General features: G+C 46.0%; 53 protein-coding genes (2 of these 53 running past the window's edge). All 53 read left to right on the plus strand.

Annotated elements, in window-relative coordinates:
- Positions 1 to 151, plus strand: partial view of a flagellar biosynthesis protein FlhB gene (gene flhB, locus BLS14_RS01510; protein ID WP_063566398.1) — the 3' end only. The gene continues 932 nt to the left of window position 1, outside the view; 151 of the gene's 1,083 nt are visible here — the last part of the coding sequence; the start codon falls outside the window, past its left edge; the stop codon is at positions 149 to 151.
- A 25-nt stretch (positions 152 to 176) separates the two neighbouring features.
- Entirely contained in the window at positions 177 to 2,210 is a 2,034-nt protein-coding gene (flhA, locus tag BLS14_RS01515) for a flagellar biosynthesis protein FlhA (protein ID WP_063566397.1), read from the plus strand.
- Positions 2,207 to 3,562 carry a flagellar biosynthesis GTPase FlhF gene (gene flhF / locus BLS14_RS01520; protein WP_090949113.1) on the plus strand — a complete coding sequence of 452 codons (1,356 nt, stop codon included), beginning with the start codon at positions 2,207 to 2,209 and terminating at the stop codon, positions 3,560 to 3,562. The genes flhA and flhF overlap by 4 nt, the downstream gene beginning before the upstream one ends.
- A complete protein-coding gene (locus tag BLS14_RS01525) occupies positions 3,559 to 4,446 on the plus strand; it encodes a MinD/ParA family protein (RefSeq protein ID WP_063566395.1) in 888 nt (295 codons plus the stop codon). The genes flhF and BLS14_RS01525 overlap by 4 nt, the downstream gene beginning before the upstream one ends.
- Positions 4,447 to 4,479: 33 nt before the next feature.
- On the plus strand, positions 4,480 to 5,916 hold the full coding sequence (locus BLS14_RS01530; protein ID WP_063566394.1) for a protein-glutamate methylesterase/protein-glutamine glutaminase: 1,437 nt from the start codon (positions 4,480 to 4,482) through the stop codon (positions 5,914 to 5,916).
- 32 nt (positions 5,917 to 5,948) lie between these two features.
- Positions 5,949 to 8,024 carry a chemotaxis protein CheA gene (locus BLS14_RS01535; RefSeq protein ID WP_063566393.1) on the plus strand — a complete coding sequence of 692 codons (2,076 nt, stop codon included), beginning with the start codon at positions 5,949 to 5,951 and terminating at the stop codon, positions 8,022 to 8,024.
- A gap of 42 nt (positions 8,025 to 8,066) precedes the next feature.
- Positions 8,067 to 8,528 (plus strand): chemotaxis protein CheW, encoded by a 462-nt coding sequence (locus BLS14_RS01540; protein WP_063566392.1) that lies wholly within the window; start codon positions 8,067 to 8,069, stop codon positions 8,526 to 8,528.
- Positions 8,529 to 8,565: 37 nt separating this feature from the next.
- Positions 8,566 to 9,159, plus strand: a complete 594-nt coding sequence (locus tag BLS14_RS01545) for a chemotaxis protein CheC (protein WP_090807429.1) — start codon at positions 8,566 to 8,568, stop codon at positions 9,157 to 9,159.
- Positions 9,152 to 9,649, plus strand: coding sequence for a chemotaxis protein CheD (locus tag BLS14_RS01550; protein WP_063566391.1), 498 nt, complete (start codon positions 9,152 to 9,154; stop codon positions 9,647 to 9,649). Before BLS14_RS01545 ends, BLS14_RS01550 begins: the two co-directional genes overlap by 8 nt.
- Before the next feature lie 3 nt (positions 9,650 to 9,652).
- Positions 9,653 to 10,096 carry a hypothetical protein gene (locus BLS14_RS01555; protein WP_064639054.1) on the plus strand — a complete coding sequence of 148 codons (444 nt, stop codon included), beginning with the start codon at positions 9,653 to 9,655 and terminating at the stop codon, positions 10,094 to 10,096.
- Positions 10,097 to 10,111: 15 nt separating this feature from the next.
- Positions 10,112 to 10,900: a FliA/WhiG family RNA polymerase sigma factor gene (locus BLS14_RS01560; RefSeq protein WP_072732409.1), complete on the plus strand. Its 789-nt coding sequence runs from the start codon at positions 10,112 to 10,114 to the stop codon at positions 10,898 to 10,900.
- A 74-nt stretch (positions 10,901 to 10,974) separates the two neighbouring features.
- Positions 10,975 to 12,384, plus strand: coding sequence for a DUF342 domain-containing protein (locus tag BLS14_RS01565; RefSeq protein ID WP_064639052.1), 1,410 nt, complete (start codon positions 10,975 to 10,977; stop codon positions 12,382 to 12,384).
- Between the two features lie 52 nt (positions 12,385 to 12,436).
- Positions 12,437 to 12,751, plus strand: coding sequence for a hypothetical protein (locus BLS14_RS01570; protein ID WP_090949115.1), 315 nt, complete (start codon positions 12,437 to 12,439; stop codon positions 12,749 to 12,751).
- Between the two features lie 66 nt (positions 12,752 to 12,817).
- A complete protein-coding gene (locus BLS14_RS01575; protein WP_063566387.1) occupies positions 12,818 to 13,390 on the plus strand; it encodes a DUF6115 domain-containing protein in 573 nt (190 codons plus the stop codon).
- Positions 13,391 to 13,393: 3 nt separating this feature from the next.
- Positions 13,394 to 14,026 carry an endolytic transglycosylase MltG gene (locus BLS14_RS01580; RefSeq protein WP_090949117.1) on the plus strand — a complete coding sequence of 211 codons (633 nt, stop codon included), beginning with the start codon at positions 13,394 to 13,396 and terminating at the stop codon, positions 14,024 to 14,026.
- 241 nt (positions 14,027 to 14,267) lie between these two features.
- On the plus strand, positions 14,268 to 14,966 hold the full coding sequence (gene rpsB / locus BLS14_RS01585) for a 30S ribosomal protein S2 (RefSeq protein WP_017689155.1): 699 nt from the start codon (positions 14,268 to 14,270) through the stop codon (positions 14,964 to 14,966).
- A gap of 115 nt (positions 14,967 to 15,081) precedes the next feature.
- Entirely contained in the window at positions 15,082 to 15,732 is a 651-nt protein-coding gene (tsf, locus tag BLS14_RS01590) for a translation elongation factor Ts (RefSeq protein WP_017689154.1), read from the plus strand.
- Positions 15,733 to 15,964: 232 nt separating this feature from the next.
- On the plus strand, positions 15,965 to 16,693 hold the full coding sequence (gene pyrH, locus BLS14_RS01595) for a UMP kinase (RefSeq protein WP_024630245.1): 729 nt from the start codon (positions 15,965 to 15,967) through the stop codon (positions 16,691 to 16,693).
- Positions 16,693 to 17,247: a ribosome recycling factor gene (frr, locus tag BLS14_RS01600; protein ID WP_063566385.1), complete on the plus strand. Its 555-nt coding sequence runs from the start codon at positions 16,693 to 16,695 to the stop codon at positions 17,245 to 17,247. The genes pyrH and frr overlap by 1 nt, the downstream gene beginning before the upstream one ends.
- An 89-nt stretch (positions 17,248 to 17,336) precedes the next feature.
- Positions 17,337 to 18,104 carry an isoprenyl transferase gene (locus BLS14_RS01605; protein ID WP_063566384.1) on the plus strand — a complete coding sequence of 256 codons (768 nt, stop codon included), beginning with the start codon at positions 17,337 to 17,339 and terminating at the stop codon, positions 18,102 to 18,104.
- 16 nt (positions 18,105 to 18,120) lie between these two features.
- Complete coding sequence (locus tag BLS14_RS01610) at positions 18,121 to 18,915, plus strand: phosphatidate cytidylyltransferase (protein WP_063566383.1); 795 nt, start codon at positions 18,121 to 18,123, stop codon at positions 18,913 to 18,915.
- A gap of 67 nt (positions 18,916 to 18,982) precedes the next feature.
- A complete protein-coding gene (locus tag BLS14_RS01615) occupies positions 18,983 to 20,122 on the plus strand; it encodes a 1-deoxy-D-xylulose-5-phosphate reductoisomerase (RefSeq protein WP_090949118.1) in 1,140 nt (379 codons plus the stop codon).
- Between the two features lie 113 nt (positions 20,123 to 20,235).
- Positions 20,236 to 21,507, plus strand: a complete 1,272-nt coding sequence (gene rseP, locus BLS14_RS01620; protein WP_063566381.1) for an RIP metalloprotease RseP — start codon at positions 20,236 to 20,238, stop codon at positions 21,505 to 21,507.
- 62 nt (positions 21,508 to 21,569) lie between these two features.
- Positions 21,570 to 23,024 (plus strand): proline--tRNA ligase, encoded by a 1,455-nt coding sequence (proS, locus tag BLS14_RS01625; protein ID WP_090949120.1) that lies wholly within the window; start codon positions 21,570 to 21,572, stop codon positions 23,022 to 23,024.
- Between the two features lie 152 nt (positions 23,025 to 23,176).
- Positions 23,177 to 27,496: a PolC-type DNA polymerase III gene (locus BLS14_RS01630; protein WP_090949122.1), complete on the plus strand. Its 4,320-nt coding sequence runs from the start codon at positions 23,177 to 23,179 to the stop codon at positions 27,494 to 27,496.
- A 259-nt stretch (positions 27,497 to 27,755) separates the two neighbouring features.
- Entirely contained in the window at positions 27,756 to 28,217 is a 462-nt protein-coding gene (gene rimP, locus BLS14_RS01635; RefSeq protein WP_062326086.1) for a ribosome maturation factor RimP, read from the plus strand.
- A gap of 123 nt (positions 28,218 to 28,340) precedes the next feature.
- Positions 28,341 to 29,438, plus strand: coding sequence for a transcription termination factor NusA (gene nusA, locus BLS14_RS01640; protein ID WP_063566378.1), 1,098 nt, complete (start codon positions 28,341 to 28,343; stop codon positions 29,436 to 29,438).
- Between the two features lie 26 nt (positions 29,439 to 29,464).
- Positions 29,465 to 29,773, plus strand: coding sequence for an RNase P modulator RnpM (rnpM, locus tag BLS14_RS01645; RefSeq protein WP_053783828.1), 309 nt, complete (start codon positions 29,465 to 29,467; stop codon positions 29,771 to 29,773).
- A complete protein-coding gene (locus BLS14_RS01650; protein WP_029880929.1) occupies positions 29,763 to 30,092 on the plus strand; it encodes a YlxQ family RNA-binding protein in 330 nt (109 codons plus the stop codon). The genes rnpM and BLS14_RS01650 overlap by 11 nt, the downstream gene beginning before the upstream one ends.
- Positions 30,085 to 32,670: a translation initiation factor IF-2 gene (gene infB, locus BLS14_RS01655; RefSeq protein ID WP_090949125.1), complete on the plus strand. Its 2,586-nt coding sequence runs from the start codon at positions 30,085 to 30,087 to the stop codon at positions 32,668 to 32,670. Before BLS14_RS01650 ends, infB begins: the two co-directional genes overlap by 8 nt.
- Before the next feature lie 25 nt (positions 32,671 to 32,695).
- On the plus strand, positions 32,696 to 33,055 hold the full coding sequence (gene rbfA / locus BLS14_RS01660) for a 30S ribosome-binding factor RbfA (protein WP_063566376.1): 360 nt from the start codon (positions 32,696 to 32,698) through the stop codon (positions 33,053 to 33,055).
- 19 nt (positions 33,056 to 33,074) lie between these two features.
- Positions 33,075 to 34,052 (plus strand): DHH family phosphoesterase, encoded by a 978-nt coding sequence (locus BLS14_RS01665; protein ID WP_064639046.1) that lies wholly within the window; start codon positions 33,075 to 33,077, stop codon positions 34,050 to 34,052.
- Positions 34,046 to 34,969: a tRNA pseudouridine(55) synthase TruB gene (gene truB, locus BLS14_RS01670; RefSeq protein WP_063566374.1), complete on the plus strand. Its 924-nt coding sequence runs from the start codon at positions 34,046 to 34,048 to the stop codon at positions 34,967 to 34,969. Before BLS14_RS01665 ends, truB begins: the two co-directional genes overlap by 7 nt.
- A gap of 66 nt (positions 34,970 to 35,035) precedes the next feature.
- Positions 35,036 to 35,974, plus strand: coding sequence for a bifunctional riboflavin kinase/FAD synthetase (locus BLS14_RS01675; protein ID WP_063566432.1), 939 nt, complete (start codon positions 35,036 to 35,038; stop codon positions 35,972 to 35,974).
- A gap of 159 nt (positions 35,975 to 36,133) precedes the next feature.
- Positions 36,134 to 36,403, plus strand: a complete 270-nt coding sequence (gene rpsO, locus BLS14_RS01680; protein WP_056700672.1) for a 30S ribosomal protein S15 — start codon at positions 36,134 to 36,136, stop codon at positions 36,401 to 36,403.
- 252 nt (positions 36,404 to 36,655) lie between these two features.
- On the plus strand, positions 36,656 to 38,758 hold the full coding sequence (gene pnp / locus BLS14_RS01685) for a polyribonucleotide nucleotidyltransferase (protein WP_063566373.1): 2,103 nt from the start codon (positions 36,656 to 36,658) through the stop codon (positions 38,756 to 38,758).
- Positions 38,759 to 38,980: 222 nt separating this feature from the next.
- The gene (locus BLS14_RS01690) at positions 38,981 to 39,976 is read left to right on the plus strand and encodes a polysaccharide deacetylase family protein (protein WP_072732414.1); all 996 of its coding nucleotides are present in this window, start codon (positions 38,981 to 38,983) and stop codon (positions 39,974 to 39,976) included.
- A gap of 98 nt (positions 39,977 to 40,074) precedes the next feature.
- A complete protein-coding gene (locus tag BLS14_RS01695; protein WP_072732415.1) occupies positions 40,075 to 41,358 on the plus strand; it encodes a M16 family metallopeptidase in 1,284 nt (427 codons plus the stop codon).
- Positions 41,318 to 41,764 carry a dUTP diphosphatase gene (gene dut, locus BLS14_RS01700; protein ID WP_170867769.1) on the plus strand — a complete coding sequence of 149 codons (447 nt, stop codon included), beginning with the start codon at positions 41,318 to 41,320 and terminating at the stop codon, positions 41,762 to 41,764. The genes BLS14_RS01695 and dut overlap by 41 nt, the downstream gene beginning before the upstream one ends.
- A gap of 228 nt (positions 41,765 to 41,992) precedes the next feature.
- Positions 41,993 to 42,892 (plus strand): dipicolinate synthase subunit DpsA, encoded by a 900-nt coding sequence (dpsA, locus tag BLS14_RS01705; RefSeq protein ID WP_063566370.1) that lies wholly within the window; start codon positions 41,993 to 41,995, stop codon positions 42,890 to 42,892.
- The gene (locus BLS14_RS01710) at positions 42,889 to 43,485 is read left to right on the plus strand and encodes a dipicolinate synthase subunit B (RefSeq protein WP_024630269.1); all 597 of its coding nucleotides are present in this window, start codon (positions 42,889 to 42,891) and stop codon (positions 43,483 to 43,485) included. Before dpsA ends, BLS14_RS01710 begins: the two co-directional genes overlap by 4 nt.
- A 421-nt stretch (positions 43,486 to 43,906) precedes the next feature.
- Positions 43,907 to 45,124 carry an aspartate kinase gene (dapG, locus tag BLS14_RS01715; RefSeq protein WP_063566369.1) on the plus strand — a complete coding sequence of 406 codons (1,218 nt, stop codon included), beginning with the start codon at positions 43,907 to 43,909 and terminating at the stop codon, positions 45,122 to 45,124.
- 47 nt (positions 45,125 to 45,171) lie between these two features.
- On the plus strand, positions 45,172 to 46,047 hold the full coding sequence (gene dapA / locus BLS14_RS01720; protein ID WP_072732416.1) for a 4-hydroxy-tetrahydrodipicolinate synthase: 876 nt from the start codon (positions 45,172 to 45,174) through the stop codon (positions 46,045 to 46,047).
- A 477-nt stretch (positions 46,048 to 46,524) separates the two neighbouring features.
- The gene (locus tag BLS14_RS01725) at positions 46,525 to 48,204 is read left to right on the plus strand and encodes a ribonuclease J (protein ID WP_063566368.1); all 1,680 of its coding nucleotides are present in this window, start codon (positions 46,525 to 46,527) and stop codon (positions 48,202 to 48,204) included.
- Positions 48,205 to 48,419: 215 nt separating this feature from the next.
- The gene (locus BLS14_RS01730) at positions 48,420 to 49,193 is read left to right on the plus strand and encodes a ClpP family protease (RefSeq protein ID WP_371121193.1); all 774 of its coding nucleotides are present in this window, start codon (positions 48,420 to 48,422) and stop codon (positions 49,191 to 49,193) included.
- On the plus strand, positions 49,190 to 49,420 hold the full coding sequence (locus BLS14_RS01735) for a YlzJ-like family protein (RefSeq protein WP_090949127.1): 231 nt from the start codon (positions 49,190 to 49,192) through the stop codon (positions 49,418 to 49,420). Before BLS14_RS01730 ends, BLS14_RS01735 begins: the two co-directional genes overlap by 4 nt.
- Positions 49,421 to 49,510: 90 nt before the next feature.
- On the plus strand, positions 49,511 to 52,225 hold the full coding sequence (locus tag BLS14_RS01740) for an FtsK/SpoIIIE family DNA translocase (RefSeq protein ID WP_090949129.1): 2,715 nt from the start codon (positions 49,511 to 49,513) through the stop codon (positions 52,223 to 52,225).
- Positions 52,226 to 52,412: 187 nt separating this feature from the next.
- The gene (gene sleB, locus BLS14_RS01745; RefSeq protein ID WP_063566365.1) at positions 52,413 to 53,243 is read left to right on the plus strand and encodes a spore cortex-lytic enzyme; all 831 of its coding nucleotides are present in this window, start codon (positions 52,413 to 52,415) and stop codon (positions 53,241 to 53,243) included.
- A gap of 126 nt (positions 53,244 to 53,369) precedes the next feature.
- The gene (gene yfmF / locus BLS14_RS01750; RefSeq protein ID WP_063566364.1) at positions 53,370 to 54,650 is read left to right on the plus strand and encodes an EF-P 5-aminopentanol modification-associated protein YfmF; all 1,281 of its coding nucleotides are present in this window, start codon (positions 53,370 to 53,372) and stop codon (positions 54,648 to 54,650) included.
- A 3-nt stretch (positions 54,651 to 54,653) separates the two neighbouring features.
- Entirely contained in the window at positions 54,654 to 55,934 is a 1,281-nt protein-coding gene (gene yfmH / locus BLS14_RS01755) for an EF-P 5-aminopentanol modification-associated protein YfmH (RefSeq protein WP_090949133.1), read from the plus strand.
- Position 55,935: 1 nt separating this feature from the next.
- A complete protein-coding gene (gene ymfI / locus BLS14_RS01760) occupies positions 55,936 to 56,706 on the plus strand; it encodes an elongation factor P 5-aminopentanone reductase (protein WP_079694667.1) in 771 nt (256 codons plus the stop codon).
- A gap of 178 nt (positions 56,707 to 56,884) precedes the next feature.
- Positions 56,885 to 57,148 (plus strand): DUF3243 domain-containing protein, encoded by a 264-nt coding sequence (locus tag BLS14_RS01765; RefSeq protein ID WP_063566361.1) that lies wholly within the window; start codon positions 56,885 to 56,887, stop codon positions 57,146 to 57,148.
- Positions 57,149 to 57,345: 197 nt separating this feature from the next.
- Positions 57,346 to 57,671: the 5' end (the start) of a DUF3388 domain-containing protein gene (locus BLS14_RS01770; protein ID WP_024630282.1), read on the plus strand. Its footprint extends 442 nt past the window's final position; 326 of the gene's 768 nt are visible here — the first part of the coding sequence; it begins with the start codon at positions 57,346 to 57,348; its stop codon lies beyond the right edge, outside the window.

A 57,671-nucleotide genomic window follows, 5' to 3' on the forward strand; every position in this document is an offset into this window, starting at 1 on the left:
AGAGCACGGTGTCATTACAATGGAAAACAAGCCGCTGGCACGGGCATTGTTCCAGAGAGCCGAGATTGGTGACGCCATACCGGCTGATTTGTTTCAAGCGGTAGCCGAAGTGCTGGCTTATGTATATAAATTAAAGGGCAGAACGAAATAACAAGGGATCGGAGGCCGTACATTCATTGAAAACAAAAGATATAGCTGTCCTTGCGGGTATCATCGGCATCGTGTTGATGATGATTCTCCCGATCCCAACCTGGTTGTTGGATATGTTGCTTGTCATCAATATCTCAATTGCACTGATGATATTGCTTGTTGCAATGAACAGCAAAGAGGCACTGCAATTTTCCATCTTTCCTGCATTGTTGCTGATCACGACGTTGTTTCGATTAGCACTCAATATATCGACAACGAAACTGATTCTGGGAGAAGGAGACGCAGGTTCGGTAGTCGCTACCTTTGGTAGCTGGATAGCTGGTGGACAGATCGCAATTGGATTCATTGTGTTTCTGATTCTCGTCGTGGTTCAATTTATCGTTATAACGAAGGGATCAGAGCGTGTAGCTGAAGTCGCAGCACGATTCACCCTCGATGCGATGCCTGGTAAACAGATGAGTATTGACGCAGATTTGAATGCTGGTCTGATCAACGAGCAGCAAGCACGTGAACGTCGTTCCAAAATTGAACGCGAAGCTGACTTCTACGGCGCCATGGATGGAGCGAGTAAATTTGTAAAAGGAGACGCTATTGCGAGCATCATTATTCTCCTGATTAATCTCATTGGTGGATTTATCATCGGAATGACGGTTCATGGTCTCGATTTTGCAGAATCACTGTCTACCTACTCTGTGTTAACGATCGGGGATGGACTGGTAAGCCAGATTCCTGCACTCCTGATATCTACAGCAGCAGGTCTTATTGTGACTAGAGCATCATCGGAAGGGAATTTGGCCGATGACATTACGGGACAATTGTTTACATACCCGACGCTCCTTTATATTGTAGCTTTTGTAATAGCAATGCTCGGTTTTTTCACACCGATTCATATTATTACAACGTTGCCGCTTGCAGGTTTGCTGGCTTTTGCTGGATGGAGGATGCAGAATAATCTGAATCAGAAGCAAGAGGCAGAGGAGCAAATGGAAGAGGAGCAGCAGATTGAAGAAGTTAGAAGTCCGGAGAGTGTAATCAACCTTCTTCAGGTTGACCCTATTGAGTTTGAATTTGGTTACGGTTTGATTCCTCTGGCAGACAACCAGCAGGGCGGAGACTTATTGGATCGGATCATTATGATTCGTAGGCAATGTGCTCTTGAACTGGGGTTAGTCGTTCCGGTTATCCGGATTCGGGATAATATCCAATTAAGACCGAATGAATATGTTATCAAAATTAAGGGTAATGTTGTTGGCGGCGGAGAACTGTTGTTGAATCATTATCTGGCCATGAGTCCGGGTTATGAAGAAGAATCTGTTACAGGGATTGAAACGACAGAGCCAGCTTTTGGCCTTCCAGCCTTATGGATAGATGAAGTAACCAAAGACAGAGCTGAACTTGCAGGATATACAGTTGTAGATCCTCCTTCAGTAGTAGCCACACATCTGACTGAATTGATTAAGAAGCATGCGCATGAGTTACTTGGCAGACAAGAAACGAAAGCACTTGTGGATAATCTCAGAGAGAATTATGCTGCGCTGGTGGATGAACTCATCCCATCCGTCCTGTCCATCGGAGATGTACAGAAAGTACTCGCCAAGTTGTTGCGTGAGAAAGTTTCCATTCGTGATATGGTTACAATCTTCGAGACACTGGCGGACTACGGAACGTATACCAAAGACCCGGATGTGCTGACGGAATACGTGAGACAATCCCTATCTCGTCAGATTACCCAGCAATTCTCCCAAAAAGGGGAGACGCTCAGAGTAATAACTGTTGGACCTGGTCTAGAGAAGAAAATTGCTGAGAGTGTACAGCAATCGGATCAAGGCAGTTACCTTGCATTAGATCCAGCTTCAACACAAAGTGTATATCAAAAGTTGACTGAACAAGTTAATCGATTGATCCAGTCGGGCCAGCAGCCTGTTGTATTAACTTCTCCAACCATTCGTATGTATCTGCGTCAGGTGATTGAACGCACCATGCAGGATATACCAGTTCTTTCCTATAGTGAGTTGGAGCCGAATGTTGAAATCCAAAGTGTCGGGGTGGTGAACTTATGAGAGTAAAACAATACGTCGTTGAGACCATGCCCGAAGCTATGCTTCAAATTCGCAAAGACCTGGGAAGTGATGCCGTCATTCTGTCCACCAAGGAAATCAAGGTGGGCGGTGTGCTGGGGATGTTCCGTAAGAAAAGGATCGAAGTTGTAGCAGCAGTGGATAAGGAAGAAAAAAAACAGGCAACAAAGCAAGTGCAAAACCAATTTACACCCGTACCTCGCGCATTTGTACCTGAAGCATATCGACAAACGGCTCGTTCGTTTGTCGTTGCTTCTGACGAATCGGCTGCGAGTATCGCTGAAAAAAATGTGCAAGAGAAAACTACGGATGCCACAGCTGTGTCTGAATCGAGTAAACTCGGTTCAGACATGAGCAACGGCAGATCTTTTTTGAGTATCGAGCATAAACCGCGACCGCAAGGGGCGGATTTTTCGGGTTTAACATCTGCCAGTGGGCAGCAGGAGCAGGCGAACGATCCGCAGCAGGGCCAACTGATGTCTGAATTGCAGGAGCTCAAACTGATGATGACCAAGTTGTCTAAGCAAGGAGCTTCGGCAGATCCGTTACCAGAGGAGTTCCACGCTCTTCGAGAAAGGTTGATGGAGCAAGACATTTGGCCAGAAGTATGGGAATCTTGGTTTGACGTTGTTCAGACGAAGCTCTCTGAAAAAGAATTAGATGAAGCAGAAGCCGTTCAAGCAGTTCAATTAGAAATATCACATTTTTTGGAGAAACGTATCGACGTGGGTATTTTGCCAACTACACGCATTGTATATGTAGCTGGGCCAACTGGCGTTGGTAAAACAACGACTATTGCCAAGCTGGCGGCTGAACAGATGTTCAACAATCAGCGAAAGGTAGGGTTCATCACTTCGGATACTTATCGTATCTCAGCGGTAGAACAACTTAGAACGTACGCATCCATTTTAAATGTCCCGCTAGAGGTCGTACAGTCCCCAGGTGATACACAACGTGCAATCTCCCGTCTTGAGGAATGTGATCTAATCTTCATGGATACAGCCGGAAGAAACTACAGAAATGAGTTGCTTGTTTCAGAACTGCAAAGCTTACTCGCGCCTGTGGAAAATAGTGAAACTTTTTTGGTTTTGAGCATGACTTCCAAAAGTGCCGATATGGTTCAAATAACGGAGCATTTCAGCAAATATGGGCTGGATAAGGTCATTTTTACGAAGATGGATGAGACCGGAAGCTGTGGCCCGATGTTTAACCTGCTGCATCGTTTTCCACTTAAACTTGCTTATGTGGCTAACGGACAAAATGTGCCGGATGATCTACTCAAGCCTGATGCGGATTCGCTGACCAAACAATTGTTAGGAGAGCTTGTACGATGAAGGACCAGGCAGCCTCACTCAGAAGTATGGTCTCCATGCCTAACGGAGTGGAGGGAAGAGGACGTGACTCACGCTCCTCCAAAATCATAACCGTTGCCAGTGGAAAGGGAGGGGTTGGTAAATCCAACTTTACACTTAACTTTGCACTGAGCTTACAGGCAATGGGGCAAAAGGTATTGGTGTTTGATGCAGATATAGGGATGGCGAATATTGATGTCCTAATGGGAACCTCTTCTCCTTATAATCTGTACCATCTGTTATACCGACAGAAATCCATACAGGAAATCATACAGCTTGGTGCAAGCGGGTTGCCTTATATCGCCGGAGGTTCGGGGATGAAAGAATTGTTCTCATTGTCAGATCGAGATCTGGAGTTTTTTGCTGGACAAGTTGAAGAGATTGCACAGGAGATGGACTATGTCATTTTTGATACAGGAGCAGGACTTTCCAGAGAAAATATGAAATTTATCGGTGCAGCCGATGAATGCCTGATTATCACCACACCTGAACCGACTTCAATAACCGATGCTTATGCTTTAGTTAAAGTTATGCATGGCCAGGAAAATGCCACACCCTTTCGGATGATCGTTAACCGGGCTGAAGACCAGCAAGAGGCGGAACGGGTGGCGGATAAAATAGCTGGAGTGGCAAAGAGATTTTTACAGATCGATATCCCGCTGCTTGGATATATTTCCGAAGATGCTCAGGTTGTAAAGGCAGTTAAAAGGCAAGTGCCATACAGTCTGGCATATCCGAATGCAAAAGCTTCCAGGGATATAGAGAAACTCGCACATCACTATTTGGCTGTACCTGCTGCTCCGGGATCCGAAACCTTGACAGGAATCAGAGGATTTATGAAAAAGTGGCTAAAGCGGACAACATGATTTCTGAATAAAGGAAACAGGGGTGGAAACAACATGGCGGTGTATCAAGTATTGGTTGTCGATGATTCCGCTTTTATGCGTAAAATTGTTTCGGATTTAATTGAAACAGATTCGGAGTTTAAGGTTACGGCAACAGCATCAAATGGTAAGGAAGCTATTCAAAAAGCAATAGATTTGAAGCCCGATGTCATCACAATGGACGTTGAGATGCCTGAAATGAATGGATTGGACGCATTAAAATCGATCATGAAGCAATCTTTCGTCCCGGTGATTATGCTCTCGGGTATCAATGAACAAGGCATGAAAGAGACCATCATGGCGCTCGAGGCCGGTGCGTTTGACTTCATTCGTAAGCCATCGATTGTGCATGATCAGGATATTGCCCAAGTGGGTAAAGCATTGGTTGAGCGGATGCGAGCAGCTATGGATGAAATCAAGCGAAAAGCCGATCGTGAAGCATCGATGAAGAAACGGGATGAAGCTCAGAGCAAACTGCTGCAACAGTCCCAGCGAGTTCAGGTTGATCCACCTCCTTTACAAGACCGAAAAGGTGCTTTGAAGAAAAAAATAGAACCTGCCCAGCCAGGAGCACGATTTGGCAGTGGACAAACTGATTCCTTACGAGCAAAACCGAAGCAACCTACTGTTCCACTGACGAAGCAGAATACGGGACATCTGGACAAAAAGTTGGAGCCTTTGCGAGATTCAAATCGAGCTTCGAATGCCAGTACTGACAGAATAGCTAAGGCAAACAAGCCAACGCAATCTCCCAAGGAAAACCGTTTGTCTTCTCGATTGGCAGAACAGGAGACAGCTGCAGCTTCAGCTGAACCATCCAAAGATATTGCCAAGGTAATTCCGTCTCATAAGGGAGCAGGAGGACCGGAAGGATCATTTAACAAACTTGTGGCTATTGGTTGTTCAACTGGGGGACCGAGAGCCCTCAAAACTTTGCTGGAACAACTGCCAGGTGATTTACCTGCTCCAGTCATTATTGTTCAGCATATGCCGCCCAACTTTACCCGATCCCTTGCCCAGCGATTGAATACGTTCAGTGAACTGCATGTGGTTGAAGCTGAGGAAGGCATGGTTCTACGAAAAGGAACGGCCTATATTGCTCCTGGCGGCTTTCATGTCAAAGTCAACAAAACTGCAGATGGAAGGTTCACCATAAAGCTGACAGAGGAAGAACCAGTCAATGGACACAGGCCTTCAGTCGATACAATGTTTGAGTCGCTGCTGCCGTACACGTCATTGCAAAGACATCTGGTTTTACTGACAGGGATGGGCAGTGATGGCGCTCGTATGATGAAAAAATTGTATGAAGCGGGTGTCACTTCAACCTTTGCAGAGAATGAAGAAACTTGTGTTGTGTATGGTATGCCGCGTTCTGCTGTAGAGCTGCAATGCGTGCGTCATCTTCTGCCATTGCAGGAGATTGCGCCTAAACTTGTTCAAGCTGTGAAATAAACGGAGTTAACTCATGGAGGAGGTGCCTCACAATGGACATGAATCAATATTTATCTATGTTTATTGATGAGTCTAATGATCATCTGCAGTCCCTTAACGAAAATATGCTTCAACTCGAAGGCAGTCCGGAGGATCTGGGAATTGTTCAGGTCATATTCCGCTCTGCTCATACGTTGAAGGGTATGGCTGCTACAATGGGTTTTGAGGATTTGGCATCATTGACGCACAAAATGGAAAATGTGCTGGATCTGGTGCGCAACGAAAAGTTGAAAATGCAGGATTTCATTTTTGATACCCTGTTCAAGAGTTTGGATGCTTTGGAAACAATGGTTCAGGATATTACCGAAGGCGGAGAGGGTAAAGCGGATGTTTCCTCCATCGTAGCTTCTCTCCAAGCCATTGAGAGTGGTGAATGGACGGGAGGTACTGCTCCCGTAGCCGCAGTAAACCAATCACCAAGTACAGCAACACCAAGTGCGGTTGAACTGGACGAATTCCAGTACTCCGTATTGGATCAGTCCATAGCCGAAGGCCACCGTGTGCTCTATGTTGAAGTTCTTGTCAGCGAGCAGAGCCAGCTGAAGGGCGTACGTGCTTATATGGTCTTTGATCTATTAGAACGCTCGGGTGAGGTTGTTAAATCGTTCCCAACAGTTCAGGATATTGAGCAAGAGAAGTTTGAGCGCAGTTTCTCGTTGTATTACATAACGACCAAAGAGGCGCAGGAACTTGAAAAAGGTATTATGAGCATCTCAGAAATTGAGAGTGCCAAAGTCATTCAGCTGGATCAAGAGACTCTTCAGCAGATGACCAATCAGGCAGCGGCAACAGCTGAAGTGGAAGCTGCACCTGTTCCTGCTCCAGTAGAAGCATCATCGGAACCGAGTTCTTCATCGAAAGAAGAACCAAAGAAACCAGTAGCCACCAAAACAGCTGCACCAAAACAAGCTGCTACACCTTCACGTACCATCCGTGTGGATATAGAACGTCTGGATGTACTGATGAACTTGTTCAGCGAGTTACTGATCGATCGTTCACGACTGGAGCAGTTGGCCAGCGAGACGGGTAATAATGATTTATCGGATACGGTAGCTCATCTGAGCAGAGTCAGTACAGATTTGCAAAATATTGTACTGAAATTGCGGATGGTTCCTGTGGATACGGTATTCAACCGTTTCCCGCGTATGATTCGTGACCTGGCTAAAACACTCGACAAAAAGATCGATCTGGTCATTACGGGTGCCGAAACGGAACTTGATCGGACGGTAATTGATGAGATCGGCGATCCGCTGGTGCATTTGCTGCGTAATGCAGTTGACCATGGTGTTGAATCGATCGCAGAGCGTGTGGCAGCTGGTAAACCTGAATTGGGAACAGTTAATCTTCGGGCTTTCCACAGCGGAAATCATGTATTTATTGAAATCGAAGATGATGGTAAAGGCATTTACCGCGATAACCTTTTGAGAACAGCGGTCAAACGTGGGGTTGTTACCGAAGAACAAGGTGCCAAGATGAGCGATGATGAAGTGAACCAGTTATTGTTTGCACCAGGCTTCAGTACCGCTGATAAAATCTCGGATATCTCCGGCCGTGGAGTAGGATTGGATGTTGTGAAATCCAAAATCACTTCTCTTGGTGGTAATGTAACCATTCATTCGACACCGGGTAAAGGCACCAACTTCTCTGTTCAGTTACCATTGACCCTGTCCATTATCGCTGCGATGCTTGTTCGACTTGGATCCGAGAAATACGCCGTTCCTTTGTCTTCCATTGTAGAGACAGCCATTGTACAACGCGAACAGGTTCGTAATATTCATGGCAATAAAATGATTACGTTCCGTGAGTCTCTAATTCCGTACCTGTCATTGAGCGAAGTTTTCGGAGTGCCTGATTTCAATGATGCGAACGAACAAGAAACTGAGATCGTGGTCATTCGCAAAGGTGAACGTCTTGCAGCTGTAGCCGTTGAAGAATTTATTGGGCAGAGTGAGATTGTTCTTAAATCGATGGGTACTTATCTTCCTTCCATTGAAGGGATCTCTGGTGCAACGATTCTGGGAGATGGTCAAGTAGCTCTGATTCTTGACCCTAATGCATTTATTAAATAAGCACACAAGATAAGTCTTACATTTAATAGGGAGGTTTTTTCCATGGAAGAAGAGTTGAAAGTCATTGTCTTTAAATTAGGTTCCGAAGAGTACGGTATTGAAGTAGACAAGGTTCAGACGATTGAGCGTATGATGCCTATTACCCGTGTACCTAAGACCTTCTCTTTTGTAAAAGGAGTTATTAACTTACGTGGTGTTGTTATTCCCGTCATTGATCTACGTGGTCGATTCTCTTTGCCAGAAACAGAATACACCGATCAAACTCGTATTGTCATTGTAGGTGTGGACGATATGCAAGTTGGCTTTATCGTTGACTCTGCCAATGATGTTATTGACATCAAGCGTGACGCTATTGATAGTCCGCCTGAAGTGGTTGGTGGAGTTAAAGCAAGATACCTGCGCGGTGTAGCCAAGCTGGAGGATGCGCGCTTGTTGATTATGCTTAACCTAAACGAAGTATTAAATAAAAGCGAGGTTGTACAGCTGGAAAGTATTGAGGGCTAACACCGTGGAACTGTTCAACCGATTTGAGGGATTCCAAATGGATGTGCTCAAAGAGGTCGGTAACATTGGAGCAGGCAACGCCGCAACGGCGTTGTCTCAGCTTCTCAATAGACCGATTGACATGGGTGTGCCTACAGTACAGATGCTTCCTTTTGAAGAAGTTGCTGAAAAAGTGGGCGGAGATGAACGTATAGTTGTTACTGTATTTCTTCGTGTTGAAGGCGAAGCACCAGGCAATCTGTTCTTTATGATGGCACCTGAGGCTGCCAAAATGCTGCTGAACCGGCTTGCTGGTTTTGATTTGAAGGAAGGTCTTGCATTCACGGAAATGGAACAGTCGGCTCTATCCGAAATCGGGAATATATTGGCCGGTTCATACCTTTCTTCTTTGGCAGATTTCACGAAACTATCTATGTATCCGACCGTTCCCGGACTTGCTATTGATATGGCAGGTGCCATTTTGAGTTATGGTCTGTTGCAGTTTGGTGAAATGGGCGACGATGCATTATTGATTGACACTTCTTTCTTTGAAGGTGAAGATCAGGTAGAGGGTCAATTTTTCCTGATTCCGGATCCGCCTTCATTTGCTAAGATATTTGAATCTCTAGGGGTGCCACTGGATCATGATTGAGGACAAAAGCGTCGTTAAAGTCGGTATGGCGGATTTGAACATTGCTCATCTACCCGGCGTAATCCGTACGACTGGCTTGGGCTCTTGTGTGGGATTAACGATGTATGATCCGCATTTGAAGCTTGCCGGAATGGCGCATGTCATGCTCCCCACTTCAGAGATAGCTCGTGAAGGAACGTTGAACAAAGCCAAATATGCGGATACGGCATTGCCGGAATTGTTACAAAGAATGATACAACTCGGTGCATCTCGTTCACGTATTGTGTCCAAAATGGCTGGAGGGTCTCAGATGTTTGCCTTCGCGGGGGCAGGAGATACAATGCGTATCGGACCGAGGAATGCGGATTCTTGTCGGGAATGGTTAGAAAAGCTTGGGATTCCACTTCTTGCCGAAGATACCGGTGGGAATTACGGACGAACGATTGAAATGGACTGTGAAACTGGACTTTTGACTATTCGAAGTGTCCAAATGGGTGTAAAGGAACTATAAGACATGATAGGAAACTACCGTATTAATCTTGGAGCAGGCATAGTCGGATTTATTCTGACCTTTTTTGTAGCATACAGCAGCAATGTGTTGATGACCAGCTTAATACGCGGGTTGATCGGCTTTGTAGCCTGGTTTGTCCTTGCTTATGGTTTACGCTGGGGACTGGGATTGCTGCTGAACCCTTCATCAGAGGGGAATGGGTATGGTTATGATTCACCGGGCGCTCAAGAACTAAGAGGTTCACAGGTGGACATTAAACTCGAAGACGATGGACAAGAGCTGAACGACTTGCTCAAACATGGACAGAACGCCTCCTCTGGGGAGAACCTTCCACCATCTGAGACGAAAGCTCCAACGGGATTTGCCCCTTTGGATCCGCCTAAACTTGTCCGGACCAAAGATCCGGAGGAGTTGGCGCAGGCCGTTCGTCACCTGACAGACAAATAAGGAGGGTGAAAGCAATTGAACGAGCGTAAAGCTTCACATTTGAACCATGCTGACTTGTGGGAAAAGTGGAAAGAACAAGGCGATCTTGAAGCCAAGAAAAGTTTGATCGAAAAATATCTTCATATTGTAAACTATGTATCCGGGCGTTTGGCTGTTGGTCTGCCCAAAAATGTCCCGAAAGATGATCTGGAGAGCAATGGAGTTATGGGATTGATTGATGCGTTGGAGAAATTTGACTATGAACGTGGTCTTCAATTTGAGACGTACGCATCCTGGCGGGTGCGCGGTGCAATCCTTGATGGTTTGCGTCAGGGAGATTGGGTTCCTCGTTCTGTGCGTGAGAAAGCGAAGCGGATTGAAGATGCTTACCAGCAACTAGAGCAGACATATTTGCGCTCTGTTAGTGACGAAGAAATGAGTCAATATCTCGACGTGTCTACGAAAGACTTTCAACATATGCTTCAGGAAGTGGCTGTTATGTCGCTTTGCTCTCTGGAAGACCCGATTCGTGAAGAAGAGTCTGAGACTCGACTTTCATTAATGGTCGATGAAAAAGCCAAAAACCCGGATTATAAAGTAAATGAATTCTACTTAAAAGAAGCTTTAGTGCAAGGGCTTGAAAAATTGACTGTCAAAGAGAGAACGGTTGTTTCACTTTTATATTATGAAGATCTTTCTCTTAGCGAGATTGCTGAGGTAATGTCTCTTTCTCCGTCACGTATCTCGCAGCTGCACTCAAAGGCCATCTTACGGTTACGTGGAACATTGGATAAACAGAAAGACTTGCTTATGCGTAAAGATTAATATAGTAATATATGAATAGAGAGCTTTAACATTGGATATTGGGGAGTGGAAAGTCTAAAGGGGGAAGAAATGCATTGACACAGCAGACTGTTTTGGAACAGTGTTTGAGCATTGTTTTATCAGATGATAAAAGTACGGCCTACCTTGAATTTTCCAAACAGGAAGAAGGTTTTACCTGTACACCGGATGAACTCGAAAAATTTATAGCGAGTCAGGGTATTAAGTATGGTGTGCTGCGCGAAGCGTTGCTTGTTTTTGTGAGTCATCCTGAGACTTATGTGAAGGATCAATACAAGATTGCCGAAGGTATTAAACCAGTACCGGGAACGAATGGCTTTATTAAAGTGCTAGTGGGCATGGACGATTCCAATGAACGGCGACCTTTGGAAGCAGAGAACGGAACAGTCGATTACAAAGAAGTGACTCGCTTAAACAATGTTCGAACAGGTCAAATCATTGCCGAACGAATTCCTCCTGTGGACGGCACGGTGGGAAGGGCTGTAACAGGTGAAGAAATACCATTTCGTCCAGGGAAAGAAGCACGCTTCAAAGTGGGGAAAAATGTTGTCGTTAACCCTGATGGATCTGCTATGTATGCCGCCCTGGATGGATTGGTTACCAAAACAGACGGCAACAAATTGAATGTGTTTCCGGTATACGAGGTCAATGGCGATGTGGATTATAACACCGGTAACATCGATTTTGTGGGTACAGTTGTCATTCGCGGCAATGTGCTTACCGGATTTAAAGTAAAAGCGGCAGGGGATATACGTGTCGTCGGAGGTGTCGAGGGAGCGGAGCTGGAAGCAGGTGGCTCTGTCGAAATTACCGGCGGTATTATTGGTTATAACAAAGGGCTTATACAAGCAGGACATAATGTGAAATGTACCTTTATTCAAGAAGGCAACGTCGATGCGGCTGAAAATGTCCTGGTATCCCAAAGTATTATGCATTCCACGATTCGTGCAGGTCATGCGGTAATCTGTGAAGGCACCAAAGGACTTATCGTTGGCGGGTCGATCCAGGCTGGAGAAAACGTCTCAGCACGCGTCGTCGGCAACAGTATGTCTACTGTGACTTCCATTGAAGTAGGGGTATTGCCTAAGCTCCGTAATGAGTTGAGTGACTTGCGTAAGGAAGTCAGAGAGCAGATGGATGCTTTGGATAAAACGAAAAAAGCTTTGACATTATTGGATCAGTTAGCTGCTGCAGGCCAACTGAGCCCGGATAGAATGTCCATGCGAATCAAACTGAGTGCTACACAAAAATCTGCCCTTCGTCTTAGCGAGGAAACCAAAACACGTATCTTTGAAATTGAGAAGGTTCTTGAAGATACAAGCAGGGCTCGCGTTGATATTCATAAGATGATTTATGGAGGCTCTAGAATAGTTATCGGCAGATACACCAAATTTATTAAAGATCCGGTAAGTCGAATATCTTTTTATTATCATGATGGGGATATAACAATGGTTCCATTCGTTTAAGTACAGCATTCAAGCACATGAAGAAATCCATTCGATACCGAGAGGTGAGCGTATGAGTTTCAAAGCGGTTGAATTGCAGATTGCCGTACCTAGAACAAGTGAGGCGGGGCGTTATCAGAATGAAGCCCAGCAGAGACCGGTCATTGACCAGACCCTGCTAGCGGAACAAACGGCCAAAGAAGCAATTGAAGCAAGGCAACGAAGCGAGGCGCTGGATGAAACAGCGCACACAGATGTACCCGATGGTCAATCTAGAAACAAAGAGCAGCAGAGCGGCTCCAACGAACCTGAAGCTACTTCAGCGCTGGAAACTGTCAAACCTGCCGAGCATCCATACAAAGGAAAACATATTGACCTGTCGTTGTAATGGATGACATGTGACTCACATATAGTCTTGAGCACCGATGGCTGCATTAAAAGGAGAGAACCCAATTTGTCACCATGGATTATTATTGTCATATTAGGAGCCTGCGCAATTGCATATGCGCTTATCATGCCCAAGAAAAACAAAGTGCAGGAGCCTGGGCATCACCTGGTGCAAGAGATGGAATCTACGCTTGAACATTATATGGCTGAGATAGAAAACGACAATGATGCTCTCATTCAGCGTGTTGCTGAAATGAAGGGTGAGGCGACGGCGGCAGATCAGCGTATGCAATCACAGCTTCAGGAATTACAGCGGAGGCTGGATCAACTGGAAGAAAGTAAAACCACAGAAGCAGACGCATCCTCCAATATAATTCCGGTACATAGCACAAGCGGATTGCAAGCTCAAGCGCTTGTAGACAGTGTGCGAGCAGATTCGGCCCAACAGGTGTCAGAAGCAGAAGAGCAGACCTCTGAACAAGAATCTACGCCTCTACGTGAATCCATTAAGGACCGATATGCAGAGTTGTTTAATTTATATGCCGAAGGAAAGTCAGTGGATGCTATTGCCAAGCAGACGGGCATACAACGTGGAGAAGTACAGCTGATTTTGCAGCTGGCAGAACGGGAGGAGAGCTAACAGATGGACAAGCGCTCCTTATGGATTGGACTTGGAAGTGGCATGATTGTTGGTGCGGTATTGCTGCAGCTGGCAATGGTTGGACAAAACGCATTGTCTGAGAGTAGTCTCGACCCCGAGCTGGCTACAGCCAACCTGACGAAGGAACAGCTGGAAGCGGCCGCCAAGAGCATGGATATGAAGCTTGTATCTTCTGATGATGAGCTTTATACAGAGGCTGAGTGGGTAAATAAGAAGAAACAGGAAAGCAGTGAACTACAGGGAAAAACGGCAACGGCACCTGAAGCCACAGATTCTGCTGTGAAACCGGAGCAACCCGACAATCCAAAGCAACCTGTCAACAATGAAAGCGACAAACAGAACGAAGTCACTCAGCCAGAGACGATCGAGCCGTCAACTCCTAACAGTCCCGAAGTTGCGGCTACCGTATCTTTCAAAGTACGTTCAGGAAACAGTCTGGCCATTGTGGCGGGGAATTTGGAGAAAGCCGGTATTGTAGATAGTGCACAAGCTTTTATTAAGGCTGGCAGAGCAGAGCGAATTAATACCAAAATACAAGTCGGGACCTATGACTTGGAAAAAGGCGAAAGTTTCAAATCTATTATTGCCAAGATTACAAAAGAACCGTCAAACTGAGTGCGCTCAGGCAGGGCGGTTTTTTTTGTATAAATAATGACAAGTTTTGTGTCGCCATGAAGGAACGGAAATTTGCTTTGAAAGACTGTTGCATCAGGCAATCAGTTATGCTATATTAGATAACGGTGTTAAAACACACGCATGTGCTAATTTTGTTGAGGGTGCTTTCCTGATGGAGAGTCTTGGCGAAAAATGATGCCGGCGGAGGACACAATAAAACCATATTAGGAGGTGTGTGAAGATGGCAGTAATCTCCATGAAGCAGCTTCTCGAAGCTGGGGTACACTTCGGTCACCAAACTCGTCGTTGGAACCCAAAAATGGATCGTTATATCTTCACTGAAAGAAACGGAATTTACATCATCGATTTGCAAAAAACGGTGAAAAAAGTCGAAGAGGCTTACAATTTCGTTAAAGGAATCGCAGGAGAGAATGGTAAAATTCTTTTCGTGGGTACTAAGAAACAAGCTCAAGATTCCGTTAAAGAAGAAGCTGAACGTGCTGGTCAATTCTACATTAACCAACGCTGGCTCGGCGGTACCCTGACTAACTTCCAAACTATTCAAAAACGTATTGATCGTTTGAAACAGTTGGAAGCTTGGGAAGAAGACGGTACATTCGCTGTATTGCCTAAAAAAGAAGTAATCTTGCTTCGCAAAGAAAAAGATCGTCTGGAGAAATTCTTGGGCGGTATTAAAAATATGAAAGGCCTGCCAAGCGCCCTGTTCATCATCGATCCACGCAAAGAGCGTATCGCTGTTGCGGAAGCTCGCAAATTGGGTATCCCAATTGTAGGTATCGTTGATACTAACTGCGATCCGGACGAGATCGATTATGTTATCCCAGGTAATGACGACGCGATCCGCGCTGTTAAATTGCTGACAGGTAAAATGGCTGACGCAGTAATCGAAGCTAACCAAGGCGAAGAAACTTCCGCTTAATAGATTCGAACATATGTTATAAACTAAATGAAAAGGGTGGTTGGCAGGTGGATAACCTCTCACTGCCCTTTTTTTAGAGTGTACGTACAATACTTAATGTTGGAGGGAATTTATAATGGCAGTTAATGCGAGTGCAGTAAAAGAACTTCGCGAAAGAACGGGCGCTGGTATGCTCGATTGTAAAAAAGCACTGGAAGAAGCAAACGGTGATGTAACAAAAGCAGCTGAATTGTTGCGTGAGAAAGGTCTTTCTGCAGCAGCAAGCAAAGCAGGCCGTGCAGCAACTGAAGGCGTTGTAGAATCTTACATCCACGCTGGTGGACGCATTGGTGTCTTGGTTGAAGTTAACTGTGAAACTGACTTCGTTGGTAAAACGGATCAATTTAAGGATTTCGTTAAAGATGTAGCTATGCAAATCGCTGCAGCTAATCCTAAATTCGTTAAACGCGAAGAAGTTCCTACAGATGAGCTGGAAAAAGAAAAAGAAATCCTGAAAGCTCAAGCTCTTAATGAAGGCAAACCAGAGAAAATCATTGAAAAAATGGTTGAAGGCCGTATCGGTAAATACTACGAAGAGTACTGCCTGATGGAACAAACTTTCGTTAAAGATCCAGACAAAACGATCTCCCAATTGCTGAACGAAAAAATCAGCCAAATTGGTGAAAATATCTCCATCCGTCGTTTCGTTCGTTACGAACTGGGTGAAGGTCTTGAGAAAAAAGTAGACAACTTCGTAGAAGAAGTAATGTCCCAAGTAAACAAATAAGACGGTTTTACTAAACCGGCAAGCAGGATTGATTTTCGAAGATATAAGAATGATGAAACTTCGAAGCGTAAACTCCCTTATATCTCAGGAAAACAGTGCCTTACCGGTTAAACGTTTTTCCTAAAAGAGCGGAACACAACTGTGTTCCTTTCTTTTTAAGCAGGAGGCCATGCGCGAGGAGTTTTGTTGGTTGAACATCGAGGGTGTTCAATTCAAAGTGGAGGGTGAATAATTGGAACAGCCAGTATTTAAACGTGTTGTCTTAAAGGTCAGCGGAGAGTCTCTTTCCGGTCAAAATGGCTACGGTATTGATGCAGAGACGATCTCGTCGATTGCCCAGCAAGTAAAAGAAGTAGTTGAACTAGGTGTACAGGTTGCTATCGTATGCGGCGGCGGAAACATCTGGCGCGGAATTGCCGGTAGCGAAAACGGCATCGATAGAGCAACTGCCGATTATATGGGGATGCTGGCGACGGTTATGAACTCGCTCGCCCTGCAAGATGCACTGGAACAGATTGAAGTGCCTACACGCGTACAGACATCGATTGCCATGCAACAAATTGCAGAGCCTTATATTCGTCGTAGAGCTATTCGTCATCTGGAGAAAGGCCGGGTTGTTATTTTTGCAGCAGGTACAGGTAACCCGTTCTTTTCCACGGATACAACAGCAGCACTGCGCGCAGCGGAGATTGAAGCAGAAGTTATCTTGATGGCCAAAAATAAAGTCGATGGTGTATACTCAGCAGATCCGTTTAAGGACAGTACAGCTGTGAAATTTGATCAGTTGACTTACATGGATATTCTTAACAAAGACCTTGGTGTAATGGATTCGACGGCATCCTCGCTTTGTAAGGACAACAACATCCCGTTGATCGTATTTGCCATTACGGAACAAGGTAACATCAAGCGTGTTGTTCTGGGTGAACGTATCGGAACAATCGTTAAAGGGAGTGTAGATTAATGCCACAAGCGGTTAAACAACATGCCGAAGAGCGTATGGAAAAAGCAATTCAAGCATTGCGTCGTGACCTGGCTACTTTGCGTGCAGGCCGTGCAACTCCAGCTCTTCTGGACCGAGTTCAGGTAGAGTATTATGGGGCTATGACGCCATTGAATCAACTCGCTAATATCAGTACTCCGGATTCCCGTACACTGATGATTCAACCTTGGGACAAATCTTCCATGGGTGATATCGAGCGTGCCATCATGAAATCGGATCTGGGTCTTACTCCAGCCAATGATGGTAGCATGATCCGTTTGTCTATTCCGGCATTGACGGAAGAACGCAGAGCGGAACTTGTGAAGCTGACGAAGAAGTTCGGTGAAGAAGGTAAAGTAGCGATTCGTAACATTCGCCGTGATGCGAATGATGACATTAAGAAAATGGAGAAGTCAGACATTTCCGAGGATGAATCCCGGAGACATCAGGACGATATCCAAAAATCGACCGACAAGTTTATTGCTGAAGTCGATAAGGTACTCGCTGCCAAAGAAAAAGAAATCATGGAAGTGTAAGACAAGCGCAGCCCCTCCAATACGGTGGGGTTTTGTCTCTTTTTCCAAGCTTCAGATGAAGAAACTTCAGGGATTTTGGAGGAACAGGAATGATCAAACGGGTTCGGTCGTGGTGGAATGGGGCTGACAAGCAGGAAACGCTGACTATATCCGAGGATAATATCCCGCAGCACGTCGCCATCATTATGGACGGCAATGGACGATGGGCGAAACGTTTGGGTCTCCCACGAATAGCTGGCCACCAGAATGGGATGAAGGCGGTCAAACGTGCGACCATCGCGGCGGATGAACTGGGCATCAAATATCTGACGATGTACGCTTTTTCGACAGAAAACTGGACGCGTCCAAAAGAAGAAGTGGATTTTCTGATGCGGCTTCCGCAAGAATTTTTGGCGATAGAGCTGGATGAGCTTATAGAAAAAAATGTACGGATCCGCATGATGGGCCAGGAGGAGCACTTGCCTTCCCATACTATTAATGCTTTGCGTGAAGCTATTCGTCTTACGGAACATAACACAGGGCTTGTTTTGAATTTTGCAATGAACTACGGAAGTCGTCGCGAAATGACGGACTGTGTCAAACAGATCGCTCTGCAGGTAAAGTCGGGGGAACTATCGGCAGACGACATTACGCCTGAACTCATTGACAGACATATGCTCACTGGAGATATGCCTGATCCGGATTTGCTGATCCGGACGAGCGGAGAGTTGAGATTAAGCAATTTCATGCTTTGGCAGCTTGCATATAGCGAATTATGGTTTACGGATATATACTGGCCCGAATTTGGCAAAAAGCATTTGCTTGAAGCAGTAGCCGAATATCAGCGCAGAACAAGGCGTTACGGCGGTTTGAAATAGATGGAGGATGAAGCCGTTGAAACAGCGATTAACGACAGGAATCATAGCAGGTGTATTGTTTTTGGGTTTTTGCATGCTGGGCGGACCCTGGTACCATGGCTTGGTACTGCTTATGGCTCTCATCGGTTATTATGAATTTGTAAAAATGACCGGGGTACAGCCTTTTTCAGGTGTAGCCCTAATCGGTTATGCAGGTATCTTTGCGATTGTGTTTCCTTGGGAAATGGTTTGGGAAGCCAGACCACTAACGTTATTCCAGATCGGATGGCTTGTGATGCTTGTATTAATGACGGCCTCTGTGGTAACTAAAAACAAGATTCCTGTAAACACTGTTGCCATGCTCTTTCTTGGAGTAATGTATATTGGGATCGGTTTTTATTACATCGCGGAATCGAGACATTTGCATCATGGGTTGTTCTGGACGTTTCTGCTTCTGGGCTCCATATGGGCAAGTGATGCAGGTGCATATTTTGTAGGGAAACTTATCGGGAAGAACAAACTTTGGCCGTCGATCAGTCCTAACAAAACGGTGGAAGGTGCACTGGGTGGTGTTGTGATCGCGGTAGTCACTTCTGTTGTTTTTGCATTGGTGTCAGACGGCTTGTTGTCTTGGCAAAGAGCGGTATGGATTGGAATTGCATGCGCGGTTGTAGGACAAATGGGAGATCTGATTCAATCTGCTTACAAACGTGTGTATAACATCAAAGATTCCGGCACTTTGCTCCCGGGGCATGGCGGTATTCTGGATCGATGCGACAGCTGGATTGTCGTTTTTCCATTCGTACATATACTAATGCTTCTGCCCTATTAAAAATGAGCACAAGCCATATGACGAACTATTCGTCATAGGCATTGGATAAATAAAGATGAGGTGCAGCATGAAAAAAATTGCGATTCTCGGGTCAACCGGTTCCATTGGAACTCAGACACTGGATGTAGTCGATATGCATCCCGAACGCTTTCAAGTAGAGGGACTGGCTGCTGGGAGCAATATAGAGGTGCTGATTGAGCAAGCAAAGCGTTATCGACCCAAAAAGGTATCAGTTGGCTCAAAAGAGTTAGCAGAGACCGTGGCACCGCACTTACCTGTCGAAACACAGCTTTTTTATGGCAAAGAAGGACTGGTTGAAGTTGCTGCCGGAACGGATGCAGATACCGTTGTTACTGCTGTAATGGGGAGTGTTGGGCTTGAGTCGACCCTGGCTGCTATTGATGCAGGCAAACAGATCGGACTGGCTAACAAAGAGACGCTAATTACAGCAGGACATATTGTTACTGCCAGAGCGGCTGCGAAAGGGGTACCGATTCTGCCTGTGGATAGTGAGCACTCGGCTATCTTCCAATGCTTGAATGGTGAACCTCGTGAACGTGTGATGGGAATTACACTTACGGCCTCTGGAGGATCATTCCGTGATTTGACTCGTGAACAGCTAAAGGAAGTTACTGTAGAAGATGCACTCAAACATCCGAATTGGTCCATGGGATCGAAGATCACGATAGACTCTGCAACGATGGTGAATAAAGGTCTGGAAGTTATTGAAGCGCATTGGCTTTTTGGACTAAGTTATGATCAGATTGATGTATTGCTTCACCCGGAGAGCATCATTCATTCCTACGTGGAGTTTAATGATACGAGCATTATTGCGCAGCTTGGCAATCCGGACATGCGCGTTCCCATTCAGTATGCACTGACCTATCCAGACCGCTTACCATCGCCTTCACAACGTCTCTCCCTAACGCAAGTGGGCAAGCTGCATTTCCGTGAGATGGATATGGAACGGTTCCCTTGTTTAAGAATGGCATACGAGTGTGGTAAAATGGGGGGAACCGCAACAACGGCGTTTAATGCAGCCAACGAGGTTGCCGTAGCGCGTTTCTTGCGTAAAGAGATTTCGTTCCTTAAAATAGAGGATATTATTGCTTCTGTGCTGGAAGCACACCGCAATGTGGACGAGCCTGATCTGGAGGAAATCGCAAGAAGTGATCAGGAGAGCCGTCAACTTGCGTTCAGTCTGTAATCTCTTTTTTCAAGATAAAATGGAAGAAGTGATTCTCTTGTGCGGCATCAGAGAATAATGATAATCTAAAGGGACAGACTGCGGTTCGTGCCGTGAAGGAGGATGGATAGGGATTGGAAACCATACAAGTGGTATTTCTAACGGTGCTCATGTTCTTTGTCATCGTGACGGTTCATGAATGGGGACATTATTATTTTGCCAAACGCGCCGGTATTCTTGTACGGGAATTTGCGATCGGTTTTGGTCCCAAATTGTTCTCATATAAAAGAAACGAGACCCAGTTCACACTGCGTTTGCTGCCTTTTGGCGGATATGCACGTATGGCTGGGGAAGACCCGGAACTGGTAGAAATTCAAGAAGGTCAGACCATTGCAGTAAGGTCGGCTGATGACCAAGTCAAAATGATCTACCTCGATCAATTGGATAATCGCAAAAATGTAATTCGTGGTGAAGTGATCTCTATTGATATGGAGAATGCATTGAAATTGCAACTCGATGTGGATGGTGAAATTCAGCAGTACCGGATACATCCGCAAGCGATGTTGGTTAGTCGTGGAAAACAAACCCAGATTGCACCGAAAGATCGCCAATTTGGCAGTAAAACGGTGGGTCAGCGGGCAATGGCGATTTTTGCCGGACCACTCATGAATTTCATCCTGGCATTTGTTTTATTTGCAGTCTATGCACAAATGGCTGGGGTTCCAGTTGAAAATCCGAAAAATCTGGAAATTGGTGAAGTGCTTGAAGGTGGAGCTGCCTACCAGGCGAATTTGCAAAAGGGAGATATCATTGAGACGATCAATGGTACTGCTATTGGTACGGATTCGCAAAAAATGGTGACGATGATTGCCGATTCCAAAGACAAACCGATGGAATGGACACTGCGTCGGGGGAATGAAACGTTTAATATAACGATCACACCTCGTGCAGTAGAAGGTCAAGAAGGCGGTAAGGTCGGAATTGTGCCAACACTGCCAACCCGATCTGTTGGATTTGTAGAAACCTTTAAAGTGTCAGGGATAGCGATGGTCGATACAACCAGAGTAATCTTTGAAGGCTTCAAACATTTGATCAATCAGTTTAACATGGATGATATTGGTGGTCCTGTGCGTACTTTTGAAGTAACAGGCCAAATTGCGAAGCAGGGTATTGAACAGTTGACGAGATGGGCAGCTATTCTGAGTCTGTACCTCGGTATTTTCAACCTGTTGCCGATTCCTGCGCTAGACGGAAGCCGTCTTGTATTCCTCGGAATTGAAGGTCTGCGAGGCAGACCTGTTGACCCCAACCGGGAAGGCATGGTTCATTTTGTCGGCTTCGCGATGTTGTTTGTACTGATGCTAGCAGTAACATACAATGATATATTACGATTAATTAACGGATAATTATGGTTTGACTACGCTCTGACTATTCAGAGATAGTCGTTATGGGAGGACGCTGGAGTCTTATGTCAAAGGAAAATGATAAACAGTTCGTGACTGAAATTACACCTCAGGGCGAGGATTTCTCACGCTGGTACATTGATGTTATTAAAAAAGCTGATCTCATGGACTATTCACCCGTACGCGGTTGTATTGTTTTCAAACCAGACGGTTTCGAAATCTGGGAGCATATCAAGGATGAGATGGACCGTCGTTTCCGTGAAACGGGTCATCGTAATGCCTACTTCCCTATGTTCATTCCCGAGAGCTTTTTCCAAAAAGAAAAAGAACATGTTGAAGGCTTCAATCCCGAATTGCCTTGGGTAACGGAAGCCGGCGGAGAAAAGCTGGAAGAGCGTCTGGCGATCCGCCCAACCTCGGAAACCATCATTGGTCACATGTACTCCAAGTGGATTAAGTCGTATCGTGACTTGCCGGTGCTGATCAACCAATGGGCGAACGTGGTTCGCTGGGAGAAGAGAACACTGCCTTTCCTTCGCACAACCGAGTTCTTGTGGCAAGAGGGCCATACGGCGCATGAGACAGAAGAAGAAGCACGTGAAGAGACGATGAAAATGCTTGAAATCTACCGCGAAGTTGTGGAAGAATATCTGGCGATTCCCGTCATTACAGGTCAGAAAACAAAATCCGAGAAATTTGCAGGTGCTGTAGACACCTTCTCCATCGAAGCGATGATGAAGGATGGACGTGCGGTACAAGCCGGAACTTCTCATTATATGGGTACGAATTTTGCAAAAGCATTTGAGATCCAGTATCTTAGCCGCAACAATGTGTTGGAACTGGCTCACACCACTTCATGGGGAACAAGCACACGTCTGATCGGTGCGTTAATCATGGTTCACGGGGATGACCGTGGTCTGGTTCTTCCTCCTAAAGTTGCACCAACACAAGTGGTCATGATTCCAATTGGACCGCCAAAAACACGTGATGCCGTTGTAGGCCGTGCGGACGAGTTGTTCGCTGAACTGAAACAAGCGGGAATTCGTGTGAAAATGGATGATCGCAGTGATGTTCGTCCAGGCTGGAAATTCAACGAATATGAGATGCGTGGTGTTCCGATTCGTCTCGAAATTGGCCCGCGTGATATGGAGAACGGTGTGTGTGTTCTCGTTTCCCGGATTACGGGAGAGAAGAAAGTCGTTGAACAAGCAAATCTGGTGGAAGAAATCCAGACTATGCTGACTCAAGTGCAAGCCGATATGCTGCAACGTGCTCGCACGTTTATGTCGGACAACTTCTACTCTGTAGATACGCTTGATGAGATGAAGGAACTGATGCAGAACAAACGCGGGTTCACACTGGCTGGCTGGTGCGGTTCAGAAGCTTGCGAAGATAAAGTAAGAGAAGTAACAGGTGCAACAAGCCGGAACATTCCGTTCCAGCCTGGGGAAGAAAAGCATACGTGCTTGGCTTGTGGTGAACAAGCGAAACACACGGTAGTGTTTGCAAGAGCGTATTAAGTCAGGATAACCTGACTAACGGCACTTATTCACCGTAAGAGTAAGGAATGGAGAGCTTCTGTCGGATAAAATGAGTCGGTGCGGGTTCGGATCGGGGACATTTTTGAATACAGAAGCTTTTCCTGTTTTAAGGGGGTACAAGGAGGAACACGATGAGTGGATTCGAGGAGAAGAGAAAACGATTTGAGTTGTTGATGAAACAGACGGAGCTTCCAGCTGGCCTAATAGAGCCCTACTTTTTGGATGGATGGATTGAACGGGTGGAGACAAGCCGTAGCAACCGCGACTGGACTATTGTGATTGCAAAGGATACCTTGGTTCCTGCTCCAATCTATCGAACATTTTGCCTGCACATCCAGGAGAAAATGAATCATATTTCCAAGATTACGTTTGGTTTCAAATATAGTGAGCAGGTCGAGATTAGTGATATTGTCAGTGAGTATTGGAACTTGTTTCTTGAGTGGGTTACACGGGAGATTCCATCTGTTAATGGTTGGATGAATCGTACCAAGTTCGAATGTGAAGCGGATCTGCTGCAATTGACTATGAGTGATGCCATGTCGATGGAGCTCGCGAAGAAGAAGCAGATCGATCAGGCTATAACTACTTTTTACGATAAGTATTTTCAACTTCCCTTGCGGGTCAAATTGCTGGTTGGTGAGGTTGAAAGCAACAAAGAGGCAATGGAACAATTCCAACTCAAGAAGCGGGAAGAAGAGCTTCAAGTTATCGAACAGATGATGAGTGAAGTGGACTCCGAAATGCCTGAAGAGGAAGAACAGGGCGATGTTCGCTTACAGATGGGATATGAGATCAAGGAACCACCTGTACCTATGCAGGAAATTCAAGATGAAGAGAAAAAGGTTACGTTGCAGGGAACGGTCTTCGGTCTGGATCGCAAGGAATTGCGGAACGGGAATACCTTGTTTACTTTTTATCTGACGGATTTCACAGATTCCATGCAAATGAAGATGTTTGCCAAAACAAAAGAGGATGTCAAAATCCTGAGCCTACTAGCCAATGGAAAATGGGTGAAAGTGCGTGGCCGTGTAGAATACGACCGGTTTATGCAAATTCCGGAACTTGCCATGATTCCTTCAGACTTGGTAGAAGTAAAGGCACCACCATCCCGTAAGGATAATGCAGCAGAGAAACGGGTTGAGTTCCATTTGCACTCCACAATGAGTACAATGGATGCCGTAACTTCGATCGACAAATACGTAAAGACTGCAGCGGAATGGGGACACAAGGCTATCGCCGTAAGTGATCATGGCGGTGTGCAGGTGTATCCGGAGGCATCCAAAGCGGCCAAGAAAAACGGAATTAAAATGATCTACGGCCTTGAGGCCAATGTGGTGAATGATTCAGTTGCTGTTGTACTGGCACCACAGCCATTGGAACTCAAATCAGCGACATATATCGTCTTTGATATTGAGACCACAGGTCTGTCTGTAACCCAGAACAAGATTATCGAAATTGCGGCTGTGAAGGTAGAGGACGGTAAAGAAATTGACCGCTTTGCTACGTTTGTAAATCCGCATGAGCGCATCCCATATAACATTCAGCAGTTGACTAACATTAACGATGAAATGGTGAAGGATGCACCTGAGCTAGAACCGGTTATCCGTGATTTTGTGAAGTTTGCCGGAGATGGCGTATTGGTTGCGCATAATGCGCGATTCGATATGGGCTTTATTCAGGCTTCGCTGAAACAGCTTGGTATGCCTGAGCTTCTGAACCCTGTCCTCGATACGTTGGAATTGGCACGGTTGTTATATCCAAAAATGAAGAACCACCGTCTGAATACGCTGGCGGATAAATATAAAGTAGCACTGGAAAGTCATCACCGGGCGATTGATGATACGATTGCGCTCGCAGGTATACTGAATGGATTGGTTAATGATGCCGCCCAGATGAAAGGCCTGACCATGCTTGATCGGCTTAACGATTATGTCGGAGTTGATCTCTCTAACACGCGTCCATTCCATTGCGGCATCTATGCTTTGAATGATGTTGGTAAAAAGAATCTTTATAAACTGGTATCACTTTCCCATACGGAGCATTTCAAACGGGTGCCTTGTATTCCAAAGTCGAAGCTGATCAATTTGCGTGAAGGTCTCATTATTTTATCCGGTTGTGAAAAAGGTGAGTTTTTCGAGGCTGTGCTAAACAAATCGCTTGAAGAGGCGGAAGAGATAGCGCATTTCTATGACATTCTGGAAATCCAGCCTCTGACAATGTATATGCATTTGGTGGACAAAGGGCTGGTGGCTACACCAGAGGAATTGAAGCTCGCTGTTCGTAAAGTTGTTGACATTGGTCAAAAATTGGGGAAACCGGTAATAGCCACAGGTAACGTGCATTATCTGGAGCCGCGCGATAAGCTATATCGGGATATCACCATTCACGGAATTACAGGGTTCAGCCCACTCAAAGATCAACGTAAACCCGATGCTCACCTAAGAACGACGGATGAAATGCTGGAAGAGTTCCAGTACCTGGGCCAAGATAAAGCCTACGAAGTCGTTGTTACGAATACGGTTGAATTGGCGGATCGGTTCGAGGAAATCAAGTTGTTCCCGGACAAGCTGTTCACCCCGATTCTGGAAGGTGCGGACGATGAAATCCGTAATACCTGCTATAATACTGCCAAGTCGATTTATGGTGAGGAACTACCGGAAGTCATTGTGGCACGACTGGAGAAAGAATTGAATCCAATCATCAAATACGGTTTTTCTGCCAACTATCTGATCTCAGAACGTTTGGTTAAAAAATCGAATCAGGACGGCTACCTAGTCGGCTCCCGGGGATCGGTTGGTTCGTCTGTAGTTGCTACTTTCCTAGGCATTTCCGAGGTTAATCCGTTGCCAGCACACTATATTTGTGTGAATCCGGAGTGTAAGCACAGTGAGTGGTTCCTCGACGGCAGTGTGCCGAGTGGATTTGACCTTCCTGAGAAAGAATGCCCTGATTGTGGAGGCCGGTTAAAAGGCGAAGGGCAGGATATTCCGTTTGAGACTTTCCTTGGCTTTAAAGGGGACAAGGTTCCCGATATTGACTTGAACTTCTCGGGTGATTATCAACCGCATGCCCACAACTATACGAAGGTGCTTTTCAGCGAAAAGAGTGTGTTCCGTGCGGGCACAATTGGTACGGTAGCTGAGAAAACAGCATTTGGTTTTGCCAAGAAATATGAGGAAGAACATCATAAGAAATGGCGCGGAGCAGAACTTAACCGTTTGGCCTCCGGTTGTACCGGGGTTAAACGTAGTACAGGACAGCATCCCGGTGGTATTGTTGTTGTACCGGATTATATTGAAGTGGAAGATGTAACGCCTGTACAATTCCCGGCGGATGACGTTAATGCGGAGTGGAAAACAACACACTTTGACTATCACGCCTTTGAAGAGAATTTACTAAAACTCGATATTCTGGGGCACGATGATCCAACCATGATGCGGATGCTGCAGGATTTGACAGGTATCGATCCAACGACCATTCCGATGAATGATCCTAAGGTTATGAGCATGTTCAACTCTACCGAGGCACTCGGCGTTACGCCAGAGCAGATTCGTTCACCAGTTGCCACTTTTGGTGTACCAGAGATGGGGACGAAGTTTGTACGTCAGATGCTTATCGAATCCCAGCCTTCGTCTTTTGCCGATCTACTCCAGATCTCTGGATTGTCTCATGGTACGGGGGTATGGCTTGGTAACGCACAAGATCTAATTAAAAATGGAACTTGTAACATCAAAACGGTGATTGGTTGCCGGGATGATATCATGTTGTTCCTGATCTATAAAGCAGGCATGGACGCCAGTCTTGCCTTTAAAATTACGGAGAGTGTGCGTAAGGGACGTGGTTTGCCGCAAGAATGGATTGATGAGATGAAAAATTGCAAAGTGCCGCAATGGTACATTGATTCCTGTCTTAAAATCCAGTACATGTTTCCAAAGGCCCACGCAGCCGCTTACGTTATCTCTGCAGTACGTACAGCTTTCTTTAAGCTGTATCACCCAATTGAATACTACGCGACATACTTCACAGTTCGTGCGGATGAGTTTGATATTGAACTGGTATGTCAGGGCTATGAGCCTATCTATCGGAAGATCGTAGAGATTGAACAATTAGGTTTCCAGGCACCGCCAAAAGAAAAAAATATGCTGCCTGTCCTTGAGATGGCTTTGGAAATGGCAGCACGTGGATTCTCGCTCAAGCCGATTGATCTGTATCGTTCGGAAGCGACGAAGTTTATTGTTGACGGAAATTCACTTATTCCTCCGTTTTCGGCCCTGGGAGGAATCGGGGATAATGCTGCACGCAATATCGCTGCGGCAAGAGAGCATGGAGAATTCCTTTCGATTGAAGATTTCCAGCAGAAGTCCAAAGCAAGTAAAACAATTGTTGAATTGCTGACGAGCATGGGATGCTTCCGCGGTTTGCCGGAAAGCAATCAATTATCCTTGTTCTAAAATGACATTTTGAGTACCCATTTATGGTCTTTGATGTGATTACGTAAATTTTTCTTCATTAGTAGTTAAAATGGCTGAGTGATCGCTTACTTGTCACTATTACCAGACTATGTTATAATTTTTGAAGTGAACGAGATAGTACGAATTTCTAAAGAGTGGGGAAACCCACTCTTTAGTCTTTGGTATACAAGAATCTTGGGTAATGAAGAAATTGCCAGTCATTATTTGCTGGTGTAACCTAAGTTGGAGGTTATCGGTTTTGAGCACAACGAACATTAAATCTACCGTGGAAGAAATGATCCAACCCTACTTGAACGAACAAGGCTTCGAGCTGGTTGACATCGAATACGTCAAAGAAGGCAGCAACTGGTTTTTACGGGTGTATGTCGACAAAGAGGGTGGCATCGACATCGATGATTGTGTCTTGATCAGCGAAAAGCTAAGCGCCAAGCTGGATGAGAACGATCCGATTCCGACCATCTATTTCCTTGAAGTGTCTTCTCCCGGTGCGGAGCGTCCACTGAAAAAACCAGAGGACGTTGCCAAATCCGTAGGTAAAAATGTATTTGTTACAACCTACGAGCCGGTAAATGGAATAAAGGAATTTGAAGGCAAGCTGCTTTCCTTTGATGACGGGGAACTTGTGATCGAAGCAGGCAAGAAACAGCATGCCATTCTTTATGACAAGGTTGCGAGTGCGCGCCTGGCCATTCTGTTTTAAGTGCCTTGTTCACTTATTAATGAAAAAAGACACATCTCACGATAACGGCAAGGTGCTCATGAGTCTAGAGCCTTTCGCCGTTTTACGTATGAGATGCCATGTTTGAAAGGGGGATCAACATTCATGAGTATGGATTTTATTGAAGCAATGAATGAATTGGAGCGGGAAAAAGGGATCAGCAAGGACGTGCTGTTTGAAGCGATCGAGGCAGCACTCATCTCCAGCTACAAGCGTAATTTCAACACCGCCCAGAATGTGCGTGTTGACATGAACCGCAATACGGGTGTTATCCGGGTGTATGCCCGCAAATTGATCGTGGAAGAAGTCCTGGATTCACGTACCGAAATTTCATTGCCTGCTGCACGCGAGATCAACCCACACTTCCAGCTGGAAGATATTGCGGAGATTGAAGTTACGCCGCGTGATTTCGGACGTATCGCCGCACAAACTGCCAAACAGGTAGTGACCCAGCGGATTCGTGAAGCCGAACGCGGCCTGATCTACAACGCTTTCGTTGATAAGGAAGAAGATATCGTTACGGGAGTGGTGCAGCGTCAGGATTTGCGCAATATCTACATCGATCTGGGCAAAATCGAAGCGGCATTGCCGCTGACCGAATTGATGCCGAACGAGAAGTTTGTTCATGGTGACCGTATTAAAGCTTACATCACCAAGGTCGAGAATACGACCAAAGGGCCGCAAATCATTTTGTCCCGTACACATCCGGGCTTGTTGAAACGTCTCTTTGAACTGGAAGTACCTGAAATTTTCGATGGTGTGGTTGAGATTCGCTCCGTCGCACGTGAAGCGGGCTTCCGCTCCAAGATTGCTGTTCATTCCCGCAATGAGGAAGTTGATCCGGTTGGATCATGTGTAGGTCCTAAGGGAATCCGCGTGCAGACCATTGTGGGTGAGCTGCGCGGTGAAAAAATTGACATCGTTCGTTTCTCCGATCAGGTAGACGAATATGTGGCTAATGCACTTAGTCCTTCCAAAGTATTGGAAGTTCAAGTATTCGAGGAAGAAAAGATGGCTCGGGTTATTGTTCCTGACTATCAGCTGTCCCTCGCCATTGGGATTAAAGGCCAAAATGCCCGATTGGCAGCCAAACTGACCGGCTGGAAAATCGACATTAAGAGCGAGAGCCAGGCGGAACAGGAATTCGGCAGAGAGAAAGATTCTTCTTCGGAAATGCACCAAGATTCCGTCTCCGTCGACTAAAGTAAAGCACGGGGGGGCGCTAACGTATGAAAACTAAAAAAGTACCGCTGCGCAAATGTGTGGCGTGTCAGGAAATGATGCCCAAAAAGCAGCTGATCCGTATCGTTAAAACGCCAGAGGATGAAGTGCTGATCGATTTGACTGGCAAAAAGTCCGGACGTGGTGCTTATTTATGCGGCAAAGAGTCCTGTTTTAAGCTTGCACTCAAAAACCGGTCTTTGGATCGGGCGCTAAAGGGCAAAGTCTCACCGGAAATTTATGAGCAATTGGCAGCTGATTTCGTTGCGGTAGAGGACGAATTCATAGCAGCACAGGAGCGTGAACATGATGAATAATAAAACATTGTCTTATCTGGGACTCTCCATGCGTGCAGGCAAACTTGTGACAGGTGAAGAAATTGTACTTAAAGCGATCCGTTCTTCCGAAGCTAAAATGGTTATTGTTGCGGGTGACGCCTCGGCCAATACACAAAAGAAATTTCGCGACAAATGCGGGACATATAAAGTTCCACTGGTGATCGGATTTGACCGGGATAGTCTGGGTTCAAGTATCGGTAAAGAAACGCGGGTTGTTCTTGCAGTAACGGATCGAGGGTTTGCAAAAATGATCTCCAAGCAAGTCGGTATAATGTCGGAGGTGGAGTATATTGAGTAAACAGGAAAACAAGGATAAATTGCGAGTTTATGAATATGCGAAGTCCCTCAATATGAGTAGTAAAGAAATTATAACCATTCTTAAAAAGCTGGATATTCCCGTAAACAATCATATGAGTGTCATGGAGAATGGTTCAGTCGGTAAGGTGGAACAATTTTTTAAAGATATAAAATCCACTGCCGCTTCCAAACAAAGTAACGAAGCAAAATCCGTTTCTACTTCGTCAGTGCGCAGTGACAAAACAGTGGACAGCAACAAGCCGGCCGGCGGAGTGAACACGCCGAATAGCAGTAACCCATCCGGTAGTCCCGTACAAACAAAAATACAACAGGAAAAGCAGGTAGGTATGAACAATAGACCAAATTCCAACAATAACAATGGCTCCCAAAGACCTAGCGGCCAAGACAGCCGCAACAGAACGAACTCTTCCCAAGGCTCAAGCCAAGGAGGACAATCAAGTAATCGTCCAAGACCAGCTCAAGGTGGACAAAGCAGTACAGCATCCCGTCCGCAAAGTACAGGTCAACGTCCATCGAATAGCGGTGGCGGTCAAACAAGAAGCGCAGGACCGACTAGCAGTGGCAACACTGGCACTGGCGGCAACCGTACTGGTGGCCAAGGACAGAGCTCAGGACAAGGCCAACGCAGAGGCGGCCAAGGTAATTCCGGCAACAGCAACAATAATAGCGGCAACCGTTCGAACAGCGGTGGCGGTGGACGTCGTTATGACGATAACCGTGGCGGCAACTTCCGCGGTAATCGTGGCGGTAAGAACAATCGCAACAGAAATCAACAACAGTACCAACAACGTGAGAAAATTGATAACACACCTAAGAAAATCATCGTACGTGGTGACATGACTGTTGGTGAAACAGCGAAGTTGCTCCATAAAGATGCTTCCGAAGTTATCAAAAAACTCATTGCGATGGGTGTAATGGCAACGATTAACCAAGAGCTTGATATCGAAACAATCCTGCTGCTTGCTGGAGAGTTCGGTGTTGAGGTTGAAGTGAAAATTGTCCTTGAAGATGACCGCTTCGAAACACTTGAAGAGAATGATGATCCTGCTGATTTGCAGTCTCGTCCTCCGGTAGTTACGATCATGGGTCACGTTGACCATGGTAAAACAACATTGCTTGATGCGATTCGTTCAACGAATGTAACGGGCGGAGAAGCAGGCGGTATCACGCAGCATATCGGTGCTTATCAAGTTGAAATTAACAACAAAAAAATTACGTTCCTAGATACACCAGGTCACGAAGCGTTTACTGCTATGCGTGCACGTGGAGCACAGGTTACGGATATTACAATTATTGTTGTAGCTGCAGATGATGGTGTTATGCCACAAACCGTTGAGGCGATTAACCATGCCAAAGCTGCTGGGCTGCCAATTATCGTAGCTGTCAACAAAATTGACAAGCCGGGTGCAGATGCGGATAAAGTAAAACAAGAATTGACCAACTATGAACTCGTTCCGGAAGAGTGGGGCGGCGACACCATCTTTGTTAACGTTTCGGCGAAACAAAGAATCGGTCTAGAAGGTCTGCTTGAAATGATCCTGCTCGTTGCAGAAGTGAATGAGTACAAAGCAAACCCGGACAAACGTGCCCGTGGTACAGTGATCGAAGCCGAGCTGGATAAAGGACGTGGCCCAGTTGCCCGTATTCTCGTACAGCACGGTACACTGAAAGTCGGAGATGCTTTTGTTGCAGGTAACTGCTTCGGTCGCGTACGTGCGATGGTAAATGACAAAGGTCGCCGTTTAAAAGAAGCTGGACCTTCAACACCTGTAGAAATTACTGGTCTGACTGAAGTTCCAGGTGCGGGAGATCCGTTTATGGTGTTTGAAGATGAGCGTAAAGCGCGTTCTATCGCCGACAAACGTGCCATTACACAACGTGAATCCGATTTGGGTACAAATACACGTGTGACATTGGATGATCTGTTCCAACACATCAAAGACGGTGAAATCAAAGATCTGAACGTAATCATCAAAGGTGACGTACAAGGTTCGGTTGAAGCATTGAAAGGTTCCCTTGCGAAGATCGAAGTTGAAGGTGTACGCGTGAAAATCATTCATAGCGGCGCTGGTGCAATCACAGAGTCTGACATCATTTTGGCTGCAGCATCCAATGCCATCGTGATTGGTTTCAACGTTCGTCCTGATAATCAGGCGAAAGCGACTGCAGATCAAGAGCAAGTAGACATTCGTCTGCATCGCGTTATCTACAGCGTTATCGAAGAAATTGAACAAGCGATGAAAGGTATGCTTGATCCGATTTACAAAGAAAAAGTAATCGGTCATGCTGAAGTTCGTAGCACGTTCTCCATTAGTAAAGTCGGTACCATTGCTGGATGTATGGTTACCTCCGGTAAAATTACGCGTTCCGCGGAAGCACGTCTGATTCGTGATGGCATCGTCCTTTACGAAGGCAAGCTGGATTCCCTGAAACGTTATAAAGATGATGCCAAAGAAGTAGCCCAAGGTTACGAGTGCGGTATCACGCTGGATAAATACAATGATCTCAAAGAAGGCGACGTTATCGAAGCCTTCATTATGGAGACAGTACAACGATAAGCAAGGAAGCATGAGGTGAACAACAATGGCTAAGATTCGTACAGGTAGAGTGGGCGAGCAGATCAAGAAAGAATTAAGTCTGCTTATCCAGTCTGAACTGAAAGATCCTCGTATCGGCTTTATTACCGTAACGGGAGTCGAAGTGACAGGCGACTTGTCGCAAGCCAAAGTTTATCTGAGTGTCTTCGGTGAACAGGAACAAAAGGATAATTCGCTTAAAGCGCTGGCAAAAGCAAATGGATTTTTGCGTTCAGAACTGGGCAAGCGTATCCGTTTTCGACATGTTCCCGAGTTGATATTCAAGATTGACGAATCTATTGCATATGGCAGCCGAATTGAGAAGCTGCTTGGTGATATCGGTACCGACAAGAACGAATCCCAGTAACAGAATAAAGGAGACGGCAATGCACACTTATGAACAGGCGCTTCAGGACGGAAAGCAATTTCTGCTGGAGCATGATGATTACCTGGTCGTGTCGCATGTACAGCCGGACGGTGACGCAGTCAGCTCGACGGTAACGGTGGGCTGGCTGCTGTCATGTCTGGGCAAGACATTCACGATGATTAATGAAGGTGAAATTCCACAACGCATGAATTTTCTGTGGGAAGCTGGCAAGATCGTGAACATGACCGAACAACCACCGGCGCGGAAATATAAGGCGATTATCTGTGTGGATTGTGCAGACTTTTCCAGGGTAGGCCTGACTCGTCATTATTTCGAAGAAGATGCTGTCATTTTAAATATTGATCATCATCCGACCAATGACGCGTATGGAACAGTAAACATCATTAAGCCAGACGCAGCAGCAACGGCTGAAATTCTGTTTGATTTCCTCAATCTTTTCCCAGTGAAGTGGAATAAAGATGTGGCTACAGCAGTCTATACAGGATTGCTAACAGATACAGGTGGATTCCGCTATGCGAATACGAGTCCTAATGTGATGACCACTGCATCCAAATTGCTTGAACATGGTGTGGATGGACCTTATCTTGCACAGATTTTGCTTGAGCAGGTTACGCTCCCACAAGTCCGTATATTGAACCAGGCACTCTCAAGCCTGCAAATGACTGACGATGGCAAGATTGCCTGGGTGGTCATTACACCTGAAGACATGATTGCTTGTGGTGCAGCTAATGAAGATCTTGAAGGGGTAGTCAATTACCCACGTAACATTCAAGGTGTGGAAGTGGGCATCTTTTTTAAAGTAATCAATGATAATGCGGTGAAAGTATCTCTCCGGTCAGCTGGTAAAGTTGATGTTGCCTCGCTTGCACAGAACTTTGGTGGAGGCGGACATGTACTCGCAGCTGGATGTCGCGTAGAGGGCAAGTTGAAAGATATCGTGGAACTAGTGCTGAAGCAGGTGAATGCTCAATGGTAAAACCATTTGAAGGTGTACTTCCGGTGTATAAACCAGCGGGATTTACTTCTCATGATGTTGTGGCCAAAATGCGTCGCATTCTCAAAATGAAACGTATTGGTCATACAGGCACTTTGGACCCGCAAGTTACTGGCGTACTACCGCTTTGCCTAGGACGTGCAACACGTGTGGTGGAGTACATGCAGGAGCTTCCCAAGGAATACCTGGCAACGCTACGACTGGGTCTGTCTACTGACACGGAGGATATGACAGGTGAAGTTATTGAGCGGTCGGAGACGGCTGTTAAGGTGACACAGGAGCAGGTTGAGCAGGTGCTGGAGCAATTCCTGGGCACCATCTCACAGGTTCCACCTATGTATTCTGCAGTCAAAGTGGATGGGAAACGTCTTTACGAGTTAGCTCGTGAAGGAAAAACGGTAGAGCGCAAGAGTCGGGAAGTTACGATCTATGAGCTGGAATTGACAGGAATTGAGAATCAAGGCGACACTACGGATATATCGTTCCGTGCTTTATGTTCCAAAGGGACATACATTCGAACGTTATGCGTGGATATCGGCAAAAAATTGGGATATCCGTCCACCATGCTACACCTGGAGCGTACGATATCGGCTGGGATTTCTGCTGATCATTGCCTTCATTTTGAAGAAGTGGAACAACGCATGATCGATGGAACGTTAGCCGAGGTGTTGATTCCAGTTGATGAAGCCATCTCTTCCATTCCGGCTCATACGGTGGGTGCGGATCAGACCAAGGGAGCACTTCAGGGCCAGAAATTATCGGCGCGTTTGCTCGAACCGCCTGCAGAACAACCTGGTCTACTGCGGTTATATGATCAGGATGGGACGTTTCTGGGGATATTTGAGCGGGATGAATTGAAAGCAACGGTGAGAGCTGTTAAAGTCTTTTTGCCGGAATAAAGAGGTTCCTGGTTTGAGTGGTGGTACTCAAGCCTGGCCTATCAAGTGAAATGCAGGTGAATGATTGTGAAAACCGTAATGCTAACCTATCCGCAGACGTTACAATCGGCTGTTCAGGGCACACATCCCCAAGTGCTCGCGATCGGTCAATTTGACGGGCTGCATCTCGGACATGCAAGTGTCATTTTGTCAGCTGTCCGCATTGCACGCGAAACGGGCATGCAGGCAGCGGTGATGACCTTTCATCCTCATCCGAAGGAAGTTATGCGCAAAGGGGATTACGAGGGTTATCTAACTCCCTTGAGAGATAAAGAAGACATCCTGGCAGGGATGGGTGTAGACGTGCTCTACGTGGTCGAATTCAATGAGGAGTTCTCAAGGTTGACGCCGCAGCAATTCGCACATGATCTGCTGCTTCCGCTTCAGACTCGAACAGCGGTAGTTGGTTTTGACTTCCGCTTCGGTCACAAGGGAGCAGGGGATGAGCAGCTTCTTCGCACATTGGGAGAAGGCGAAATGACGGTGGAGACTGTGCCTCCATTCCTGTTAAATGGCGAGAAGGTAAGCAGTTCTCTCATTCGTGGCCTGTTGAAGCGTGGAGAAATGGACGAAGCCAGTCAATGGCTCGGACGACCTTACAGCATCAGGGGAATCGTAATTCATGGAGAGAAGCGTGGGCGGACCATTGGTTTCCCTACCGCTAACCTTGAACTTACGGATCATTATGTTACGCCAGCGAAAGGTGTTTACGCTGTTCGTGTGCAGTATGGGGAGCAAGAACTGCGTGGCGTCATGAACCTTGGTGTGAAACCTACCTTTCACGAAAACGGGATGAAACCTACGTTTGAGGTGCACTTGCTTGATTTTGATGGGCAGATATATGACCAGGAATTAAAGGTTGATCTCGTTCACTACATTCGTGCAGAGCGAAAATTTGACTCGATTGATGCTTTGATCAGTCAGATTCGTGAAGATGCATTAACCGCCGCCCGCCTATTATCGTAAGGCTCAGGACAAAATACATGTTTACATTTACTTTGTCTGGGCAACTATGATATAATGTACTACGTTGTCGTTTGAGACAACACATAACCTTGGCTTGGTTACTTGCTCTCACCGGCGGTGACGAGGCTAATGGCGATTATAATGAAGGAGGTGAATAGGATGGCATTGACTCAAGAACGTAAACAACAACTGATCGACGAGCACAAAACTCATGAGTCCGATACTGGATCACCTGAGGTGCAAGTTGCTATCCTTACGGAAAACATCAGAAGTTTGACAGACCACTTGCGTACACACAAGAAAGACCACCACTCACGTCGTGGACTTTTGAAAATGGTAGGTCAACGTCGTAAGCTTTTGGCTTACGTGAAAAACAAAGATGTTAAACGTTACAGCGCACTGATCGAAAAACTCGGATTGCGTCGTTAATTATCGTACATGTTTTCAAAATCAACCTGGCTGTTATCCGTCATTCCTTTGTCTAAAAGGACAAGCGGAGCTTACAGCCGGGTTGTTTTGTAGATGAACATGTTGCCATATATTTGTAGCTGATGGCTCCGCAAGGAGCTTTTGTTTTGCAAGTGAGCATGTTGCTGTGGAGTTAATGAATGCAGGACAAGCAGGAAATACTGTGAAAATGCAGAATCCATTGTGTTAGGAACGAATAAAAGGAGGGATTTCATGGAACAGCGTGTTGAAATGCAGCTTGGTGGAAGAACGCTTACGCTTGAAACAGGGCGTTTGGCCAAGCAGGCTAATGCTGCCGTTAAGGTAACGTACGGGGATACCGTTGTATTGTGTACCGTGACAGCATCAAGTGAGCCTAAAGATCTGGACTTTTTCCCATTAACGGTAAACTATGAAGAAAGATTGTATGCCGTAGGTAAAATCCCAGGTGGATTTATTAAACGTGAAGGCAGACCAAGTGAGAAAGCGATTCTTTCGAGCCGTTTGACAGACCGTCCGATTCGTCCTTTGTTCCCGGAAGGTTTCCGTAATGATGTACAAGTTCTGAATATCGTTATGAGTGTGGATCAGGACTGCGAACCGCAAATTGCTGCCATGATCGGTACATCGGCTGCACTGAGCATTTCGGATGTCCCATTTAGCGGACCGATTGGTGGTGTAAAAGTTGGACGTATTAATGGTGAGTTCATCATCAACCCAACGATTGCACAGCTAGAGGTAAGTGAGATTGAACTCGTTGTAGCAGGAACCAAAGATGCCATCATGATGGTTGAAGCGGAAGCGAACGAAGTTCCGGAAGAAGTAATGCTGGAAGCAATCATGTTCGGACATGACGAGATCAAGAACATTGTTGCAGTCATCGAACAACTCGTACAAGTGGCTGGTAAAGAAAAAATGGCTGTGAAATTGCATGCCGTTAATGCTGAAGTTAACAGCAGTGTACGTGAGTTCGCCAGTGCTCGTCTGGTTGAAGCTGTTAAAATTGCTGAAAAACATGCGCGTCAGGATGCAATCGATCTTGTGAATGACGAAACCGTTGCTCACTTCGAAGAGAAGTATATTGAGACTCCAGAACTGCTCAAAGATGTGAAAGAAGTGCTGCACGATATCGTCAAAGAAGAAGTGCGCCGCCTTATCACACATGATAAAGTTCGTCCGGATGGACGTGGACTCGCTGAGATCCGTCCAATTGAATGTGATACTTCCCTGCTGCCACGTACTCACGGTTCAGGTCTGTTCACTCGTGGTCAAACACAGGCGCTCAGCATTTGTACACTTGGTGCACTGGGTGATGTTCAAATTTTGGACGGAATCAGTCTTGAAGAAACGAAACGTTTCATGCATCACTACAACTTCCCGCCGTTCAGCGTAGGTGAAGCTCGTCCATTGCGTGCTCCAGGCCGTCGCGAAATCGGACATGGTGCTCTGGGTGAACGTGCTCTTTCCAAAGTAATTCCTTCCGAAACAGACTTCCCATATACAATTCGTCTGGTATCCGAAGTATTGGAATCCAACGGTTCAACTTCCCAGGCAAGTATCTGTGCCAGCACATTGGCTATGATGGATGCAGGTGTACCAATCAAAGCTCCAGTAGCGGGTGTAGCTATGGGTCTGATCAAAGACGGAGATCATGTATCTATCCTGAGTGATATTCAAGGTATGGAAGATCACCTTGGTGACATGGACTTCAAAGTAGCAGGAACACCTGATGGTGTGACAGCTATTCAAATGGATATCAAAATTGATGGTATTGATCGTCAAATTTTGTCCGAAGCATTGGCTCAAGCCAAAGAAGGTCGTATGCATATCTTGAGCAAAATGACCGAAGTGATGAAAACTCCACGTGAGCAGTTGTCACAATATGCACCTAAAATTACAACCATGCATATCAATCCGGACAAAATCCGTGATGTTATCGGTGCAGGTGGTAAAATTATCAATAAAATCATCGAGGAAACCGGTGTTAAAATTGATATTGAACAAGATGGACGTGTCTTTATCGCTTCTTCCAACCAAGAGATGAATGATAAAGCCAAATCGATTATCGAAGGCATCGTACGTGAAGTACTTGTCGGCGAGATTTATGTAGGTAAAGTAAAACGTGTTGAGAAGTTTGGTGCATTTGTTGAAGTGCTGCCGAACAAAGAAGGTCTGGTACACATCTCACAATTGTCCACAGAGCGTGTCGCTAAAGTGGAAGATGTTGTTGCCATTGGTGATTCCATTACGGTAAAAGTAACGGAAATTGACCCACAAGGCCGTATCAACTTGTCCCGCAAAGCCGTATTGACTGCCGAAGCTCCAGCTCAATCATAGGCTGCGTGCCATCGTTTTTTTGAAAAGATAGATTGAATGAAGAGACAGAATGTGAATTTCTGGCTCTTTTTTTAACGTTTAAATACCTTTATGAAATCGTTTGTCTACCCATAAGGCCTCTGAATCCAGCTTTGAAGATACTTTACATGAACAGCTTGTTTTATTCATATTCTTGCACTTGTCCTCATATGATGGGGACAAAGACGGCGGGAGGATGGAGCTGTGAGAAACCAATCCAAAAAGCTGGCGGCTGTTCTGGTAGGTATGGCAGCTGTCATACTGGTCGGACAAGTGGGCAGTGTACGTACATACATTACGGAAATCCGTGATGGGCCAGGCACGCAAAATGCATTTGATATGTTCAAAGAGGCAACCGGAGAAGATCAGCTGTTGTCGGCGATCCGGGATAAAGCGGCCGAAACGAAAATCGCTCCGGTAAATGCCAGAGTGGATCGGGTCTGGAAAGCGATACCCGGGTATAACGGAATAGAAATTGATGTGGAAGCCACGTATCGCAAAGCACTTGGTGGGACGCTGAATACTAAGATAGCGTATGTCTATCGGCAGACTGTACCTGAAATCCAGCTTAAAGATTTGGGTGCACACCCGATTTACCGGGGGAATGCCGAGAAACCAATGGTGTCTTTCATGATTAATGTAGCGTGGGGCAATGAATTCATTATCCCGATACTAGATACGCTTGACGCCGAAAAAGTCAAAGCTACTTTTTTTCTGGATGGAAGCTGGTTGAGCAAAAACGAAGAACTGGCTAAAGAGATCCAAAAGCGTGGACATGAGTTATCAAATCATGCATACTCACATCCGAATATGAGTCGGTTGAGTACGGAGCGAGCCAAGCTGGAAATCAGTAAAACCCAGGACCTGCTCAAAGAAAAATTGGGTGTGGAGAACCACTGGTTTGCTCCACCTTCCGGTGATTTTAATCAACAAACAGTCGACATTGCTTCCGGCATGGGACTTCAAACGGTACTTTGGACACTGGATACGGTGGATTGGCGCAAACCAAGTTCTGCTTCTGTTGTAGCCAAGATCGCCAAAAACGTAGAAGCCGGTACATTAATTCTGATGCACCCCACGGCTGCTTCTTCAGGAGCTTTAAAAGGAATGATTGATTCCATACGGGCCAAGGGTTTGACGCTTGGAACCGTTAGCGAAACGTTGTCATCCGAGCGCGTGAAGGGATCAGCGGTTGAGTGAATGATGTTTTTTTGTTACTATCAAACAGTTGGAACCAAATGTCGATTTCAATTTTGCGTTGAAATCCAGGCAATTATAGAGATGTAGGAGGGCCAACCGTGAAAAAAATTCAGCTGGGCAATGGCCTCAGAGTTGTCATGGAACAGATTCCGACCTGTCGTTCCGTGTCATTTGGAATATGGGTCAAGACAGGTTCTCGCAATGAGCAGCCTGCAAGCAACGGAGTGTCACACTTTATTGAGCACATGCTGTTCAAAGGAACGGATCGTTATGATGCCAAAGCGATTGCGGAGCAATTCGATGCCATTGGTGGTAACGTGAATGCGTTCACTTCGAAAGAATACACTTGTTATTACGCCAAAGTATTGGATGAACATCTGCCAATAGCTGTCGATGTGTTATCCGATATGTTCTTCCGCTCTAAAATGGATGATGGTGAACTGCTTAAGGAGAAAAACGTCATTCTGGAAGAAATATCGATGTATGAGGATACGCCGGATGACATGGTGCATGATCTTATGGCTTTGGCCGCCTATGGTGAGCATCCGCTCGCTTACCCAATTCTGGGTACTGAAGAGCGTCTCAAGGCGATGGACTCCAGCCATCTGCGTGCATATATGAAGGAGCACTATACGATTGAGAATACCGTTATTAGTATTGCAGGGAATATTGATGACAGTGTGATCGATTTGATGGAAAAGCATTTTGGTGCTTTTGATGTCAATGGTGTATCTGAACAAGTCACGCTGCCTGCATTCCAGAGCGGACAACTCTTTCACAAAAAGAAAACGGAACAGAATCATATCTGTATCTCGTTCCCGGGATGTAAGATCGGAGATCCGCTTCAGTTCGCGATGGTCGTGCTGAATAATGCGATTGGCGGAGGTATGAGCTCCAGACTGTTCCAGGAAATTCGGGAGAAACGCGGCCTTGCTTATTCCGTTTATTCGTATCATAGTTCCCATGCGGATAGTGGACTCTTCACCATCTATGCAGGTACAGCGCCGAAACAGACGAAAGAAGTTCTGGATCTGACCAAAGAGGTTCTGAACGATCTGGCTGTAAATGGATTGTCAGAAGATGAGCTGCGCAAAGGAAAAGAACAGCTGAAAGGCAGTTTGATCCTCAGTTTGGAAAGCACGGGCAGCCGCATGAACCGTCTGGGCAAAAACGAGCTGATGCTGGGCAGACACCACACGCTGGACGAAATGATTGCCAAAATTGAAGAAGTAACGATGGACGATGTCGATGCTGTGCTGGACCTGATGTTTGCCGAGCCATTTGCGCTCGCTATGGTCGGTGCTTCGGATCGTACGATCGCTGGATTAAGAAGGGATGATTTTGTTGCATTACGTTCAAATTCAAAAGTTACCGGGCAATGAAGATATTAAGTTGCCTCAAAAAATGTCAGAGCTGGCTTCCGGCTTTGATGTAGTTGCGGCATTACAAGAAGAGGTTGTATTACAGCCGGGACAGCGTACGTTGATTCCTACGGGACTCGCGATGGCTATGCCAGCTGGATTGGAGGCACAGGTTCGCCCTCGTAGCGGTCTGGCTTTCAAACATGGGATTACGTGTCTGAACACACCGGGCACCATTGATGCCGATTATCGCGGGGAAGTTAAGGTCCTTCTGATCAATCTGGGTCAGGAGCCATTCACGATTGTACGTGGGGAGCGTATTGCCCAAATCGTCTTTCAAACGGTTCCAGCAGTTGAATTAACAGAGGTAGCTGAACTGTCGGAAACTGTACGTGGAGAAGGCGGATTCGGTCATACCGGGAAATAAAGGATTCGAAACCAAGCTGTAAATAAGAGCATCTTCTGTAATAAGAGCTTCACAGTTTAATTTACTGAGCATGTTCTCGAAGAGTCGTCCCCGAGGGGGCGGCTCTTTTTTCTTTTTTGAACGATAGAGATAATTTTTTTCTTTGCATGCTTCAATTTTAATGTTTCACCCCCCTGTGGGCCACTGCATACGATAAGGCATACATGTGGTGAAAGGAGTGACGTCCCGATGCTGACCGGTGTCCGGATTATAGTCCTGGGCGGAGATGCGCGGCAGCTTGAAGTCATTCAAAAATGCGCAGAGCTGGATGCTACGGTAAGTGTGGTGGGCTTCGACAAGCTGGAGCGTTCCATTCCGGGTATCGAACACCAGGAATTGGAGGACGATGTATTTGCTTCGGCAGATGTGCTGGTGCTTCCTGTGGTCGGGTGTGATGATCAGGGGAAAGTGAGCACTTCGTTCAGTGATACACCGATTTTTCTGAAAAAGGAACATGTTGCGGCATTGCCGGAGCATTGTATTGTGTTCACAGGTATGGCGAAGCCTTTTTTACGTGATTTGTGCAGGGAAAATGGTCTACGGCTTGTTGAAGTACTCGATCGTGATGACATCGCGCTCTACAACTCCATTCCGACAGCTGAAGGCGCCATTGCCATGGCGATTCGGGAGACGGACTTCACGATCCACGGCTCGGAATGCATTGTGCTTGGATTGGGTCGAACAGGTTTCACAATGGCCAAAACGCTTCAGGGACTTGGGGCAAATGTACGGGTGGGAATCAGGCGCGAAGAGGATGCTGCTCGAGCAGCCATAATGGGCTGGAAGCCTTTCATGACAACGGATTTGGCCGCTCAAACCGGGGAAGTTGACTTGCTTTTTAATACGATACCGACTATGATAATCACAGCACAAATCCTGTCCAAAATGCCGCAAAAAGCAGTCATTATCGACCTCGCATCAGCTCCTGGCGGCTGTGATTTCAGATATGCTGAAAAACGCGGTATCAAAGCGCTACTTGCGCCTGGCCTCCCCGGCATTGTTGCTCCCAAAACGGCTGGCGGCATTATTGCCGACGTCTTAATCCGTTTGCTTTTGGAAGAACAAAACGCACGGGAGGTTGAACAATGAACTGGCAGGGAAAAACGGTAGGTTACGCAATTACAGGTTCTCATTGTACGTTTGAAGAGGTTATGCCGGTGATTAGCCGCTTCGTAGCCGAAGGTGCCAATGTTGTCCCGATTATTTCCAATTCGGTTCTGACTACGGATACACGCTTTGGGACCGCGCAAAATTGGCAAAAACAGTTGAAAGATATAACGGGGAATGATATCATTTCTACAATTGTTGAGGCAGAGCCGTTAGGTCCTTCCAAGTTGCTCGATGTGCTCGTAATTGCTCCATGCACAGGCAACACGACGAGTAAGCTGGCTAACGCGATGACGGACAGTCCGGTTTTAATGGCAGCCAAAGCTCAGATGCGAAATCAGCGTCCGCTGGTACTCGCCATTTCCACCAATGACGGCCTTGGGTTGAATGCTGCGAACATCGCCAAACTGCTGGTGGCCAAATATTTGTATTTTGTGCCATTTGGGCAGGATGATCCAGTGAAAAAACCGAACTCGTTAGTGGCCAAAATGGAGCTCATTCCGGAGGCATGCTGGAGTGCGCTTGAAGGCAAACAGTTACAGCCAATGATTGTGCAGCGCTCTGCACAGGCTTGATAGTTCTTGGGTCCGCCGTAACATTAGTTTGTTATAGACATGGTTCTGTACAGACTTAGTTACGGGGATAACGGTTATTCGCTTGAAGAAATGAAGATGGTTCGAGAGACAAAGAAAATCATGAGGGACGTTATGCTGGTATAAACAGCTACCTGTGTCCACGTTCCTTTCATTAAAAGGGAATTCCTGCTTGCAACGATAAGGTTAGGCAAGCGGGATCAGTGCACGGGGAACGTGTGCGTCATGATCTCGATAACAACCGCGGCCTTCATATGGGATTGTTTCACTAATCTTTGATGAGGAGCGGCATGAAATGCCGTATAAAATGCTGAAATTATCGCATCGGAACGCTCCCTAGGGTGATCCATTTGTTGATTGACCCGTGTCCAGTCTTCTTGCGTACACAAATGGAGGAATAAAGATGCGCATCATGGTACAGAAATTCGGAGGTACATCTCTCTCTACCGTTCAGGCGAGAGAGCATGTGCTCCGTCATGTTAAACGTGAACTTGAAGCAGGATTGAGTCTGGTCATTGTTGTGTCAGCGATGGGTCGCCGCGGTGAGCCTTATGCGACTGATACGTTACTGGACTGGGCTGCACAGAACGGAAATGCACTCTCCGCACGCGAAAAGGATTTACTGCTGTGCTGTGGTGAAATTATTTCTGCGACGACTTTGAGCAGTCTGCTCGAACATGAAGGCATTCCAACTACAGTGCTGACCGGTGCACAAGCAGGTTTTGTGACGGACGACAATTTCGGGAATGCCCGAATTTTGGATGTCCGTCCTGTTCGTGTGCTGGAGCAGCTACAGAGTGGGCGTGTTGTCATTGTTACAGGGTTCCAGGGGCAGACCGAGAATGGTGACTTTACGACCCTTGGTCGTGGAGGAAGTGATACGTCAGCCACAGCTCTTGGTGCAGCTTTACACGCTGAGATGGTGGACATATACACAGATGTAAATGGGATACTGACAGCAGATCCACGTATCGTGGAGGACGCTCGTCCGTTGACTGTTGTGAGTTATGCCGAGATATGTAATATGGCCCATCAAGGAGCCAAGGTAATTCATCCGCGTGCAGTCGAGATTGCAATGCAATCCCAGATTCCAGTGCGTGTACGGTCTACCTTTGCAGATAGTGAAGGGACGCTGGTAACGCATCCAGAAGGATTCCAGGATGTGCAGACAGGCATTGTGGACCGATATGTAACAGGGATTGCCTATGTAAGTAATGTTACGCAAATAACGGTGGAAGTGCCGGGCGGTGCAGATCGTTTGCAGCTAAAAGTGTTCAAAACGATGGCTGAAAATTCGATTAGCGTAGATTTTATTAATGTTACCCCCCTGGGAGTTGTCTATACCGTTTTCGATAGTGATTCCGAGAAAGCTATACAGGTACTGCAGGAAATTGGTCTTAAACCGCAAAGTCTTTCCGGATGTGCCAAAGTTTCCGTCATCGGCGGAGGGATCAACGGAGTGCCAGGCATTATGGCACGGATCGTGGAATCCTTGACACTGGCGGACATCCAGATCCTGCAATCTGCAGATTCCAATACAACGATTTGGGTACTTGTGAAAAAAGAAGATATGGTTCAAGCTCTGAGGGCGCTTCACGCCTCATTCGAACTTCACTTGTAGTACTTTGAAGTCAGCGGAGCCGGACCTGTTTTGAAGGAGGAATCGAATTGGACTTTGGAAGATTGATTACAGCAATGGTCACTCCGTTCAACGAACAAGGGGGGATCCATTGGGAGGAAACTGCACGTCTGATAGACTATTTGATTGAAGATCAAAAGTCAGAGACGCTTGTTATTTCAGGAACAACTGGAGAATCTCCCACGCTTAGCGACAAAGAAAAAGTAGAACTATTCGAATTCGCAGTAAAACATGCGGCTGGACGGTGCAAAATCATTGCTGGAACGGGTAGCAATAACACCGCTCATTCAATCCATCTGACACAGGACGCTGAACGTGCTGGTGTAGATGGTGTTTTGCTTGTTGTTCCTTATTACAACAAACCAAGTCAAGAGGGAATGTTTAGACACTTTGAAGCGATCGCGAACGCGACGAAACTGCCGATTATGTTGTATAACGTTCCTGGACGTACAGCAGCCAGCCTTTCGGCTGCAACAACGCTTCGTTTGGCACAGATTCCTAACATTGTAGCTACGAAGGAATGTGTATCGTTGGAGCAAGTCACGCAGATTGCTGCGAGTGCACCGGGACATTTCAGGGTGTATTCCGGTGACGATGCTTCTGGCTTGCCAGCCATTGCTGTAGGTGCTTACGGGATCGTTAGTGTTGCTAGCCATGTGGTAGGCGCTGAGATGAAACAAATGATTGATTCATACTTCGGTGGTGCACCTGTACAGGCGGCTCAGATACATCAGAAGCTGTTTCCGGTGTTCAAAGGTCTATTCGAGTGCCCGCAGCCTTTACCGAACCCTGTAGCGGTGAAATACGCTTTGACATTGCGCGGTCTGAACGTCGGATCTGTTCGCCTTCCGCTTATAGCCGCAACAGAGGATGAGCAAGGTTTTATTCGTGCCTTGTTCAACTAGCAATAATACGATATTGAACTGATTTGTTAACTTTTATAAACCCATAGAAATTGCAGAAGAACCGTTCCTCATTTAAGAGGAGGCGGTTCTTTTTTTTGACGATGATTGTTAGGTTTCTTTTCACAACTGGAGGCAAACGTAGAGGTTAACGAGAGAGTGACTTGTTTTTTTTGTTTTTAATCATGTATAATGATGTCAAGTGACTGGGTGCGGTATTTTTTTGAAATTGAAAGCGACATCGTTTCTTGGTGTAGCTTTGTGGTGAAAAAGGAAGGAACGGCTAAGAAGGATCATTTCAAAATCCATTTTGTTGGTGAAGGGGAATAACTTCGAAGAACTTCTTCCAAATATCGTGAATAAAGGTGCTCTTTTGCATTCATCCCTATTTACGGGCATGGGTGTGATGGACTGCTTTTCTTAACTTACAATAAAATAATAAGGTACGACGTCCAACTACCATAGGAGGTTTAGATTCATTTGTCTAAGAAAAATAACAACGATAAACTGATGATTTTTGCTTTGGGCGGCGTAGGCGAGATTGGTAAAAATATGTACGTCATCCAATACGCGAACGACATTGTAGTCGTAGATGCTGGTCTTAAATTCCCGGAAGAAGATATGCTTGGAATCGACATTGTCATTCCTGACATCTCTTATCTAACTGAAAACCGTGACAAAGTAAGAGGTATTATTTTGACTCACGGACATGAGGATCATATCGGTGGTCTGCCATATGTTCTGAAACACTTGAATGTTCCGGTATACGGAACAAAGCTTACTCTCGGACTTGTGGAGAACAAGCTGAAAGAAGCCAATTTGCTGGGTGAAACAAAACGCATCCTGATTGATGCGGATTCCGAGATTCAACTCGGCTCTGTATTGAAAGCAACGTTCTTTGCTACTAACCATAGTATTCCGGATTCCGTCGGCGTATGTGTCGAAACACCGGAAGGCGCTGTTGTTCATACAGGTGACTTTAAATTTGACCACACTCCAGTCAATGGTCAATATGCAGATCTCCAGCGTATGGCACAGATCGGAACCAATGGCGTACTTGCCCTCTTGTCCGATAGTACCAACGCAGAGAAACCTGGATTTACACCTTCGGAGAAAAATGTGGGTATCGTTCTGGAAGATATCTTCCGCAAAGCAAGCCAACGTGTCGTTGTAGCAACATTTGCTTCCAACGTACACCGGATTCAACAGGTTATCAATGCAGCTGAAGTAACTGGACGTAAAGTCGCAGTTATTGGACGCAGTATGGTAAATGTGGTGGGTATTGCTTCTGAACTGGGTTACCTTGAGATTCCAGACGGCATGATCATTGAGCCGGAAGAAGTAGGCAAAATGGCTGCAGACCGTGTAGTAATTCTCTGCACAGGTAGCCAAGGCGAGCCGATGTCAGCATTGACACGGATGGCTCGTTCCACTCATCGTAAAGTAGATATTTTGCCTGGTGATACAGTAATTATTGCTGCAACTCCAGTTCCAGGTAATGAGAAATATGTAGGCCGTACGATTGATGAACTGTTCCGTCTGGGTGCCAACGTGCATTACAGCGGTGCAAACAGTGGCGTTCACGTATCCGGTCACGGTAGCCAGGAAGAGCTCAAGCTGATGCTTAACCTGATGAAACCAAAATATTTCCTGCCGATTCACGGTGAATTCCGTATGCAGCGCCGCCACGCGGTACTGGCTGAATCTGTAGGTATTGAACCAGACAACATTTTCATTACGGATATTGGTGAAGTTGTTGAAATTCAAGGTGGAGCAGCACGCAAGGCAGGTAAAGTTACTGCAGGTAACGTGTTGATCGACGGCTTGGGTGTAGGCGATGTAGGTAACATCGTATTGCGTGACCGTAAATTGCTGTCACAGGATGGCATTCTGGTTGTCGTGGTAACACTGAGCAAACAGGATGGCAAAATTGTTTCCGGTCCGGACATCATCTCCCGTGGATTTGTCTATGTACGCGAATCGGAAGGACTGCTTGATGAAGCGAATCGCATTGTCAGCAGCACATTGCAGAAGTTGATGAGTGAGAACGTTAACGAATGGGCTTCACTCAAAACGAATGTTAAAGATGCACTCGGACGCTTCTTGTATGAGCAAACTCGTCGTAGACCGATGATTTTGCCAATCATTATGGAAGTTTAAAATAAATCAAACAAAAACATAAATTCAGGCACACAGTCGCCCCTTCTCTACGAGTAATATTGGACGGTTCCTCGTAGAGAAGGGGCTTTTTTTGTTTTTTTCTGGCCTTACACCAGATTATGGAGAAATTGATGAGTAATCGGGTATAAGTCAGCTGGAACATTCCCCATACTAAGGAAATACATTACATGTTTCTGGAGAAGGGGAGTAATCGAATGAGCGAATATATGAAAAACAAGCAAACACCCAAATCGGAACAACCGGGCACCGAGACACCGGAAGTGCCTGCACAAGAGGAAAAGGCGATGTCACCTGTAACGGAGGCTATTCAGCAATTTGGACAGACGCAGTCACCTGCAGCTGAATCGAACATTTTCTGTATGACCATTATCGGTCAGGTGGAAGGGCATTTAATTTTACCTCCGCAAAACAAAACAACAAAGTATGAACACCTCATTCCTCAGCTGGTTGCAGCAGAGCAGAATCAGCGAATCGAAGGAATTCTGATCATTTTAAACACGGTAGGAGGAGATGTGGAGGCGGGCTTGGCTATTGCTGAAATGATTGCTTCACTCAGCAAACCTACGGTTACTGTCGTCATTGGAGGAGGGCACAGCATCGGGGTTCCAATCGCGGTTGCTTCAACCTATTCCCTGATCGCGGGTAGTGCAACAATGACCATTCATCCGATCCGTATGAACGGACTCGTGATAGGCGTGCCTCAGACGTTTGAGTACATGGAGAAGATGCAGGAACGTGTCGTAAGATTTGTTACGTCGCACTCCAATATCTCTGAAGAAATGTTTAAGGAACTGATGTTTAAGACAGGTGAACTCAACCGCGATATCGGAACAGCTGTGGGTAGCGCAGATGCGGTTAAATATGGATTGATGGATGCCGTAGGCGGGATCGGCCAGGCCATCGCTCAATTGAATCAGCTCATAGGAGACAAAAGACAGACGCTGCAGGCAGGGGGTTATACCCAATGACGCTCTACACAGTGATGCCACCTGAACTGTTGTGGTCAGGGATGTGGAATGAGGGAGAAGAAACCCGGGAGATCAAGATGAACGGATTATTGATGCAGGTCAGACCTGTTAATGAAAATGAAGCTGTCATTGTACGTTTACTTGAATGCCCCTTGGAAGCTTATCTAAATCCCGCCAATATGCCCGGATCGATCGTTCCACTTTCGGGTAACCCGGGACCAACATAACGTGACCAAATAAGACAAATTGAGCAGAAAAAGAACATATGTACGGATTATATTTGTATGGTATAATATTCTTCTGGGGGTGACCTGATTTTGGCCAGAAGAAAAAAGAGGAAAAAAAAGGGCGCAGCATTTAGCGGCGTTTTAAAATATGAAATTTACGGCATTGTGCTTATTACCCTTGCCGTCATTGCTTTGTCGGGTGAAGCAACCGTAGGGCGCTCGCTTTCCAAGATGTTTGGATTGATGCTTGGCAAGTTCTATTTTGCGATTCCGCTTATAGGGATTTATTATGGCTTAATGGTGATGATTCATCGAAAATGGCCAAGCGGCTGGACAACGCGCAAGACAGGGCTCGTATTGCTGGTGTTTGCTTTAACCCTGATGAGTACCGTCTCTGCTATGCACCAGAAGCTTATACCGGTTGGAGCCCTTGAGCCTGGTGCTGTACTTACACAGATACATAATGATATGCAAACCGAGTTACTCACGCCTGCTGCGCCAGGCGAACGGGATTCGATGCTCAATAAGGACATTAGCGGCGGTTATATAGGAGCGGCGCAGTTTGCCTTGTTCTTGTGGTTGTTTGGCAGCTTGGGAGCACGATTGATTATGATCGTGATGTTCGTTATCAGTTTCATGCTAATTACCAATCTTTCTTATGTCGATCTGATTCGCATTTTCAGAACCAAGATATGGGATGCAGGAAGTGCGATGTACAAAAAGCTGGAAGCTAGACCAGCAGCACGTGCCACTTCAAGCTCGGCGGGCAAGAAAAGCGGGAATGTTCGCAAAGTGGTGCCTGTTCCAGTGGACGACGAGGAAGATGATGACGATGATATGCAGGATCAGCAACTACCGAAACGAAAAGCACCAATATTTTTCCAACTCTTTGGAAAATGGGGTTCTGATCGGGAACGGACGAAGGCTGAGCGTGGAGTGGCCGAGGATGATTCTTTAGATACGGAACATATCGTCTACCGAGCCGAGCAGGAAACGCCTGCAGATTCATGGCATGACGAGCCAATCATCGCATCCGATGATATGGCTCCCGCAGCAGTTCCTGTGCAATCAAGACCTAATTCGGCTCCAATCATCCGTGACTTCTTTGAGCATGTCAGATCCGAGGATGCGGGCAAAGATGATGATCTGGATGATGCATATCCTTTCCCAGATGATCTAACGGCTAACATGCAGGGAGAAGGGATCCCAATCAAGATCTCAGATGAACTTGTGGATAACAATGAGTGGCCTGGAGCGACGGATGCTGTTGAGGGTAGTTCAGACGTTGGGTCTACGTTGAGCAATGGGGCTCAAGGTTCGGTTGTTTCAGATACGGAGGGGCAGGAAGTGCAGCCAGTTAAGCCACCACCACCACCTCCGAAACCTTATAAACTTCCGTCATTCAGGCTTCTTTCCAAGCCGAACAATGGAGGTAAGGGTGGCGACCAAAAGGATTATATGCAGACTGCACGCAAGCTGGAAGCAACGCTGGAAAGCTTCGGTGTTCGTGCCAAAGTACTTGAAGTAGTCAGAGGACCTGCTGTTACACGGTATGAGATCCAACCGGATATTGGTGTGAAGGTTAGCAGAATTGTAAGTCTGACAGACGATATTGCTTTAGCCCTGGCGGCAAAAGATATCCGAATGGAAGCACCCATTCCTGGTAAATCCGCTATCGGTATTGAAGTACCTAATGGAGAGGTATCCGTAGTAACAATGCGGGAGGTTATGGAAACAGCCACATTCCAGGAAGCTGAATCCAAAGTGACCATTGCATTTGGACGAGATATCTCAGGACAGACGATCATCGGTAATCTGGCTCGTATGCCCCATTTGCTGGTGGCTGGTGCGACGGGTTCAGGTAAATCCGTATGTATCAATGGTATTATTACGAGCATCCTGTACAAAGCGAAGCCGGATGAAGTGAAATTTTTGATGGTCGATCCCAAAATGGTCGAGCTAAACGTATATAACGGAATTCCGCATCTGATGGCGCCAGTCGTAACGGATCCTAAAAGGGCTTCACTTGCTCTCAAAAAGATCGTTGTTGAGATGGAGAAAAGATATGAGTTGTTCTCCAAATCCGGTACACGTAACGTTGAAGGTTATAACAATCTGATGAAAGACAACCCAGCGGCGGTTTTGCCTTACATCGTTGTTATCGTGGACGAGCTGGCTGACCTCATGATGGTTGCCGCGGGTGACGTGGAAGATGCGATTGCCCGATTGGCTCAGATGGCGCGTGCCGCCGGTATCCATCTGATCATTGCCACACAGCGCCCTTCTGTGGATGTTATCACTGGTGTAATCAAAGCCAACATTCCGTCCCGGATTGCCTTTGGTGTATCCTCTCAAGTGGATTCTCGAACCATTCTGGATATGGGTGGGGCCGAGAAGTTGTTAGGTCGGGGAGATATGCTGTTCATGCCAATGGGAGCTTCGAAGCCGGTTCGTGTACAAGGTGCTTTCATGAGTGATGAGGAAGTTGAAAATATCGTGAATTACGTGCGTGGTCAAGGTGAAGCGCAGTATGACGAATCCATTGTGCCAGAGGTGGACGATTCCGTTCAGGCAGCAGATGAAGTGCAGGATGAGTTATATGAACAAGCAGTGCAGATTATTTTGGAGGCTAAGCAAGCTTCCGTTTCTCTACTGCAGCGCCGAATGCGAGTGGGTTACACGCGCGCAGCACGTTTGATTGACTCCATGGAGGCCCGAGGTGTAATTGGTCCTTACGAGGGCAGTAAACCAAGGGAAGTATTGATCTCACTGGAACAGTATCAACAGAATAAAATAAGCTCGTAATACACAGCATGTGTAAACGATCCAAGCCCTTAACCTTATTGGTTGAGGGCTTTTTGCATGCCATTTGACTGAAGATTTGCCATGATGTCCAATGATCGGAGGATTTGGTGCATAGGAACGAAGTATGCTTGTCATAATAACCTTAGCGATTCTGTTAATCCCACAAGAGAAAGGTAGAGCACAGTCGATGCGAAAAATGAACATATGGCTTTTCACTGCTATTTTGCTGATGTCCGCATTGGGAATTCGTTATTTGCTTCCAGGGAATACAGCAACCGAAAGTCCAAACCCAAGTACCCCGCAAGTCGAAGAGAAGTCGATACCCACCTTTAGCACCAATGCTGTGAAATATGGAAGTTACGGTCAGGATGTATACGAGCTTCAAGGCCGGCTAAAATATTTGGGATTTTACAATGGTAAAATTGACAGTAATTTCGGCAGCACTACATTGAAATCGGTAAAATGGTTTCAATCGGAATTCGGCATGAAGGCAGATGGTGTAGTTGGAGCTAAAACCAAGCTGAAACTTTACAATGCTTCAAAACAATGGTCGCCAACAGAAACACCGTTGCACAAGGATCAAACTTCAGGAGATAGTGGGAAAAATAACAATACTGCGGATAAAGAGCAGGACAATATGGGCTCAGCCAATTCCATGGGATTGTCAGAGAACGAAATCAAAATTATGGCTAACGCCGTATATGGTGAATCTCGCGGAGAGCCATTCGAAGGTCAAGTTGCAGTAGCGGCAGTTATCCTGAATCGCGTGAAATCACCGAGTTTCCCGAACACACCGTCAGGAGTGATTTTCCAGCCGGGTGCGTTTACTGCCGTTGCAGACGGACAGATTTATCTTGAACCGAATGCACAAGCTAAAAAAGCAGTTGAACAGGCGATGAATGGTTGGGACCCATCCGGTGGATGCCTCTATTATTTTAATCCGAAGACAGCTACATCCAAATGGATATGGACACGTCCTCAGGTAAAAACAATCGGGCAGCATATATTCTGTATGTGATGATCTTGGAAGCAACCAGAAGGCGTGACTTCGGTTGCTTCTTGCCTTTTGAATGGGTTAAAATGGTTGTTACGTTTAAGCTTCACTTCTTGCACGATAAATGACGCCGTAAAGGGGTTTTGACATTTGAATACATCAGGATTTGAACGAGGAAACCGGAAAGAATTCCGCATACATGTTCTTCCTACGAAACGTTTTAAGACATTTGCGATCTCACTTTACGCAGGGGTTCCCCTGCAGGAAGATACGGTTACCAAAGTAGCCTTAACACCTTTCGTACTTCGGCGTGGGACCGAATCCTATCCGGAAACAACGCAATTTCGTGAACAATTGGAACATTTGTATGGAGCGGGTTTTGGTTTTGATGTCTATAAACGTGGCGATTACCAGATCGTACAGTTCCGTATGGACACCATTAATGATTCCTTTGTTGGTGGGGACGAGCAGCTGTTGGATCGTTCTTTTGCTTTTTTGGGAGAGGTGCTTACACGCCCTGCACAGGAGGATGGACATTTCCGAACCTCTTATGTTCAAGCTGAGCGGGAGACTGTTCGCAAAATGCTGGAGTCCATCGTCAATGACAAAATGCGTTATGCTGCGGAACGTAGTATTGAGGAGATGTGTAAAAACGAACCTTACCGCTTGCACCCGCTTGGTGAGCGAAAGGATTTGCCGGGCATTGATCCAGATACATTGACAGCTTCGTATCAGGAATGGTTACAGCAGGCAAGTATGGACTTGTATGTGGTGGGCGACACCACACTGGAAGAGGTAGAGAATCTGGTACAGCGTTATTTCAATGTAGAACGTGCCACCTCTTCCGACTATCATACACAGGAAGCTATTCGTGGAGATAAAGAAGTGGAAACCGTTGTAGAACGGCTTAATGTTAATCAGGGTAAGCTCAATATGGGGCTTCGCACGTCTATCACATATGGTGACCCTCAGTATGCGGCAGCATTGATGTATAACGGCATTCTCGGAGGATATCCTCATTCCAAGCTGTTTGTTAATGTTCGTGAAAAAGAAAGTCTGGCGTACTATGCCTCATCGCGTTATGACGGACATAAGGGTATTGCAACGATCCAATCCGGGATTGAAATCCCCAATTACGAAAAAGCAGTCATGATTATCAAGCAGCAGCTGGATGAAATGAAGAACGGGAATATTACTGACCTGGAGATGTCTCAGACCAAAGCGATGATCCGTAATCTGCTCAAGGAAATGCAGGATTCTGCGTTTGAGCTAATTGCTTATGATTTCAATCGACAGTTATCCGGCAAAGAGCGGACCGCCGAGGAACTGCTGGCCCAGGTAGAACAGATCAGCAAAGAAAATGTTCGTGAGGCGGCAGAGAAATTCCGTCTGGATACGATTTATTTCTTGCGTGATGAGAAGGGGGAATAGTCGGTGGAGAGCATAACATACGATCGTTTGCAGGAAACGCTGTATTACGAAGTGATGGATAACGGGCTGCATGTTTATATTTTGCCTAAACTGGGTTTCCAAAAAACTTATGCCACGTTTGCAACCAAATACGGTTCGGTCGACAATCATTTTAAAGTTGAAGGACAGGAAGAAGTAAAGGTTCCGGACGGAATTGCTCATTTTCTGGAACACAAAATGTTTGAAGAACCAACAGGTGATATTTTTGCCACATTTGCTTCTCATGGAGCTTCTGCCAATGCTTTTACCAGTTTCGATCAGACTGTTTATTTGTTTTCGGCGACGGAATATGTCAATGAAAATATACAAACATTAGTTGATTTTGTGCAAAATCCTTACTTCACCGATCAGAATGTAGAAAAGGAAAAAGGGATCATCGCACAGGAAATTAATATGTATGCGGATAATCCAGATTGGCGCGTTTATTTTGGCCTGATCGAGGCGATGTATCAGAAACATCCCGTGCATATTGATATCGCCGGAACCGTTGAATCCATTGGCACCATAACCAAAGAAACGTTGTACACGTGTTACAACTCTTTTTATCATCCAAGCAACATGCTTCTGTTTGTCGTGGGTGGAGTAGACCCGCAGGAAGTGATTGATATGGTTCGTTCGAACCAGGCAAAGAAAAATTATAAACCTCAAGGGAAAATCGAGCGGATATTTGAACCGGAACCTGAGAAAGTGGGGGAAGCCAGACGTGAATCCAAGTTGGCCGTTTCCCTGCCCAAATGTTTGTTTGGCTTTAAGGAAACTGATGTGGGACTAACTGGAGAAGACCTGCTGCGCCGGGATATGACAACCAAACTAATGATGGATCTGTTATTTGGTTCCAGTACCTCGCTATTTCAAAAATTGTATGATGAAGACCTGATTTCGGACAGCTTTGGACATGAATATAACAGTTCGCCGCAATACGCTTTTTCTGCTATTGGCGGGGACACCAAAGACCCTGATCAACTGCTTGCGCGTATCCGTGAAGAAGTCGATGCTATTGTGGAAAAAGGCTTTGATGCAACCGATTTTGAGCGCGCACGCAAAAAGAAAATAGGTGGATATTTGCGTATGCTCAATTCACCAGAAAACATTGCAAATGAATTCACGCGGCAGCAATTCCGTGGTGGTGATTTTTTCAACATGCTCCCGTTGTATGAATCGCTTACACTGGAAGAGGTAAACCGCAGATTGAAAGAGCATATTCGTTGGGATCAACTGGCGATATCGCTTGTCGTGAGTCCTTAATATGGAGAGGGGAACAGGACAATTGAAGCCAATTGGAGAAATGACGGTACTTGTAACGGGCGCGAGCGGAGGCATTGGAGCGGCCATCGCAGAGCGTTTTGCCAAGGTGGGCATGAATGTAGTGATTCACTATATGAAATCGCATGAAGCAGCTAATGAAGCTGCGAGAAGGTGCATGGAACAAGGCAGTGGTAAAGTCATGACGGTGTCTGCTGATCTTCGCAGTCGGGAGCAAATTGAACGTATGCGTGAGAAGCTGGAATCACATGGGCTGATGCCGGATATTCTGGTGAACAATGCAGGGATATCTCATTATGGAATGCTGGCCGATGTTACGGAAGAAATCTGGGATGAAGTGATGGCGATCAACCTGAAAGGCACGTTCTTGTGTACACAGGAAATGATGCCTCACATGATCTCCCAAAGATACGGTCGAATCATTAACGTTTCGTCTATCTGGGGACTGTCGGGTGCCTCTTGTGAGGTGTTGTATTCTACAACCAAAGGTGGTGTAAATGCATTCACCAAAGCTCTCGCCAAAGAGTTGGCTCCATCTGGCGTAACGGTGAATGCTGTAGCTCCAGGCGCGGTTCAAACATCCATGTTGAACCATCTGGATCAGAATGAACTAAAAATGCTGGAAGAGGAAATTCCGGCAGGAAGACTCGCCCAGCCAGATGAAATCTCCTCACTGGTCTACTTCCTTGCACTTCCCGAGTCCGGATATATTAATGGGCAGATTATAAGTCCAAATGGTGGCTGGCTCACGTAATATATGGGTGCGCGAATTCAATTTTGTTTTAACTTCGTAGGTATTGCCTTGATGGAAATTAATGATTTGTAGATGATCTTCGATTTAATTCAAAAATGCTCGTATATAAAATGTCCGGGAAGCACATATTACAACTGTTGATTTTAAATCTCATGCGTCAAGCAAAGGAGGATTTATCATGTCAACAGAAAAAACGGTGCTCACGAGTTTTGACACTTGGAAGAAGTTTTTGGGTGACCGCGTACAGCAAGCAGAGAAGATGGGAATGAATGAAGAAACCATCAACAAACTTGCGTATGAAATCGGTGACTTCCTGGATGAGAAAGTAGATCCGGCGAACCCTTCCAACCGGGCATTGAAAGAACTATGGGAAGTCGGCGACGAGGATGAACGTCGTACGATTGCGTGCCTGATGGTCAAATTGGCCAAACAAAACGCATAAGATTACAGATGGAGAGCTCCCGCAAGGGGGCTTTTCTCTAATGATTACACATTGATTACAGACCTGTTCTTGTAATTCATTTTCTTTTTATATATCATTAACGTGACCCATTTTTAGAAGATATCTCAGATTGTCGTCCAATGGACGCGTTCTGTTACTGTCGAATAATGTGGAATAATGCTTTACGGGGTGTTTAAATGGAATCTAAACAATGGTATATGGAGTATAAAATACATAAGAACAGACCTGGCCTTTTAGGGGATATTGCCTCTATGCTGGGGATGCTTGAAGTAAATATATTGACCATCAACGGTGTTGAAGGCAAAACCCGGGGGATGCTACTGGAATCGGACGATGACGAGAAGATCCGTCTGCTGGGTGAAATGCTTGGCAAAGTGAACAGCATAACTGTGTCTGCTTTGCGTCAACCGAAACTGGTAGATATTCTGGCTGTGCGTCATGGTCGTTATATTGATCGTGATTCGGATGATCGCAAAACATTTCGTTTTACGCGGGACGAACT

Source organism: Paenibacillus sp. OK060 (assembly GCF_900101205.1).
GTDB classification, from domain to species: Bacteria; Bacillota; Bacilli; order Paenibacillales; family Paenibacillaceae; genus Paenibacillus; species Paenibacillus marchantiae.

Bases quoted from the DNA above. Each gene is read 5' to 3' on its own strand.
- BLS14_RS01730 (WP_371121193.1), top strand. From the start codon at position 48,420: ATGAGCGAATATATGAAAAACAAGCAAACACCCAAATCGGAACAACCG.
- nusA (WP_063566378.1), top strand. From the start codon at position 28,341: ATGAGTATGGATTTTATTGAAGCAATGAATGAATTGGAGCGGGAAAAA.
- BLS14_RS01550 (WP_063566391.1), top strand. From the start codon at position 9,152: ATGATTGAGGACAAAAGCGTCGTTAAAGTCGGTATGGCGGATTTGAAC.
- BLS14_RS01535 (WP_063566393.1), top strand. From the start codon at position 5,949: ATGGACATGAATCAATATTTATCTATGTTTATTGATGAGTCTAATGAT.
- BLS14_RS01765 (WP_063566361.1), top strand. From the start codon at position 56,885: ATGTCAACAGAAAAAACGGTGCTCACGAGTTTTGACACTTGGAAGAAG.
- ymfI (WP_079694667.1), top strand. From the start codon at position 55,936: ATGGAGAGGGGAACAGGACAATTGAAGCCAATTGGAGAAATGACGGTA.
- dapG (WP_063566369.1), top strand. From the start codon at position 43,907: ATGCGCATCATGGTACAGAAATTCGGAGGTACATCTCTCTCTACCGTT.
- BLS14_RS01555 (WP_064639054.1), top strand. From the start codon at position 9,653: ATGATAGGAAACTACCGTATTAATCTTGGAGCAGGCATAGTCGGATTT.
- BLS14_RS01545 (WP_090807429.1), top strand. From the start codon at position 8,566: ATGGATGTGCTCAAAGAGGTCGGTAACATTGGAGCAGGCAACGCCGCA.
- BLS14_RS01540 (WP_063566392.1), top strand. From the start codon at position 8,067: ATGGAAGAAGAGTTGAAAGTCATTGTCTTTAAATTAGGTTCCGAAGAG.
- BLS14_RS01570 (WP_090949115.1), top strand. From the start codon at position 12,437: ATGAGTTTCAAAGCGGTTGAATTGCAGATTGCCGTACCTAGAACAAGT.
- flhF (WP_090949113.1), top strand. From the start codon at position 2,207: ATGAGAGTAAAACAATACGTCGTTGAGACCATGCCCGAAGCTATGCTT.
- dpsA (WP_063566370.1), top strand. From the start codon at position 41,993: ATGCTGACCGGTGTCCGGATTATAGTCCTGGGCGGAGATGCGCGGCAG.
- pnp (WP_063566373.1), top strand. From the start codon at position 36,656: ATGGAACAGCGTGTTGAAATGCAGCTTGGTGGAAGAACGCTTACGCTT.
- rbfA (WP_063566376.1), top strand. From the start codon at position 32,696: ATGGCTAAGATTCGTACAGGTAGAGTGGGCGAGCAGATCAAGAAAGAA.
- tsf (WP_017689154.1), top strand. From the start codon at position 15,082: ATGGCAGTTAATGCGAGTGCAGTAAAAGAACTTCGCGAAAGAACGGGC.
- BLS14_RS01665 (WP_064639046.1), top strand. From the start codon at position 33,075: ATGCACACTTATGAACAGGCGCTTCAGGACGGAAAGCAATTTCTGCTG.
- sleB (WP_063566365.1), top strand. From the start codon at position 52,413: ATGCGAAAAATGAACATATGGCTTTTCACTGCTATTTTGCTGATGTCC.
- BLS14_RS01650 (WP_029880929.1), top strand. From the start codon at position 29,763: ATGATGAATAATAAAACATTGTCTTATCTGGGACTCTCCATGCGTGCA.
- BLS14_RS01630 (WP_090949122.1), top strand. From the start codon at position 23,177: ATGAGTGGATTCGAGGAGAAGAGAAAACGATTTGAGTTGTTGATGAAA.
- BLS14_RS01530 (WP_063566394.1), top strand. From the start codon at position 4,480: ATGGCGGTGTATCAAGTATTGGTTGTCGATGATTCCGCTTTTATGCGT.
- rpsO (WP_056700672.1), top strand. From the start codon at position 36,134: ATGGCATTGACTCAAGAACGTAAACAACAACTGATCGACGAGCACAAA.
- BLS14_RS01735 (WP_090949127.1), top strand. From the start codon at position 49,190: ATGACGCTCTACACAGTGATGCCACCTGAACTGTTGTGGTCAGGGATG.
- rnpM (WP_053783828.1), top strand. From the start codon at position 29,465: ATGAAAACTAAAAAAGTACCGCTGCGCAAATGTGTGGCGTGTCAGGAA.
- BLS14_RS01615 (WP_090949118.1), top strand. From the start codon at position 18,983: ATGAAAAAAATTGCGATTCTCGGGTCAACCGGTTCCATTGGAACTCAG.
- frr (WP_063566385.1), top strand. From the start codon at position 16,693: ATGCCACAAGCGGTTAAACAACATGCCGAAGAGCGTATGGAAAAAGCA.
- BLS14_RS01525 (WP_063566395.1), top strand. From the start codon at position 3,559: ATGAAGGACCAGGCAGCCTCACTCAGAAGTATGGTCTCCATGCCTAAC.
- BLS14_RS01580 (WP_090949117.1), top strand. From the start codon at position 13,394: ATGGACAAGCGCTCCTTATGGATTGGACTTGGAAGTGGCATGATTGTT.
- BLS14_RS01605 (WP_063566384.1), top strand. From the start codon at position 17,337: ATGATCAAACGGGTTCGGTCGTGGTGGAATGGGGCTGACAAGCAGGAA.
- truB (WP_063566374.1), top strand. From the start codon at position 34,046: ATGGTAAAACCATTTGAAGGTGTACTTCCGGTGTATAAACCAGCGGGA.
- BLS14_RS01710 (WP_024630269.1), top strand. From the start codon at position 42,889: ATGAACTGGCAGGGAAAAACGGTAGGTTACGCAATTACAGGTTCTCAT.
- proS (WP_090949120.1), top strand. From the start codon at position 21,570: ATGTCAAAGGAAAATGATAAACAGTTCGTGACTGAAATTACACCTCAG.
- rpsB (WP_017689155.1), top strand. From the start codon at position 14,268: ATGGCAGTAATCTCCATGAAGCAGCTTCTCGAAGCTGGGGTACACTTC.